The 52,147-nt window shown below is 55.1% G+C and carries 54 protein-coding genes, 1 tRNA gene and 2 pseudogenes; 42 read left to right on the top strand and 15 right to left on the bottom strand.

The window, feature by feature from the left end:
* The 3 genes and pseudogenes from EJL02_RS14250 to EJL02_RS13005 all read left to right on the top strand — a co-directional run.
* A pseudogene (locus tag EJL02_RS14250) lies at positions 1-335 on the top strand (N-acetylmuramoyl-L-alanine amidase); the annotation flags it as partial.
* 241 nt (positions 336-576) lie between these two features.
* A complete protein-coding gene (locus EJL02_RS13010) occupies positions 577-1,794 on the top strand; it encodes an AAA family ATPase (RefSeq protein WP_125116789.1) in 1,218 nt (405 codons plus the stop codon).
* Positions 1,791-2,474 carry an RloB family protein gene (locus EJL02_RS13005; RefSeq protein WP_125116788.1) on the top strand — a complete coding sequence of 228 codons (684 nt, stop codon included), beginning with the start codon at positions 1,791-1,793 and terminating at the stop codon, positions 2,472-2,474. The genes EJL02_RS13010 and EJL02_RS13005 overlap by 4 nt, the downstream gene beginning before the upstream one ends.
* A 254-nt stretch (positions 2,475-2,728) precedes the next feature.
* On the opposite strand, the gene EJL02_RS13000 is transcribed toward EJL02_RS13005, so the two are convergent.
* Positions 2,729-4,150, bottom strand: coding sequence for a hypothetical protein (locus tag EJL02_RS13000; protein WP_125116787.1), 1,422 nt, complete (start codon positions 4,148-4,150; stop codon positions 2,729-2,731).
* 219 nt (positions 4,151-4,369) lie between these two features.
* Between EJL02_RS13000 and EJL02_RS12995 the strand changes: the two genes are divergently transcribed.
* Together EJL02_RS12995 and EJL02_RS12990 are read left to right on the top strand one after the other, a co-directional pair.
* Positions 4,370-4,831: a glycosyl hydrolase family 18 protein gene (locus EJL02_RS12995; RefSeq protein WP_243114511.1), complete on the top strand. Its 462-nt coding sequence runs from the start codon at positions 4,370-4,372 to the stop codon at positions 4,829-4,831.
* 167 nt (positions 4,832-4,998) lie between these two features.
* Positions 4,999-5,994 carry a CAP domain-containing protein gene (locus EJL02_RS12990; RefSeq protein WP_243114500.1) on the top strand — a complete coding sequence of 332 codons (996 nt, stop codon included), beginning with the start codon at positions 4,999-5,001 and terminating at the stop codon, positions 5,992-5,994.
* Positions 5,995-6,050: 56 nt separating this feature from the next.
* Here the strand turns inward: EJL02_RS12990 and EJL02_RS12985 are convergent, their stop codons facing one another.
* Together EJL02_RS12985 and EJL02_RS12980 are read right to left on the bottom strand one after the other, a co-directional pair.
* On the bottom strand, positions 6,051-7,085 hold the full coding sequence (locus EJL02_RS12985) for a hypothetical protein (RefSeq protein WP_125116785.1): 1,035 nt from the start codon (positions 7,083-7,085) through the stop codon (positions 6,051-6,053).
* Complete coding sequence (locus tag EJL02_RS12980; RefSeq protein ID WP_330548628.1) at positions 7,082-7,564, bottom strand: RNA polymerase sigma factor; 483 nt, start codon at positions 7,562-7,564, stop codon at positions 7,082-7,084. The genes EJL02_RS12985 and EJL02_RS12980 overlap by 4 nt, the downstream gene beginning before the upstream one ends.
* 356 nt (positions 7,565-7,920) lie before the next feature.
* On the opposite strand from EJL02_RS12980, the gene EJL02_RS12975 reads away from it, so the two are divergent.
* From EJL02_RS12975 to EJL02_RS12955, 5 genes are all read left to right on the top strand, one after another.
* Positions 7,921-8,331 carry an RrF2 family transcriptional regulator gene (locus tag EJL02_RS12975; protein ID WP_125116784.1) on the top strand — a complete coding sequence of 137 codons (411 nt, stop codon included), beginning with the start codon at positions 7,921-7,923 and terminating at the stop codon, positions 8,329-8,331.
* Between the two features lie 34 nt (positions 8,332-8,365).
* Complete coding sequence (locus tag EJL02_RS12970) at positions 8,366-8,908, top strand: NADH peroxidase (RefSeq protein ID WP_125116783.1); 543 nt, start codon at positions 8,366-8,368, stop codon at positions 8,906-8,908.
* A 477-nt stretch (positions 8,909-9,385) separates the two neighbouring features.
* Complete coding sequence (locus EJL02_RS12965) at positions 9,386-9,820, top strand: hypothetical protein (protein WP_125116782.1); 435 nt, start codon at positions 9,386-9,388, stop codon at positions 9,818-9,820.
* Positions 9,821-9,860: 40 nt separating this feature from the next.
* A complete protein-coding gene (locus EJL02_RS12960; RefSeq protein WP_125116781.1) occupies positions 9,861-10,070 on the top strand; it encodes a hypothetical protein in 210 nt (69 codons plus the stop codon).
* A gap of 39 nt (positions 10,071-10,109) precedes the next feature.
* A complete protein-coding gene (locus tag EJL02_RS12955) occupies positions 10,110-10,550 on the top strand; it encodes a hypothetical protein (protein ID WP_125116780.1) in 441 nt (146 codons plus the stop codon).
* A gap of 60 nt (positions 10,551-10,610) precedes the next feature.
* Here EJL02_RS12955 and EJL02_RS12950 read toward each other — a convergent pair whose 3' ends face one another.
* Positions 10,611-11,690, bottom strand: coding sequence for a hypothetical protein (locus tag EJL02_RS12950; protein ID WP_125116779.1), 1,080 nt, complete (start codon positions 11,688-11,690; stop codon positions 10,611-10,613).
* Positions 11,691-11,800: 110 nt separating this feature from the next.
* On the opposite strand from EJL02_RS12950, the gene EJL02_RS12945 reads away from it, so the two are divergent.
* The 7 genes from EJL02_RS12945 (at position 11,801) to EJL02_RS12915 (ending at position 15,435) form a co-directional block, all read left to right on the top strand.
* The gene (locus EJL02_RS12945; protein ID WP_125116778.1) at positions 11,801-11,995 is read left to right on the top strand and encodes a ribbon-helix-helix protein, CopG family; all 195 of its coding nucleotides are present in this window, start codon (positions 11,801-11,803) and stop codon (positions 11,993-11,995) included.
* 13 nt (positions 11,996-12,008) lie between these two features.
* The gene (locus EJL02_RS12940) at positions 12,009-12,437 is read left to right on the top strand and encodes a hypothetical protein (RefSeq protein ID WP_125116777.1); all 429 of its coding nucleotides are present in this window, start codon (positions 12,009-12,011) and stop codon (positions 12,435-12,437) included.
* Between the two features lie 318 nt (positions 12,438-12,755).
* Positions 12,756-12,935 (top strand): hypothetical protein, encoded by a 180-nt coding sequence (locus EJL02_RS12935; protein WP_125116776.1) that lies wholly within the window; start codon positions 12,756-12,758, stop codon positions 12,933-12,935.
* Between the two features lie 114 nt (positions 12,936-13,049).
* Positions 13,050-14,420 carry a hypothetical protein gene (locus EJL02_RS12930; RefSeq protein WP_125116775.1) on the top strand — a complete coding sequence of 457 codons (1,371 nt, stop codon included), beginning with the start codon at positions 13,050-13,052 and terminating at the stop codon, positions 14,418-14,420.
* A 12-nt stretch (positions 14,421-14,432) separates the two neighbouring features.
* Positions 14,433-14,726 (top strand): hypothetical protein, encoded by a 294-nt coding sequence (locus EJL02_RS12925; RefSeq protein ID WP_125116774.1) that lies wholly within the window; start codon positions 14,433-14,435, stop codon positions 14,724-14,726.
* Between the two features lie 3 nt (positions 14,727-14,729).
* Positions 14,730-14,972, top strand: a complete 243-nt coding sequence (locus EJL02_RS12920; protein ID WP_125116773.1) for a type IV toxin-antitoxin system AbiEi family antitoxin domain-containing protein — start codon at positions 14,730-14,732, stop codon at positions 14,970-14,972.
* A 154-nt stretch (positions 14,973-15,126) separates the two neighbouring features.
* Entirely contained in the window at positions 15,127-15,435 is a 309-nt protein-coding gene (locus EJL02_RS12915; protein ID WP_125116772.1) for a hypothetical protein, read from the top strand.
* 54 nt (positions 15,436-15,489) lie between these two features.
* On the opposite strand, the gene EJL02_RS14600 is transcribed toward EJL02_RS12915, so the two are convergent.
* The gene (locus EJL02_RS14600; protein WP_279221219.1) at positions 15,490-15,621 is read right to left on the bottom strand and encodes a hypothetical protein; all 132 of its coding nucleotides are present in this window, start codon (positions 15,619-15,621) and stop codon (positions 15,490-15,492) included.
* Between the two features lie 11 nt (positions 15,622-15,632).
* Positions 15,633-15,839, bottom strand: coding sequence for a helix-turn-helix domain-containing protein (locus tag EJL02_RS12910; RefSeq protein WP_125116771.1), 207 nt, complete (start codon positions 15,837-15,839; stop codon positions 15,633-15,635).
* 208 nt (positions 15,840-16,047) lie between these two features.
* Between EJL02_RS12910 and EJL02_RS12905 the strand changes: the two genes are divergently transcribed.
* From EJL02_RS12905 to EJL02_RS12885, 5 genes are all read left to right on the top strand, one after another.
* Positions 16,048-16,326 (top strand): hypothetical protein, encoded by a 279-nt coding sequence (locus tag EJL02_RS12905; RefSeq protein ID WP_080907055.1) that lies wholly within the window; start codon positions 16,048-16,050, stop codon positions 16,324-16,326.
* 129 nt (positions 16,327-16,455) lie between these two features.
* Positions 16,456-17,103, top strand: coding sequence for a SprT-like domain-containing protein (locus EJL02_RS12900; protein WP_125116770.1), 648 nt, complete (start codon positions 16,456-16,458; stop codon positions 17,101-17,103).
* 160 nt (positions 17,104-17,263) lie between these two features.
* Entirely contained in the window at positions 17,264-17,827 is a 564-nt protein-coding gene (locus EJL02_RS12895; protein WP_243114498.1) for a tyrosine-type recombinase/integrase, read from the top strand.
* Positions 17,828-17,933: 106 nt separating this feature from the next.
* Positions 17,934-18,971 carry a helix-turn-helix transcriptional regulator gene (locus tag EJL02_RS12890; protein WP_164510427.1) on the top strand — a complete coding sequence of 346 codons (1,038 nt, stop codon included), beginning with the start codon at positions 17,934-17,936 and terminating at the stop codon, positions 18,969-18,971.
* Positions 18,972-18,993: 22 nt separating this feature from the next.
* Positions 18,994-20,373: a hypothetical protein gene (locus EJL02_RS12885; protein WP_125116767.1), complete on the top strand. Its 1,380-nt coding sequence runs from the start codon at positions 18,994-18,996 to the stop codon at positions 20,371-20,373.
* A gap of 54 nt (positions 20,374-20,427) precedes the next feature.
* Here the strand turns inward: EJL02_RS12885 and EJL02_RS12880 are convergent, their stop codons facing one another.
* Positions 20,428-21,639 (bottom strand): tyrosine-type recombinase/integrase, encoded by a 1,212-nt coding sequence (locus tag EJL02_RS12880; RefSeq protein WP_125116766.1) that lies wholly within the window; start codon positions 21,637-21,639, stop codon positions 20,428-20,430.
* A 165-nt stretch (positions 21,640-21,804) separates the two neighbouring features.
* On the opposite strand from EJL02_RS12880, the pseudogene EJL02_RS12875 reads away from it, so the two are divergent.
* Positions 21,805-21,978 (top strand): annotated as a pseudogene (locus EJL02_RS12875) (NADH peroxidase); the annotation flags it as partial.
* A 97-nt stretch (positions 21,979-22,075) separates the two neighbouring features.
* Here EJL02_RS12875 and EJL02_RS12870 read toward each other — a convergent pair.
* The 3 genes from EJL02_RS12870 to EJL02_RS12860 are packed head-to-tail and all read right to left on the bottom strand — an operon-like array spanning position 22,076 to position 23,689.
* Positions 22,076-22,768, bottom strand: coding sequence for an LrgB family protein (locus tag EJL02_RS12870; RefSeq protein WP_125116765.1), 693 nt, complete (start codon positions 22,766-22,768; stop codon positions 22,076-22,078).
* On the bottom strand, positions 22,761-23,138 hold the full coding sequence (locus tag EJL02_RS12865; RefSeq protein WP_164510426.1) for a CidA/LrgA family protein: 378 nt from the start codon (positions 23,136-23,138) through the stop codon (positions 22,761-22,763). The genes EJL02_RS12870 and EJL02_RS12865 overlap by 8 nt, the downstream gene beginning before the upstream one ends.
* Positions 23,135-23,689: a DUF4364 family protein gene (locus EJL02_RS12860; RefSeq protein ID WP_164510425.1), complete on the bottom strand. Its 555-nt coding sequence runs from the start codon at positions 23,687-23,689 to the stop codon at positions 23,135-23,137. The genes EJL02_RS12865 and EJL02_RS12860 overlap by 4 nt, the downstream gene beginning before the upstream one ends.
* Positions 23,690-23,946: 257 nt before the next feature.
* Here EJL02_RS12860 and EJL02_RS12855 point away from each other — a divergent pair, with 257 nt between their 5' ends.
* The 9 genes from EJL02_RS12855 (at position 23,947) to EJL02_RS12815 (ending at position 36,940) form a co-directional block, all read left to right on the top strand.
* Entirely contained in the window at positions 23,947-24,546 is a 600-nt protein-coding gene (locus tag EJL02_RS12855) for a GNAT family N-acetyltransferase (RefSeq protein ID WP_125116762.1), read from the top strand.
* A gap of 23 nt (positions 24,547-24,569) precedes the next feature.
* A complete protein-coding gene (locus tag EJL02_RS12850; RefSeq protein WP_125116761.1) occupies positions 24,570-25,274 on the top strand; it encodes a JAB domain-containing protein in 705 nt (234 codons plus the stop codon).
* A gap of 3 nt (positions 25,275-25,277) precedes the next feature.
* Positions 25,278-27,236 carry an excinuclease ABC subunit UvrB gene (gene uvrB, locus EJL02_RS12845; RefSeq protein WP_125116760.1) on the top strand — a complete coding sequence of 653 codons (1,959 nt, stop codon included), beginning with the start codon at positions 25,278-25,280 and terminating at the stop codon, positions 27,234-27,236.
* Positions 27,233-28,054, top strand: a complete 822-nt coding sequence (locus EJL02_RS12840) for an MBL fold metallo-hydrolase (RefSeq protein ID WP_125116759.1) — start codon at positions 27,233-27,235, stop codon at positions 28,052-28,054. Before uvrB ends, EJL02_RS12840 begins: the two co-directional genes overlap by 4 nt.
* Before the next feature lie 69 nt (positions 28,055-28,123).
* Entirely contained in the window at positions 28,124-30,970 is a 2,847-nt protein-coding gene (gene uvrA / locus EJL02_RS12835) for an excinuclease ABC subunit UvrA (protein WP_125116758.1), read from the top strand.
* 132 nt (positions 30,971-31,102) lie between these two features.
* Positions 31,103-33,178: a single-stranded-DNA-specific exonuclease RecJ gene (gene recJ / locus EJL02_RS12830; protein ID WP_125116757.1), complete on the top strand. Its 2,076-nt coding sequence runs from the start codon at positions 31,103-31,105 to the stop codon at positions 33,176-33,178.
* A 19-nt stretch (positions 33,179-33,197) separates the two neighbouring features.
* Positions 33,198-35,369 carry a RelA/SpoT family protein gene (locus EJL02_RS12825; protein ID WP_125116756.1) on the top strand — a complete coding sequence of 724 codons (2,172 nt, stop codon included), beginning with the start codon at positions 33,198-33,200 and terminating at the stop codon, positions 35,367-35,369.
* Positions 35,370-35,392: 23 nt separating this feature from the next.
* Positions 35,393-36,157: an HAD family hydrolase gene (locus EJL02_RS12820; protein ID WP_125116755.1), complete on the top strand. Its 765-nt coding sequence runs from the start codon at positions 35,393-35,395 to the stop codon at positions 36,155-36,157.
* A gap of 12 nt (positions 36,158-36,169) precedes the next feature.
* The gene (locus tag EJL02_RS12815) at positions 36,170-36,940 is read left to right on the top strand and encodes a TatD family hydrolase (protein ID WP_125116754.1); all 771 of its coding nucleotides are present in this window, start codon (positions 36,170-36,172) and stop codon (positions 36,938-36,940) included.
* Between the two features lie 54 nt (positions 36,941-36,994).
* Here the strand turns inward: EJL02_RS12815 and EJL02_RS12810 are convergent, their stop codons facing one another.
* A complete protein-coding gene (locus EJL02_RS12810) occupies positions 36,995-38,527 on the bottom strand; it encodes an S-layer homology domain-containing protein (RefSeq protein WP_125116753.1) in 1,533 nt (510 codons plus the stop codon).
* Between the two features lie 150 nt (positions 38,528-38,677).
* Positions 38,678-38,751 (bottom strand) — tRNA-Gly (locus EJL02_RS12805).
* A 136-nt stretch (positions 38,752-38,887) separates the two neighbouring features.
* Here EJL02_RS12805 and EJL02_RS12800 point away from each other — a divergent pair.
* The 3 genes from EJL02_RS12800 to EJL02_RS12790 all read left to right on the top strand — a co-directional run bounded on the left by EJL02_RS12800 (position 38,888) and on the right by EJL02_RS12790 (position 42,270).
* Positions 38,888-39,460 carry a biotin transporter BioY gene (locus tag EJL02_RS12800; RefSeq protein ID WP_125116752.1) on the top strand — a complete coding sequence of 191 codons (573 nt, stop codon included), beginning with the start codon at positions 38,888-38,890 and terminating at the stop codon, positions 39,458-39,460.
* A 121-nt stretch (positions 39,461-39,581) separates the two neighbouring features.
* Positions 39,582-40,490, top strand: coding sequence for a hypothetical protein (locus EJL02_RS12795; RefSeq protein ID WP_243114496.1), 909 nt, complete (start codon positions 39,582-39,584; stop codon positions 40,488-40,490).
* 7 nt (positions 40,491-40,497) lie between these two features.
* Complete coding sequence (locus EJL02_RS12790; protein WP_164510424.1) at positions 40,498-42,270, top strand: S-layer homology domain-containing protein; 1,773 nt, start codon at positions 40,498-40,500, stop codon at positions 42,268-42,270.
* A 109-nt stretch (positions 42,271-42,379) separates the two neighbouring features.
* On the opposite strand, the gene glgB is transcribed toward EJL02_RS12790, so the two are convergent.
* Positions 42,380-44,143 (bottom strand): 1,4-alpha-glucan branching protein GlgB, encoded by a 1,764-nt coding sequence (gene glgB / locus EJL02_RS12785; RefSeq protein ID WP_125116750.1) that lies wholly within the window; start codon positions 44,141-44,143, stop codon positions 42,380-42,382.
* A gap of 228 nt (positions 44,144-44,371) precedes the next feature.
* On the opposite strand from glgB, the gene EJL02_RS12780 reads away from it, so the two are divergent.
* Both EJL02_RS12780 and EJL02_RS12775 read left to right on the top strand, forming a co-directional pair.
* The gene (locus tag EJL02_RS12780) at positions 44,372-44,929 is read left to right on the top strand and encodes an RNA polymerase sigma factor (protein ID WP_125116749.1); all 558 of its coding nucleotides are present in this window, start codon (positions 44,372-44,374) and stop codon (positions 44,927-44,929) included.
* Positions 44,922-45,689 carry a hypothetical protein gene (locus EJL02_RS12775; RefSeq protein WP_125116748.1) on the top strand — a complete coding sequence of 256 codons (768 nt, stop codon included), beginning with the start codon at positions 44,922-44,924 and terminating at the stop codon, positions 45,687-45,689. Before EJL02_RS12780 ends, EJL02_RS12775 begins: the two co-directional genes overlap by 8 nt.
* Positions 45,690-45,767: 78 nt before the next feature.
* Here the strand turns inward: EJL02_RS12775 and EJL02_RS12770 are convergent, their stop codons facing one another.
* Positions 45,768-45,992: a hypothetical protein gene (locus EJL02_RS12770; protein WP_125116747.1), complete on the bottom strand. Its 225-nt coding sequence runs from the start codon at positions 45,990-45,992 to the stop codon at positions 45,768-45,770.
* 82 nt (positions 45,993-46,074) lie between these two features.
* Here EJL02_RS12770 and rlmD point away from each other — a divergent pair, with 82 nt between their 5' ends.
* Positions 46,075-47,724, top strand: coding sequence for a 23S rRNA (uracil(1939)-C(5))-methyltransferase RlmD (rlmD, locus tag EJL02_RS12765; protein ID WP_125116746.1), 1,650 nt, complete (start codon positions 46,075-46,077; stop codon positions 47,722-47,724).
* A 271-nt stretch (positions 47,725-47,995) separates the two neighbouring features.
* On the opposite strand, the gene EJL02_RS12760 is transcribed toward rlmD, so the two are convergent.
* Positions 47,996-48,376 carry a hypothetical protein gene (locus EJL02_RS12760; RefSeq protein WP_125116745.1) on the bottom strand — a complete coding sequence of 127 codons (381 nt, stop codon included), beginning with the start codon at positions 48,374-48,376 and terminating at the stop codon, positions 47,996-47,998.
* Positions 48,377-48,764: 388 nt separating this feature from the next.
* On the opposite strand from EJL02_RS12760, the gene EJL02_RS12755 reads away from it, so the two are divergent.
* From EJL02_RS12755 to EJL02_RS12740, 4 genes are all read left to right on the top strand, one after another.
* Entirely contained in the window at positions 48,765-48,986 is a 222-nt protein-coding gene (locus EJL02_RS12755) for a helix-turn-helix transcriptional regulator (protein ID WP_164510423.1), read from the top strand.
* A gap of 12 nt (positions 48,987-48,998) precedes the next feature.
* Complete coding sequence (locus tag EJL02_RS12750) at positions 48,999-50,861, top strand: DNA primase family protein (protein ID WP_125116744.1); 1,863 nt, start codon at positions 48,999-49,001, stop codon at positions 50,859-50,861.
* 3 nt (positions 50,862-50,864) lie between these two features.
* Complete coding sequence (locus tag EJL02_RS12745; protein WP_125116743.1) at positions 50,865-51,170, top strand: hypothetical protein; 306 nt, start codon at positions 50,865-50,867, stop codon at positions 51,168-51,170.
* A 308-nt stretch (positions 51,171-51,478) separates the two neighbouring features.
* Complete coding sequence (locus EJL02_RS12740) at positions 51,479-52,045, top strand: MobC family plasmid mobilization relaxosome protein (RefSeq protein ID WP_125116742.1); 567 nt, start codon at positions 51,479-51,481, stop codon at positions 52,043-52,045.
* Positions 52,046-52,147: the final 102 nt, after the last annotated feature.

Below are 52,147 nucleotides of genomic sequence, written 5' to 3'. Positions count from 1 at the left end.
TCCGCGAGACGGTTGCGCCCGCCGTGATCTGCGAGGGCGTGTTTGTCGATACCAAGGCGGATGCTGCGCAGGCCGACACGCTGGCCGAGCAGCAGGCGTTCGGCGTCGCGTACGCCAAGGGTATCCTCGATACGCTCGGCCTGCCCTACGACGAGCCGGAGGAAGACGGGAAGCAGGACGCCTCGGCTGAGCCGGAGCAGCTCGCCAAGGAGCACTGGGCGCAGCCGTATTACGACAGCCTGATCGCCAAGGGCGTGCGCATCGACGAGACAAGGTTTGACGATCCCATCACCCGCGGCGAGGTGTTCGCGCTGCTGGATCGGATTGTGAAATAATCGTAATTTTTGCTATTATATGTGGGGTAAGAGAAGCTTGTGCAGAAAATGCATAGGCTTCTCTTTATTTAAAAGAAGTGTTCGATAGTGGTAAGTGTAAATGATGATTTGAATGAATAGTATAAAAAGACAAAAAACAGAAAAGCAAGAGAAGATACAGATAAGAAAAATACGGATTTTTCGTAAAAGTATTGGAATCTCTGCGAGGGTTGGTTATAATAAGCGGTAGGAGGTATGTGGAATGTTACTTTGGTTTCGATTTAAGAATTACGGCCCGTTTCACGAAGAAGCCTTTTTCGATATGCGGGCAGTAAATGCATATAAGGAACTTCCGGATCACGTGATGCAGGCGGGAAATCAGAATGTTGTGAAAACGGCTGCAATTTATGGTGCAAATGCAAGTGGAAAAAGTAATTTTATAAAGGCGATAGAATGTTTTCGTAACATGATATTATATTCAATGTCAAACACTTCCGAACATGTGAATCCCATAATCGATCTAAAGGAAGACCGTGCACTGAGAAAATATTATACCCCGTTTCAATTTGATCAGAATAGTTCACATGAACCAACTGAATTTGAAGCATGTGTATCACTTTTTGGTGTAGAGTATCAGTATGGTTTTACCTATGATGAATTTTCAATTCAATATGAATGGTTATATATTAATAAAAAAGAAGGCAAACAAGAGGTTGTGTTTGAAAGAGATGTGACCAGTGGTATCGAGTTTGGCGAAAAAGTTGATCATGAATGCAAGAAATATGTTCCAGGTTTGAAAGACCAAGTATTGCTTTTAACATTTTTCTACCAGATAAAATTGCCTGATACCGTTTGGACACATGCTCGGTTGGCGTGCACTTCTCTGTTTGTTTGGGATGTTAGTCGGGCAAATATGAGTCAGGAATGGGTTAGCATTCGTTTAGAAGACGAATTGCAAAAAGAGCGAGCTAAGAAACGACTAATAAGTTATCTAAACCAAATTGATGTTAACATTGTTGATTTTGAGATGTATCAGCAAGATAACCGTGATTTACAGGTATATACAATTCATGTGGATGATAGTGGCAATCGCTATTTAATGCCGTTGGAAAAAGAATCTGCAGGAACAATAAAAGCATTGGCATTATATTTAATTGTTGGGAATGAAATGAGTTATGAGTGCACTTATGTTTTCGATGAAATGAATGCGCATTTGCATCCATTGCTCACAAAATATTTCGTAAATCGGTTTTATGAAAATGGAGCAAATGAACAATTAATTTTTGCAACGCATGATGTGAATTTGTTGGATAAGAAATATATGCGTCGAGATCAGGTTTGGTTTGTTGAGAAAATAGGGAATGAGTCTAAACTGTTTTCGTTAGCTGATTTCAAAGTCAGAAATGATGCCTCTTTGAGGAAAAACTATTTAGCAGGAAATTATGGTGCTATCCCGATTCTGGGGGAGAACGTAGAATGAGCAGAACGTTTTTTGAAAAACGTAAAAGTGGGATACCGAGAGAAAGAGCGCATAACTTTCGATCATCTGCGCCAGATTCGTTTTTGATTCTTACTGAAGGGACAAAAACTGAGCCGGGATATTTTAATGGGATAAAACAGTATATTGAACAAAAATTTAAGCAAGGACAGATCGAAATTCGACCGGCTATTTGTTGTGAGGGAGCCGGCTGCAGTACAGGGAGGCTTCTTGAAGAAGCGGAAAAGTATGTCTCACGAGGAAATAAAGTATACCAGCATGTTTGGTTAGTGTTTGATCGAGATAATTTCGTGGACTTTGATGACGCAATATGCAGGGCTGAAGCAAAGGGATATCGTATTGCTTGGAGTAATGTGTGCTTTGAGTTGTGGCTTTGTTTGCATCATAATTATTATGACGCGGGGGCACTGGCACATGAGTGGTCTTCACGTGTAAACGCTATTACCGGGTTAGATCATGCACATAAGACAGATGAGGCGATTAAACTATTTCCCATGTTGAGTGCAAATGGTGGATTGCAAAAGGCAGTAAAAAATGCACGTAAATTGGATAAACAGTATGATGAATCTTTGCTGCCGTCTCAAAGAAATCCATGCACAAAAGTGTATGAGTTGATATTGGAATTGAAGCCATACTTAGAAGAACTCCTTCCGGACGAGTAGGATGCATCGTACATGTTGTGCGCTGTCTTATGATGCATTCTGTAAAGGATTCTTGGTTAATATTTTGATCTGTGTTATAGCGCTGCTTGTTCATTGCTTCAATGCATTGGAGCTGATGATGGGATTCGAAAGTGTTCTATAGCAATTTGAAAGTAACGGTGTTCAATATGGACACGGGAAAGCCCCGGCTAATAAGCCGGGGCTTTGTCATACACACAGAAGATCAATTATGAACAATGCCTTGACAGGAGTAGTTATAGAGATATATGCTCTATAAATAAATTGTTGATTGCTTTTTGGATTTCCGGAGTCTTAAGTCGCAACTTTTTCAATCTCATGGCGTAAAGAAGCTCTTCGACGATTTTAATATCACAGAGATGTACTGCGTCAAAATGGAGATCCAAACGGCTATGCGCGATGCCATTCCGAACTTCGCCCATTCGAGAGCTCAAATTCGAAATGATTTCCTCGTATTCACCTGCATAGCGTTTTTTGGTGAAAGGCTTCAAGATTTCTTCGCAATCCTTTAGTGCTTTTTTGAGGTTTGTTTCAAAACTGCTGTCTCTGTTATCAACATATTTCCATAATTGTCCAGCATACTTTCGACGTTTCCCACTTGTGGAGTTTCGGTAGTTTTCAATGAGAGCTAAAATATCATTTTTGACTAAAATATAGTCCGCTGAGCGGTCACAATCTTTTCCATAGATGTTGCGAAACTCCCGTTCAAATTCTCCCAGAATCATTATGATTCTACTTGTGGGATAATGGTGTGCATCTTCAATGGAATCGCATAAGTGTTGAAAGCCAATTTCCCCGTTTTTCATACTGGTAATAAGTGCTCCGGTTTTGCTTTTCAAAAGAGAAAACTTGATAATCTTATCCGGAGCAGATTTGTGGGTTTCAACTTCACTGCGAGGCTTGAAAACAAGCAATCCTTGATAATCTCTTTCCTGCTGGTCATTTAGGGAGAAAACGTCTGCTGAACGAATAGCCATGTTAGTTCGGTAAGAAATGTACATGAAGAAAAGAAGAAGATTTCGATACGCAGTAATTAAAGAATTGAGATTTACAGATTTAGAAAAAGTTGTAACAAATATACTTGTAGCGTCAATAGGGTTGATGTGGGTGAAAAAATGCATGGCTGCATATGATTCAACCGTCATATTGGCATCCGTATTTTTTGCTACACGATATTTACCACATGATTCTGTAATCTGATCTTTTGCAGTCACAGACATTTTCCGTAGAGTTTGTTTGTCTTCGTTAAACTCGATTTCTGGTTCTAATGCTTTCTGGGGCGGGAAAAAATAATTTACTTCTTCACCTGCAATCTTAAACCCGTCTATTCGGTTCGGATCCAACTTAGCGGAATAATAAAAGTACCAATTAACTGAAAAAGTATAGAAACCGTTTTGATTTCCTTTGTGCTCTAAAACTTCGAAAATTATGTTATTCCGTTCAGAGGTAACCCCTTGTAGGCGCTGGGTGCCAATCCACTCATGCTTTCGTAGATCAGTATTAAGACCGCTGAAAATATTGGAAATGGTAGAATCTTGGTTCCATATTTCTTCGGTTGGTGGGAATAAGCGGAGAGAAAAAGTATCTTCATCAAATTCAAATGGATAATTAGTTCCTTTGTATTCTACAAAGCCAATCAGCCTTTCTGGCTTTTTCAATAAAATCCCTCCTGACCAGTTGCTTTAGGATGTTCTTCAAAATTGTTGTCATTAAACTTCGGTTTCGTTGAGGTAGTCTATTGGGCACAGATAACAATGGTATTTATGCAGAATAGTATAGCCTGAATTTGTTTAATTTGCAATAAATTTCCTATCAAGAATGTATTTTTTGCATTGTAGAAGAAATCCAGCGACCTCATTTTAATGCGAATTTCGGCTATGTATCCTCCCCACCCTTATGAATGGGGCTATGCCCTTTCCGAGCCGATGGCGGTCGCGCCGATCAACAAGGTTGAGCAGGTGGTGCGCTTTGCAGTTTCGCAGATCCCGCCGGAAAAGATCTTTCTGGGCATCCCCAACTACGGGTATGACTGGACGCTGCCTTACATCAAGGGCCAGAGCCGCGCGCGCAGCCTGGGCAACGTGCAGGCGGTCGAGCAGGCGGTGCAGGTGGGCGCGCCCATCCGCTTTAACGCCGAGGCGCAGTCGCCGCACTACAACTACTGGCGCGAGCGTGCCGAGCACGAGGTCTGGTTTGAGGACGCGCGCTCCATCCGTGCCAAGCTGGCGCTGGCCGGGGAATACCGGCTGCGCGGCGTGAGCGTGTGGAACATCATGCGTTACTTTCCGCAGCTCTGGCTGGTGCTCAGCCAGCTGTACGACATCGAGAAACGGGCATAAAAGACGGAAAACCGACCGAAAAATCCCTTTTTCGGTCGGTTTTTGCTGCATATAGGGGATGCGCGCAGCAATTTCCATTGCAAAACGGTTACAAAACACGCTATACTCTGGCACATGGTGCAAGGGGCACCAGAAACAGCAACCAAACACCAAGGAGGTAGCATATCATGCAGCTGAAGAAAATCGTACCGCTGGCGCTGGCGGCGGTGATGACGACCACCGCGGCGGCGGGGGCGGCAGACCTGCCGCTGGAGGCGGTGAACCGCCCGGCAGGCGTCTATACTTATGTATATGAATCCGGTTTCCGGCAACAGTTGCTGGAAAAGTATTTCGCGCTGATCTGCGGCCAATTCCCGGGAAATAAGCCGGAGCAGACACCAGACGTGGAGCAGCCGGAGCAGACGCCGGACCTCGAGCAGCCGGAGCAGACACCGGACATCGAGCAGCCGGAGGAAATGCCGGACATCGAGCAGCCGGAGGAAATGCCGGATATCGAACAGCCGGAGCAGACGCCGGACGCAGAGCAGCCGGAGGAAGCACCGGACATCGAGCAGCCGGAGCAGATGCCGGACATCGAGCAGCCGGAGCAAACGCCGGATATCGAGCAGCCGGAGCAGACGCCGGACGCAGAGCAGCCCGATCAGGCCCCGGAGCAGCCGGAAGTGACCCCGGAGCAGCCGGAAGTGACCCCGGAGCAGCCGGAAGTGACCCCGGAACAGCCGGAAGTGACCCCGGAACAGCCCGAGCAAACCCCGGAGGAGACGCCCGAGCAGGATAACGGAACCTCGCAGGGCGACTATGCCTCGCAGGTGGTAGCGCTGGTCAATGCGGAGCGCGCCAAGTACGGCTTGTCCGCGCTGAAGGTGGACAGCCTTGTACAGCAGGCGGCGCAGGTGCGCGCGGCCGAGACCGTGCAGTCCTTCTCGCATACGCGTCCGAACGGCTCGTCCTTCTCGACCGCGCTGACCGAGGCGGGTGTGTCCTATACCCGTTCGGGTGAGAACATCGCCTACGGCCAGTCCACGCCGCAGCAGGTGGTGAATGCGTGGATGAACTCGTCCGGCCACCGCGCGAATATCTTAAACGAGAGCTTCACGACCATCGGCGTGGGCTACACGGTGGTAAACGGCACCGCGTACTGGGCGCAGCTGTTCACCGCGTAAGCGATACGGCGCGCAACGAAAAACAGGCCGCCAACGCGGCCTGTTTTGGGTTTGGCTTATTCGGACAGCGGGTATTCCGTGCCGTTGAGCACGATGGCCTGCACATCCGCAAGCTCGAACGAGCGGGCGAGGACGTAGGTCGCGGTGTCGTAGCCGACGTCGCCCTGGCTGTTGCCGAGCGCATAGAGCGTCTGGTCGATGCCGCTTTCGCGGTCGATGATGACCTGCTCGCTGCCGTCCTTCATGTGGAGTGTGACCGTGTCCAGCTCGTCGACCACAGAGTACATCTCAGGGTCGACGATATGCAGCCCGATCTGCGAGAGCGTCACGCGGCCGTCTGCGGTCTGATAATAGGGCATCTGCTCAAATTCCGGCAGCTCGACCGCGAGCGCGGGTGCGCTGCGATAGGATAATCCGTCCGGCATTTGGATTGAGCGGCCAAGCTCGGCGGCTTCCAGCCGCAGCGCACCGCCAGCGTAGTCCTGTGCGATGCCGGGGATAAACGCCCCTTCGATATAATAGTCGTTTTCGGTCGAGCGGGTGGTGTCCAGATAGAATCGGCCGCCGCAAAAGCCAAGATTGCCGTATACGACCTGAAAATCATATTGACCCTCTTGCACAGAAACACATTCGGCAAACTGTCCCCATGCGATTCCTTCTGCCTGGTATTCGGCGATCGGCTTGCTGGTTTCAAACGGCATCACGCCGTCGCCGGTTTTATTTTGCAGGTGCAGGCTGATGAGTCCCGCGCCCGCGCTCTCGTCAAACAGCACGGACTCGACCGACAGGCGGTAGTGGTCGTTTTCGTCCACGAGCGTACCCGGCGCGGGGGTGACGGTGTAGTCCTGCAATAGCTGCGCGTCCTCGCCGTGCAGCAGCAGGGTGAACGTCCGGCCGATGGCCGCGGGCAGGTCGCTGGCGGCAAAAGCCGTGCCGCCGATGCACAGCGCGGCGACCAGGCCGACCGACACGATGCGCCGCAGGGGGACGCGCCGCTTTTGCGGCGGCTGCGCGGGCAGGGCGTCGAGCGTTTCGCGCACGCGGCGGTCAAAGGCGGCGGTCATGGGGGGAAAATCGGTATGGTGCATCATGCAAAGCACGCTCCTTCCAAGTCTTTGCGGAGTTGTTCGCGCGCGGCGCGCAGGCGGCTTTTGACCGTCCCTTCCGGGATGCCGAGCATGCCGGCGATCTCGCGCGTTTTGAAGCCTTCCAGATAATACAGCACCACGGGCAGACGCAGTTTTTCGTCCAGCGCCAGCAGCGCGGCATACAGGTCGCTGTGGTCGGCGGCGGTGGGGGCGGGGATGGCTTCGGCTTGTTCCGGCTCGTAGGGCGCGGTGCGCTGCCGCAGCCGCAGGATGGCGGTGCATTCGTTGATGAGAATGCGGGTCAGCCATGTTTTGAAGTACTGCGGGCGGCGCAGCGTGTCCAGCTGCTCCCACGCGCGCAGGATCGCCTGCTGCGCGGCGTCCGCGCAGTCGTGCTCGCTGCCCAGCATGGATTTTGCCACGCGGTACAGTGTCGGCTCGGCGGCCAGCACGGCGGCGGTAAATTCGGTTTTGTCCATCATGGCGGGTGGTCCTTTCCGAAAGCAGCTGCGGACGGCCGTCCCGGCGGGTTTTGCTTTCATAGATTAGACGAACGGGCGGGCGTTTTGGTTTGCGTGACTGCGATTTTTTTTGCATCCGTTATATATAGAAGGCATAGCAGGATGCCAGTAAAATTCATAGACATTTACTCGAAAATGTGGTATACTGACCCTGTCAGGTAGAGTTAAGTCTGTTACTGGAAAAAGTGGAAAATATTGATACTATTGATAACTGATATCAAATAAAAAAATATATTAAATTTCACGAAATACTATTGACAATTCCTTGGAACAATACTATACTGATGATGTTCCAATTAGAGAAAGGAAGGAACGACTTGAGAATCACACATGAAGCGGATTATGCAATCCGCGTGACCTATTGCCTGGCGCTGGCAGGGGGCAAGCAGTGTGCAAAGGATGTGGCGGAATCGGCGGGCGTAACGCTGCGGTTCGCACTCAAGATTTTGCGCAAGCTGACCCAGTCCGGCATCACCAAGTCTTACAAAGGCGTGGCAGGCGGGTACGAGCTCAACCGGTCGCCTTCTGAAATCTCCCTCGGTGAGATCATTGAATGCATTGACGGGCCTATCGCGATCAACCATTGCCTGGCCAATGAATTTCAGTGCACCCGTGTCGGCAACCGGAAGGAATGCGATTTCCATCGCGTGTTCTCCGAGATCAACCGGTCTCTGCGGGAACAGCTTTGTTCCATTACGATGGATCGTTTTCTTCCGTCCCAAAAATAAAAAACTATAAAAAGGATACCAGGAGGAAAAAATCATGAAGAAGTTCGTTTGTTCCGTATGTGGTTATGTTTATGAAGGCGAAGCGGCTCCGGCTGAGTGCCCGATCTGCCATGCTCCGGCTGAGAAGTTCAAGGAGCAGTCCGGCGAGAAGACCTGGGCGGCTGAGCATGTTGTCGGCGTAGCGCAGGGCGCTCCGGAAGACATCATGAAGGATCTGCGCGCTAACTTCGAGGGCGAGTGCTCCGAGGTTGGCATGTACCTGGCGATGGCGCGCGTTGCACACCGCGAGGGCTATCCGGAGATCGGCCTGTACTGGGAGAAGGCTGCTTACGAAGAGGCTGAGCACGCTGCGAAGTTCGCAGAGCTGCTGGGCGAAGTCGTAACCGACTCCACCAAGAAGAACCTCGAGATGCGTGTTGACGCTGAGAACGGCGCTACCGCTGGCAAGTTCGACCTGGCAAAGCGTGCCAAGGCTCTGAACCTGGATGCGATCCACGACACCGTACATGAGATGGCGCGCGACGAGGCCCGTCATGGCAAGGCTTTCGAGGGCCTGCTGAAGCGCTACTTCGGCTAATCCAAACCGGATAAACAAGCACTTTTCGAGAGGGAATCGGGAAACCGGTTCCCTCTCTTTTTGCACTTACGGCGGCTCATTGTGGATGTTTTTGTGGCATTTCTCTCTTTCCCACGATGGAAAACCTTCCACATGTGGATATTCCGTTTTTTGCCCTATATCAAGCGGTTTTCACCGCTTAACAACAAGTTTTTGAGAAAAACCATCAACTTTTATGAACTTTTGGCCCCATCAGAAGAAAAAGCAGCGACTTTTCATCGGATAGAAGCCAAACGGGATCAAAATTGGCGGTTTTCTTTCCATTTCAGCAGCCCTTCGGGGCTGCTTTTTTCATAGTTTGATTATATCACATGTCACTATTAAAGTACAGGTTTTCTCTTTGCCCATGCTATACTTAAAGCACAAAGAGGGACAGAGAACAAGAGAAAAACAAAATCTCTCAAAACAAAAATAAATGAAATAAAGGAGAATATCACCATGAAAAAGAACGCTATCATCTACATCGACGATACCCACGCCCAGGTCACCAAGGCTTTCGAGAAGCAGGCCCGTATCTTCGGTACTCCCGAATACAGAGAGTGGAGAGCTTACCGCCAGGATTTCCCCAGCGCCCAGATGGTGACCAAGACCATTAAGAAGAACACCAGCAAGCGCACCTACAAGAATCTGACCTACGCCAACATGGAGCGCTTCCTGAACATGCAGCCCAACGGCAAGGCGCTTATCAAGGAGTTCAACGATCAGAAGGAGACCGCCGCCATCCAGCAGAATCCCTATCGTGCGGTGCTGGCCTGGTTCCTTGCCAAGTTCCCCAAGTATGACGAATACAAGGCATTCTTTGCTGACAACGGTGAGGCGGCAGAACCTACCGCCGAGGACGCCGACAACCTTAAGGTCGTTTCCAATTTCTAATGTTGAAGTACACATTTCAAAACGAAGGGAGTTTGATACTATGAAATTTACCCGTACTCGCATGATTGGCTATTTGCTGCTCTTCTGCACCACCGATGGAGAGTACCACAAAGAAAGAGAGCGTTTGACTGGCTTGACCGATGAAGCGCTGAAAGCGGAGTTCACCGACCAGTACAACAGTCTGCGAGGGGCCCACCCCGGCCATCCCCTTTTCGAAGACGATACCCCTGACCTCTACTTGGACTTTTAAGACAACCAACAACTCAGAACTATCAAGGAGGAAAATACCATGAAGAATACTTACAAGATCGACTTTGTGAACAACACCCTGACCATGACCAAGGCTTTTGAGGATGCCGCCAGCAACCCCACTTCTCAGGAGTACAAGCTGTTGCAGCAAATCCGCGCCGACTTTCCCGGCCTGACCATTATCCGCAAGACCCGCCGCGCTCCCAAGAAGGCCCGCCCCACCAAAAACCTGACCTACGCCAATATGGAGAAGTACATGAGCGTGTTCCAGAACGCCGACGAGCTGCTGGCCCAGTTTGAGGTAGTCAAGACCTGTTCCCTGGAGCAGCCCAGCCCGTACAAATTTGTGCGGGATTGGTTTGAGGCCCAGTTCCCCAAGTACAAGGAGCTGCCCGATTTTGGCAACAATGCGCCCAAGGTGATTGATCTTGCTGCCTTTCAGAAGAAGCAGGAAGAGAAGAAGGAGCAGAAGGGCGCTTGAAAACAATGAAATACAAAATGAGAGAGGACGGTACTGCTGGTGTACCGTCCTCTCTTTGCTTTATTGATTGCTGAGTTTTGCGGTGTAGTATGCTATGATTTGTGGGCCGTATGTTTGCATGTTTGCAATGGCAGTGTCGGCCAAGTCACCGGCTTCTCCGCTATCCTGTCCGCCGCTTAGTGCGTCCAAAGCGGTTTGTCCATTGGTCAGCCAAGATGCCAGCGCGTCCTCAAACTCGTCTACCGGCAAATCGGGATGGACGCGTTTTACAGCTTCACGGTCAAAGCGGGGAATATCATCGGGTGCAATGGCGGTTTCCGCGTCTGCCAGCTCTTCAGTAAAGCCCTCTAGCTGTGTAGCGCTGAATACAGCATAATCGTACCAGCCTTTTATGACCGTAATACCGTCCTGATAAGAGGTCAGACCATTACTGCCCAATTTGTTAAACAAAGTGCCTGTCATGGAGTTGTTGCAGATGGTTTTTACACGCTGGAAATAAGCGGCGGCAATCTGATAGTCTGTCGGATTATCTTCAATCTGGAAAACATCGTCAAATCGGGCAATACTGATAATGTCATCCCGATCAAAATTTATTTCACAATCGAATACGTCGCAGCTATCCACCGTAAATGTTGCAGTCATGTTATCTTTTATGTCGTTCGTGTTGATCTTATAAATAGACATGGCCCGGATCGGGTCGCCCCCGGCAAGAACGGTTCCAAGTTCTGGAGGAGCTGCATAGCCGCTGGCCAGCATAAAGTATTGAGCGCGATTGGGAGTAGTGGGGCTGTCAAGGGAATAGCTGGCTGGCGCATACAACGGTTCGTAAGTATTGACCCCGTTCATTGTTATAGAATAGTTGGACTCGAAAACACCCATATCTACATTTTTAGATTCATCTGGCACAATATCGTAGACATGAATCAAATAGGTTTCCTGGGCGGTTAGATCGTCCAATTCATCTCCTTCTGCCCGTTCTATGAGAAATAGCCCTTTACTTTGAATAGAGCCGCTTTGCGCCTCTTGTGTGGCATTAACTTCAGTTTCGGATGCCCCGCCGTTCGGTGTTTCTCCACTGCCGCACGCTGCCAAAGATAGCATCAAGGTTGCTGCAAGTACAAGAGACAGTTGTTTTTTCATTTTACCACTCCTTTTTAACTATAAAAATATAGTATATATTAACTATAATATTATAGTATATAAAAACTAATGCTGTCAAGGTACACTAAAACTATAAGCGGGGTGACAGCATGGAAAAGGAAATCAAAATTACAAAAAAGGCCGCTCGACGGGGCGATGATGGATATAAAGTTGTATCAGTTCGTATGAAAGAGGAAATGATTGATCGTCTGGATGCATTGTCAGCAGAAACAAATCGCTCCAGGAATGAGTTAATCAATCTTTTATTGGATGCAGCAATCGACATTGTAAAAGTGGAAGAATAAACGTGGATGGGAAGTGGAAGAAATTCTGCCTCCCATTTTCTATATCAAAGCACATCTAATCTCACACAATAATCTTAACGGCCCTATGTGGTCAATACAATATCCTGGCTGCATAGTGTTTCGTGAAAATTTTATTTGTACGCTGCCAACTCCCGTGTCTGCCGCAATCGTCCGTGTTCCCCGTCTTTTTTCAGCGGTCGGGAAAAATGCCAAGAAAAGCCGCCGCCGCGAATTACAAATGCGCTATCCCGAAACCATCCCCCGCCCTGGTGTGGCCGGAACATTTATTCACTCTACATGGGGGTATCCCACCCCTTCCCGGTCGCCTTCTTGCGAGGGTAATTCCTTCACCCGCTCGCAATCAGGGTTCCGCTCCAAGTTGAAACTGCACTTTCAAGAAGCAATCTTCACCCGCAAATGCTCAACTTCTGAACAAAACTGACAACTCTGAAAGAACTTTTGAGAAGTGCTGGCAACTTCAAAAGGTAAAGTGACGAATTTTCAAAGAAAGGTAATTACTTTGTTGCAGAATCAGGAAAATGGGAGCGTTATTCCGTTTTTTTGCCCTAAAAAATTTTTTGTGTTATAATATAAATAGAAAGTAGGAAAGAGGTAAAAAGCTAAAAATCGCTCTTTTGTAGGATGAAACAAGCAGCAAGGCAGTAGGTGTATTGGAAGTTTGTGGGTTGCTTCCATCCCGTCTAGGGGATCACCAGTTTCCTTGCTGTTTGTTTTATTCTATAAGAAAGGACTAACCCACATGAACGCTTCAACCTACAACAATTGCTTTGTTTTGGGCGGCAAGTCCAAGAGTGGCAGCGGCGAACAAAGCAAGACGATGAAAGTCCCCATGTATATTGACGGACAAGGACGGCCGAAAAAGCTCTTTGGCGGAAAAGATGGTGAACTCTACCGATACTATGAGCTTTCCTATGAATAGGCAGTTCAAACGCTCAATGAATATTGGCAAAGAGATAAGCGTACCAGCGGTGACGATAGTCTGCGTGTCAGCCTGTATCTGGATTGCGCCAAGTATGGTGACCTCTATATTTTTGTGATCGACTTTGACAAGATCGACGGAGAGATCGACACTGGCAGCAGTTTCTTTCAAGCGGCTTATCAACTGGCCGATAAGGTAACACGGTCACAGGGCGGCGGCTATCACATGTTTTATGGAGTAGACAAAACCGCCGCCACGCCGCTTTTTGACGGCATCAATCTGCTGACGGCAGGCGGAACCCCGAGCTTTGTCTGCAAAATGAGCAATGTCACAACAGACGGCAAGAACAAGGTGGATATGTTCTGTGACGCACGCCATTTCATTTATGAATGGGAGCCATGGGACAATACCGTTGGGCTGACCGATAAGACGCAAGAACTTTATCAGCTTATCAAGGAAAACTTTGACTTGTCGCGTCCCATGAGCAGAGGCAAAGGCAAACACGCAAGCAGTAAAGGCAACAGGAGTTATCCCATGCTGGAAGAGCGTTCCGAAGAAGCGCTATTGCAGCAAATGAGCGCAGAGCAGCGAAGGGTCTTTGCCGATTTGAAAGAGAAAAAATCACCTAACTGGAAACAGAAAAAATGGCTTTCCGTTGGTATTGATATTTTTCATGTGTTCGGCGCTGATTTAGGTGGAAAAGTGTTCCTGTATTGGAGTAAGCCTGGGGAAACATTCCAGCCTCAAAGTTGTGTGAACACATGGGACTATATTTGTGAGATTGGGCCGGATAGTAAACTTTGGGATAGCAATTGGGCCGACATTATGCAGGGGACTCAAAACGAACTTGACGATCTGGAGGAAGAGCCAAACCAAAACGCAGAGTCGCGAGTCCCGCTTCCGCTCGGAGATAATTGGTTCAGTATGCTGGAAGATAGCACCACCGCTGCACCTCTCCCGGACGAGCAATTTCAGTTTGGCGATCTGGTTATCCAGCTTCAAAAGAATTCAGACCGCTTCTTATTGCCCGACAGCGGAAATAAATCGGTAACTGCTTATGATGTAATCGCACTACTATCTGGAAGTGCGTTCAAGTCCTATAAAAAGCAAGTGAAGCCACTTAATGATAAGCTGCAAGTGCTTCCATACAGTGAGAGATACCGGGCAATCTTTTATTTCAGACGCAAGTATAAAATGCCGCCGCCGCTTACTAATGGAAATGAGATTGTAAAGTTCATCCAGTTTGCCTTACATTACACAACAAATGTTGAACTCAGTCAAAATTGGCAGGCGTGTTTAGATGTGTCCAATACAGAGGAAGAAGCCGCCGCGCTGTTGGTCTATTATGGATGGGCACCGAATTTGAAAAAGGAGTTGCCGCGAACCGAAAACGCCTTTTACACGGTAGAGGTGGAAAAAGGAGTGCGGCACTATGAGATTGTAAACGATGATATTACTTTGCGCTTTGAAGCCATCCAGCAATAGGCCCGTGTAAATATGGAAATTCGTCTTGCTATCGGGAGTAAAAAACTTTCATACAAGGAGAAGTACGACCGTTTACAAGCTATCCTAAAGCCGCGCCTTTGGTGGCGTAATGGTGTAAGAATGGGGCTGACAAAACCAGCGTTGGACGAGTGCGATTTAAGAATTGGGAATTACATCAAAGCTTTGCTAGATTACAACGATGTTGACGGTATTCCGCTCGGAGAACATATTTACAAGGTGGAGCTGGATAAAAGTAACCCAGACTTTGCATGGGCCGAGACAAGGTCATTTGATGTGAGTATGTAGGATTTGGCCTTTGAAGATTATCAATACAACATCACCGCCGCTTCAAATAAAGAAAATGCCGCCAAGTTAGGAAAAGCGAGAAGCCGCGCAGCGGCGGAGCGGAACTTTGCAGCGGTCACAGGAGATGAATGGACTGCCGCCGAATTAGCCGCACAAGGGATAAACAAAGACAAAATTTCACGTCTCATCAAAAACGGGTTGATTGAGCGCGTGTGTAGGAACCATTATCGAAGAATTTCAAGTTAAATCTGCCGCTGTTCGCGTGTACCAAGTTTCCCATAATAATTAAATTAAAATAGGATTTTAGGTACACGCGAATTGCCGCTTCCACACTTGAAAGTGTATATTCAAAATTTATTAGAAGGAGGAAACGTTCATGTTTCACGAACTACTTTAGATTTTGCAGGACTTTGAGCGCCAGGACAGCGCGAACCATCTCACCCAGATAGAGGCCGCACTTGCGGCACAAAGCAGGTCCGCCCCAAATGCTTTTGAAAATTACAAGCGGGCGAAGGCGGATTGGCAAGACGAGCAGAGCCGCCGCCAGCGCTTCTATGATTTTCTCATGCAGCGGCGCGATCTGGTGGATGCTGTGGCAAAAAGCGTGATTGACAGCAGCACCAAGAAGATCACTGCCAAGGCCGAGCAGGAGCTTTCCCAGGCGTTCCACGAGAAGCTGGATAAGACGGTCAAGTATTATTTTAAATAAATGCAAAAAGTCGGAGGAAGTTATTGAAACTTCTCTCCGACTTCTCTTTTTGCATCAAAACTTTTTGAAAGTTGTGTCTTTCTGCTGGTTTTCTCCCTCTTCTTCATCCTTTTGACCGGGTTTCTTCTCCCAACCTAAAATCTCTTCCATAATGAGGGCAAGGGGCAGGTCTGTGTCTCCAAACATGGCAGCATCTCCTATTCCTTGACGTACTCGATCAGGTCGCCGGGCTGGCAGTTCAGCAGTTCACAAATAGTTTCAAGTGTGGCCCAAGAAACCATCTGGCCGCTGCGAATTTTTTGCAACATGGCTTCGCCCATGATCTTGTCTTTCCGAATCTTGGTAGTGTTGTACCCTGCTTCTTTCAGGGCTGCAATTACATCAACCTTGTATTTGATGGGCATGGCTTTTCTCCTCTCTGGACGCATAAAAAATTGCGCTCCTCTTCCATTGTCCTCATTTTAGCACAGAATTACACTCTTTTCAAGTGTTAATATTACACATAATTTAGGTGTAATATTTGTGTACTCTGCGGATTGAATTACACTTAAAAAAGGTGTAATATAGAATCAACAAAGGGGAACACCCAATAAAAGAAAAGGAGAGCTGAACATGAGCAAGAATGAACTGGTAGCCAAGATCGAGGCGCTGAACGAGTGGGAGGCTGTTATTGAAGAGGCCAAGGCGGAGGCCGAAGCCATTCGGGACAGCATCAAGGCCGAAATGATGGAGCGCGACACCGAAGAGCTGGCCGCTGGAAAGTACATCGTCCGCTGGACTTCCGTTCTCTCCAACCGCTTCGACACCACCGCTTTCAAAAAGGTGTACGGCGACCTCTACAAAGCCTTCACCAAGCAGAGCCAGAGCCGCCGCTTCACCATCAGCGCATGAAGAAAAGCCCCTTGCCTGAACGCCGACCAAAGCTCACAGGCAAAGGACTTCCACCCAAACCAGAACGGAGAGGGCAAGAACATTATAGCTTGCCCTCTCCCCAAAATCAAGAACAGGAGAGATAAAGACATGAAGGAACTGACAAGCTATAACCGCGTGGCCGGGTATCTCAACAAAGTGTTCGATCTGCTAAACGCTGAATTCTTTGAAGGTACACTTTCAAGACCCACCATCACCATCCAGTCCACGCCCCGCGCCTACGGGCACTTCTCCCTCCGGGAAGATACCTGGGTTTCCAAGCTGGGCGGCACCCATGAAATCAATATCGGGGCCGGGACACTGGCTCGCCCCATTGAGGAAGTGGCGGCGACCCTGCTTCACGAAATGGTTCACTACTACAACTTCGAGAACGGCGTGCAGGATTGCAGCCGGGGCAACACCTACCACAACCGGCGCTTCAAAGCCGCCGCCGAAGCCCATGGCCTGATAGTGGAGCATAGCGACAAATACGGATGGAGCCACACAAGCCCATCTGACGAGCTGCTGGACTTCGTATTGGAGAACGGCTTGACCGACATTCTCATAAACCGCAATGAATTTGCCAGTTTCCAGGTCACCGGCACCGGGACGCACAGCGGCACAGGAACCACCCCGCCGCCGCGTCCGTCCAGCACGAGAAAGTATATCTGCCCCTGCTGCGGGAATTCCGTTCGGGCTACCAAAGCGGTAAATATCGCTTGCTTGGACTGTAATGAGCGGATGGTGCTGGCCGGTTGACAGGGAAGGGCGGGGAGTAATTCCCGCCCACTTCCCGAAGTTCGTATAAGTCCAGAAATACGAACACCAAAACCAAGCAATCACAGGACCTTTCCACCGCCGCCCGAAATACACGAACTTTCCCGCTTGAAAAAACGAACTTTTGACGATGGAGGCCACCATGAACAAGAAAACCAAGGCGCTCACCACCGAGCAATACAAGGAGATTATACAGACCATGCGCGAGGGGTTCAGCGGCTGCCGCCCTAATGAGCGAATAGCCACCGCCCTGGTGCTGGAAGGAAATTTAGGCTTGCGGATCAGCGATATATTGAAGCTGCGGCCCTGCGATATTGTCCGGGACGGGGACAGATACCGCCTGGAGATCACCGAGCAGAAAACCGGCAAGGGCCGGGTGTTCACCGTTCCGCTGGTTATCCAGCAATACATAGAAAACTACTGCCTGCGCAACGGCATAGACCGAAATGCCCGGATATTCCCTATCACCGAGAGGGCTATACAGAAGCAGCTCCATATCGTGTGCAATTACTTGGGCTTTGAGGGGATCAGCACGCACAGCTTTCGCAAGTGGTACGCCACGGAGATATACAAGGCGAATGGCTATGATATTGCCCTGGTACAACGGCTATTACAGCACAGTTCCGCCGCCGTCACACAGCGGTATATTGGAATTGAGCCGCAACGGATCGAAACAGCAATACAGAACCACGCACAGCTTGTTTGACAGCTTGGGGCCGCTCGACACGAGCGGCCCCAATACTCTTTGCTGCTGCCTTTTTCCTGATTTTATGATACACTGGACACAAGACCGGGAAAGCGAGGCGGCACACATGGCAAAGTCAGAAAACCAAAAAGTGAAAACGCTCTATGTTGCCAAATACTTTTTGGAGAACTCCGACGAGAACCACCCTGTTACCGCCGGGGATGTAGTGGACTATCTGAAAAATGAGTGCGGGATTGAAGCGGAGCGCCGCGCCATCTACCGGGATATTGCCGCCCTGCGGGATGTGTTTGGGATGGATATAGAAGGCGGGCAGGGCGGGAAATACCGGCTGCTGTCCCGTCAATTTGAGTTTGATGATCTGCGGTTGCTGGCCGAGTGTGTCCATGCGGCAAAGTTCATATCCGCCCGGCAAGCGAAAGATTTGGTGGACACGCTGGGCGAGTTTTGCAGCACCTATCAGGCGGAGCAGCTTCAACGGGAAGTGTTTTTGTGCGACCGGGTGAAAACAACCCAAAAGGGAACCATGGCGATCATTACAAAGATCAATCAGGCTATGGCTACCAGGCAAGACGGCAAGCCCCACATTCCGCAGAAAATCAGCTTCAAATATTTGAAATATACACTTCAAAACGGAATAATACAGGTGGAGCGCCGCAAAGGGGCCATTTACAAAGTAAGCCCCTACAAGTTGCTGATAAACGAAGGGAATTATTATCTGCTGGGTTATGGGCCTGCTGGTAATAGAAAGGCACCACAAATCGCTACATATCGTGTTGATCGAATGAAGGAAGTAAAACTTCTTAATGAACCGCGAGAGGGAGCAGAAGAGTTTTCCAAAATCGACATCGAAAGTTATACCCGCCGCGTGTTCTCCATGTTTGGCGGGGAGCGGAAGCGCGTCAGTATCCGGTTTATCAATTCCTTGCTTGATACGGCAGTCGAGCGGTTTGGAACAAGTCCCGATGTATTTTATAGGCGGGACGATGAAAAGCATTTTGTTGTGACCGCCGATGTAGAAATCAGCAATCAATTTTTTGCGTGGGTATGTGGGTTCGGAAAGAGAGCAAAAATTTTAAATCCTGTTGATACGATACAAGATATGAAAGCTTTTATTGATGAAATTAGCGGGCTGTATTTTGAATAATGACTGAGAGAGGGAAGTATTGATGAATGATACGAAATTTTCTCGTGAGTTGAAAAACCTTATATACTATATTCGAGAATATGGCATTCGACATATAAACTTTGGTTTCAACAGCCTTGATGATCTGGCGAAGGAGCAAGAACAAGTTGAGGAGTTTATAACTCAAGTTCATAAAGGCTTTTTTGCAGCACAGGATCGTGTAATCTATCTTCTCAGAAAGATATTGTTAGAGCAAAAAAGGTTAAAAACATCTTTGGCAGATGCTAGACGACAACACAATAAAGCATTGTCAGGAGAAGTTAATCAAGCCCTAAATCATGCAATATTTCAGGAGCATGTTTTACGAAAATTAATGGATGCTATTGCTTGGCAAATTTTTCAGTACGATTTATCTACATTGCGACGATTTTATTGTGGGCAAGAGCGGATTGATATTACAGACTCTAACTTAGACTCCGAGATAGTCTTTGCAAAATATTATACACAAGATCACCCTGACGCTTTTGTTTTAATTAGTGATTTGACATCTTTTATTCAAATAGGGGATGTAGTAACCATCAGCAAAGATGAAGGTATCAAAATTGCCGAACTAAAAGAAGGCCCTGTTAATGAGGAGATTTTTGAAATAATAGATGAGGCAATAGATGTTAAATGTCCCAGGTATTTAGAACTAAGACTAAAAGATAAAGATAAGCATTTTATAAAACATTTTGAACGGGCAGTTAAGCAGATCGATAAGTCTAGTAAGGTACAGGAAATAGTTTCAACGGGATATGGAACGGATTTACTAACGGGGCAAAAGATTAGAGTAATTCAAGATGAAATAGAATTAGACACTTTTGTAGATGTATTAAAACAGTTGTCAGAAAGTTGTCATAAGAAAGGATATTCTATATCTGTTATTGAAGGGTGCCTTTTAATAGGAGTTTATGATGTCGAGAAATTTCCAAGCCAGGTATTTGATATGTGGGCCAAGGGATTAAAAATAGAAATGCCAATTTATGATATGCGAGCATCATTTTTTGATCCGCTTTCTTATCCTGTATTTCTGCATCCTTTTTCGGATAGTTTTATAGTAGATCTAGTTTTAGGAAAGAAAATCATTAAAATGACACTAGATTTAAAACAATGGTTAGATACATTTGAAAAAGAAGGATGTACGATTAGATGGATGAGTAAAAAGGAAACTGCTAGAGCTAATTCAAAGATGAAGGGTTCAAATAAAATATTTGATGTTAATGGACAAGGAATTTTGATAGAAAAAGATGATGTATCCATAGAAGTAGGACAAGGAATTTTTTCTAGAATGTTTACCAGTTTTAATACTCCGTCGTCAATTAGGAAACTTCTTTTAACTACTTTTGAATATTCTCAAGATTTAAAAAAGGATGTTGATAATTAAGAATAAACATTTGAAACTTACTCTTTCTTTTGCTATCTTTTTAAAAGTTCTTAATTATAGCTGATTTAGATTATCCCGTAAAATATCAATGCCTGTTCTGGAAAGAGCAATATAATACCGCTGCGTGACCTGGATATTCCCGTGTCCCATCTGATTGCAGAGAAGGTGGGTGGGGGTATTCATTTCTGCCATCATGGTTCCGTAGGTGTGGCGCAGGTAGTGGTATTTGAACATGATGTGATACTTGCTTTTGAGTTCCCGCGAGGGGTATTTCATGGAGTTCACCGTCTGGATTTTTCCATCTGGTAGACAGTTCACAAGCTCCGTGGAAGGAATCTTCTTGCCCCCTAAGTCCTCTATGATACGCTGGTTCTGTTCCCGCAGGGTGGCGTATTGGAGCATATCCTGTTCCCGTCGCTCGGCTAGCTTTTGAAAATACACTTTCAATTTGTCGCACATGTAAATGGTGCGTTTGGCGTTGCGGGTTTTCAGCGACACCAGTTTGATAAGGCCGTTCTGGTATTGCATTTGACGGTCAATCAAGATCGTCCCGTTGACCACATCGACATTTGACCATTTGAGGCCGTAACACTCGTTGATACGAAGGCCGCAATACCGTCCCAGCAAGTACGCCGTTTCCGCATTGGTTCCATGGAAGTAATCATCCAATACGGCAAGTTCTTCCTTGCTGAACGCCACAATATCCAGATCATCGTCCGTTTTCAGTTTAGGCATGTGAATTTTGGTATCTTTGTTGATACAGAGCTTGCTGTAGGAATCCACATCTAGGTAGTTTCGGGAATACGCCTGACCGAAGAGCAAGTAGAACTGTTTTAGAAAGCTCTCCACATAGCGGTAGGAGAGGCCCCGCCCGCAATAAAGCTCCGTCAGATAGTCTACCACCTCCGCCGCGCTGACTTCATCCACGAAGCGGTTGCCGAACCGAGCGGAAAGGTGGTTCTTCCACAAGCTGTCCTGTTTGCGGATGGTGTTGTAGGCCCGATCACTACGGCCCGTGGCACAGTATTCCTGATAGACCTCCTGAATGGTTTTCCGCACCGTAGGTTTGGGCTTGCGGGAATTCTGTTCCCGGTCAATGGCAGCTTGCCGCGCCTTTATTGCTTCCCGTTTTGTTTTGAAGGGCGTACCAAATTCATCTTTGGTTTTCCTGGCCTCCTTGCGGACGCCATTGACCATCACAACATAGCGATAGCCCCAATTCCCATTTTTCAATTTGTAGATCCCTGCGTCATTCTGCTTTGCCATGCCAAATCCTCCTGTGTTGTGGATTTTTTGTGGCAATAAACGGAATCGTCACAAATGAAAAATATCCAATTGTGGCAAGAGGGGAAATGACCAAAAACACCGAAGGAAGCCCAATTCGTGCTGTTGCACGCTGTCCGGCGCCGAACGGCGCAGCCGTTTGGCTACCTGGAGATGCGTGTGGACGCCGAGAACGGCGCTACCCAGGGCAAGACCGACCTGGCCAAGAAGGCCAAGGAGCTGAACCTGGACGCCATCCACGACACCGTCCACGAGATGGCTCGCGACGAAGCCCGTCATGGCAAGGCTTTCGAGGGCCTGCTGCATCGTTACTTCGGCTAATTCAAAAAGCCCATCAGGAAGGAACCGGAACTCCGGTTCCTTCTTTTTTTGGTGCAAAAAAGCGGCCTGCGTTATGCAGACCGCTTTTGATTTCGGGTTATCCGAACAGGATCGAGCCGACCGATACGAGCAGCGCGGTCAGCAGGCCGGCCACGCCGATGGCAAGGCCGCTCATCGCGCCTTCGGTCTCGCCCAGTTCGATCGCACGCGAGGTGCCGACCGCATGGGCCGCTGTGCCGATGGACAGGCCCATCTGCACCGGGTTGCGCACGCCGATGCACTTGAGGAAGGTCGGCAGCAGGATCGCGCCGACGATGCCGGTGAACACCACGGCGATCGCGGTCACGGGCGCGAGGCCGCCCAGCATCTCGGACAGGGCCACGCCGATCGGCGTGGTGACCGATTTCGGGATGAGCGAGCGGGTGGTGGTGCCGGACAGGCCGAACAGATGGCAGAACAGCAGCACGCTCAGGATGGAGGTCAGCGAACCGACCAGCGCGCCGGCGAGGATGGGCACCAGATTTTTCTTGAGCACATCCAGCTTGCGGTAGATCGGCACGGCCAGTGCGACGGTCGCCGGGGTCAGGAAAAACGAGATCAGCTGCCCGGCGCTTTCATAGGTCTGGTAGCTGGTGCCGGTCACGACCAGGACGATACCGACCAGCAGGGCGGAGATCAGCAGCGGGTTGCACAGCGCCGAGCCGGTTTTGCGCTGGATTTTGACGCCCAGCGCGTAGCAGCCGATGGACAGCGCCATCCAGAAGGACGACGAGGAAAGCAAATCAGTCATGGTCGAACGCCTCCTCACTTTCGCGGTTCTGCAGGCGGAATACGATGTGGACGGTCAGCGCGGTGGCCGCCGCAGTGCAGAGCGTGGTCAGCACGCACACCGCGAGGATGGCCAGAATCTCGCTTTTGATCTGCGCGAAGATTTCGAGCACGCCCAGACAGGCGGGCAGGAAGAAAAAGGCCATGTTTTGCAGCAGAAAATCCGCCGTATGCGCCACATGGTGCTCCTGAATGGGGCCAAAGATCAACAGCAGGAGCAGCAGCGTCAGCCCGAGCACATTGCCGGGCAGCGCACCGCGCAGCAGAGTGGAAAGCGCGTCGCCTGCGACGCAGCAGGCGAGCAGTACGCCCAGTTGCTTAATGTAGTTCAAGGGGTTTCGTCTTCTTTCTCGGTTTCGTAATCTGCGGTCATGGCACTCAATAAGGTCTGGTAGATCGCCTCCGCGTTGTTTTTGAAGGTGCGCTCGAGCATCGCGGCCTGTCCGCGGCTGACCACTGCCATCTCCACGGCGAACACCTGCTCCATCTCCATGCGGACGGTCAGGTCGTTTTCGCTGCGCTCGGTCACCGACGTGTGGATGGCCGCGTCCCGCCGGATCTGGCGCACCACGCGCAGCGCGGAGCGCTGTGCGGCTTCGCGCACCGGATAGGGCAGCTGCTTTTCAAACACATGCGTGGCTTCACGGCCCTTGTCCGTAATGCGGTAAGTGGGCTCGGGATCGCCGGGGACCTCCTCGATGTGGCCGGTGGGCACCATCTCATAAAAGGCTTCGCTCAGTTCAAAATAACCGAAGCCCTCATCGCACCAGGTCGTCAGATCCACGACCGTGCTGAAGCTGACCGGAAAGGGCAGCAAATCCATCGCGAACAGAACGAGAAATTTGATATCTTCTTTCGAGTGAATGAAACCATGACGAACCATAATGCGCAAGCCTCCCTTATTGAAAAATCGCTTACAGTAGTATACCCCAAACAACGGGAAAAAGCAATCGGCTGAGCGGACAAGGATGCGCGTTTTACAGCGGTTTCCGTTGTTCGATTTTGCCGGAAAAGCGCACAAAAGAACAGGCGAACGCATGTACGATTTTTGGCGGCAAAAGCGGCAAAAACCGGTTGAACAAGCCAAGCCCGCGCGGTATAATAGAATGACGGAAAATATCGCAACGGGAGAGAAAAACTATGTCGGAAGTTGTTTTGCGCGTCGCAAAGGAAAGCGACGCGGCCGATATGCTGGCGCTGTATGCGCCGTATGTGATCCAGACCACCGTGTCGAGCGAATACGAGCCGCCCACGCTCGAGGAATTCCTCGGGCGCATGCGCACCTATGGCGAGCGCCTGCCGTGGCTCGTGTGCACGATCGACGGTGAAGTCGTCGGCTACGGCTATGCGTCCCCGCACCGCACGCGCGCGGCCTATCAGTGGTCGGTCGAGACGTCGATCTACGTCGCGCAGGAGTGGCACCGCCACGGCATCGCGGGCGCGATCTATGCCGCGCTGTTTGAACTGCTTGCCATGCAGGGATACTATAACATCTATGTCGGCATCACTTCGCCCAACGAGCGCTCGATGAAGTTCCACAAGGCGATGGGCTTTATCATCTCGGGCGCCTATCAGGAGAGTATGTACAAGTTCGGCCAGTGGCGGGACGTATTGTGGATGGGCAAGATCCTGCGCCCGCACGAGGGCGAGCCGCAGCCGACCGTCCCGTTCCCCGAGATTCAGGACAGCCCGCTGGTGGCGCGTGCGCTGCGGCAGGCCGAACAGCGCATCCATCTGTAAACACCAAAGAGGAGGGCGAAGGCATGGCGGAAAAGCTGCATCAGAACCATCGCGAGCGCGTGCTGGAAAAGTTCCGCCGGTTCGGGCTGGACGTGTTCAGCGACCATGAGGCGCTCGAGCTTTTGCTGTTTTTCGCCATCCCGCGCGTGGATACCAACCCGACCGCGCACCGGCTGCTCGCGCGCTTCGGTTCGCTGCACGCGGTGCTGGAAGCGCCGGCTGAGCAGCTCTGCGAGGTGGAGGGCATCGGGCCGCGCGCGGCCACGCTGCTCCGGCTGGCGTATGCGATGTGCGCGCGGTATCAGCAGGACGTCGCCAAAAGCGAGCGGCACAGCGACAGGCTCAACACCATCGAACGCATCGGCGCCTATTTCGTGCCGCAGTTTGCGGGCGAGCAGGACGAGGTGTTGCTGGCCGCTTATCTGGACGGGGCGGGCCGCGTGATCAAGTGCGAGGAGATCGCCCGCGGCGGCCATACGCAGGTGACGGTGGACGCCTACAAGATCGCCCGGACCGCGCTGCTGTGCGACGCATCGGGCGTGGCGCTGGCGCACAACCACCCGAACGGGACGGTCACACCGTCCGAATCCGATCTGCTGGCCACACGCCGGCTGGAGCAGACGCTCGCCGGGCTGGGGCTGGAACTGGTGGACCACTGCGTCGTGGCGCGCGGAAAATATACATCCATCCGCAAGCTGCGCGCCGGCCAGCTGGGACAGAGGAGGTAAAACATGCCGGATTTTCACATTGTAAGCCCATATAAAATGGCGGGCGACCAGCCGGAAGCGGTCGCAAAGCTGGTGGAGGGCATCCAAAACGGCCTGACCGAGCAGACCCTGATGGGCGTGACCGGCTCGGGCAAGACCTTCACCATGGCCAACATCATCGAGCAGACCCAGCGGCCGACGCTGGTGCTCGCGCACAACAAAACGCTCGCCGCGCAGCTGTGTACCGAGCTGCGGGAGTTCTTCCCGGATAACGCGGTCGAGTATTTTGTCTCTTACTATGACTATTATCAGCCCGAGGCCTACATCGCCTCGACCGATACCTATATCGAAAAAGACTCCGCGATCAACGACGAGATCGACCGCCTGCGCCACTCCGCGACCTCGGCGCTTTCCGAGCGGCGGGACGTCATCATCGTCTCGTCGGTGTCGTGCATTTACTCGCTCGGCGACCCGATCGACTATAAGAAGATGGTCATTTCGCTGCGTCCCGGCATGGAGATCAGCCGCGAAACGCTCATCCACCGGCTTATTGATATCCAGTATGAGCGCAACGACATTGCCTTCGAGCGCAACCGCTTCCGCGTGCGCGGCGACACGGTCGAGGTCTGGCCGGTTTACTCGGATGAGGACGTGGTGCGCATCGAGTTTTTCGGCGACGAGGTCGATCGCATCAGCCGCATCAATCCGCTGACCGGCGTGGTGCTGGGCGAGCTGGGGCACACCGCGATCTTCCCGGCGAGCCACTATGTCACGCCCAAGGACAAATTGCAGGCCGCCATCCAAGATTTGGAGGACGAGCTGGAAGAGCGCGTCAAGTATTTCGAGGCCAACGGCAAGCTGATCGAGGCGCAGCGCATCGCGCAGCGCACGCGGTACGACATCGAAATGCTGCAGGAGATCGGCTTTTGCAGCGGCATCGAGAACTATTCGCGCGTGCTGTCCCGCCGCGCGCCGGGGTCGGCGCCCTTTACCCTGATTGACTATTTCCCCAAGGATTTTCTGCTGATCGTGGACGAGAGCCACGTCACGCTCCCGCAGGTGCGCGCCATGTACCACGGCGACCGCGCCCGCAAGGAAAGTCTGGTCGAAAACGGCTTCCGCCTGCCTTCGGCGTATGATAACCGCCCGCTGAACTTCGACGAGTTCAACGAGCGCCTCAATCAAATTGTGTACGTTTCCGCGACGCCCGGCGAGTACGAGCTGTCGCGCTCGGGACAGGTGGTCGAGCAGGTCATCCGCCCGACCGGTCTGCTCGACCCGGAAGTGGTCGTGCGCCCGGTCGAAGGGCAGATCGATGACCTGATCGGCGAGATCAACGCGCGCACGGCCAAGGGCGAGCGCGTGCTGGTGACCACGCTGACCAAAAAGATGGCCGAGGACCTGACCGGCTACCTCGAAACCGCGGGCATCAAGGTGCGCTATATGCATCACGACGTCAAAACCATCGAGCGGCAGGAGCTGGTGCGCGACTTGCGCTTGGGCGTGTTCGACGTGCTGGTCGGCATCAATCTGCTGCGTGAGGGCCTGGATATCCCCGAGGTGTCGCTCGTCGCGATCCTCGACGCGGATAAGGAGGGCTTTTTGCGTTCCGAGACCTCACTCATCCAGACCATCGGCCGCGCCGCGCGCAATGAGCACGGCATGGTCGTGCTGTACGCGGACAGCATCACGCCCTCGATGCGCCGCGCGATGGACGAGACCGAGCGCCGCCGCGCCTTGCAGGAAGCGTTCAACAAGGCGCACGGCATCGTGCCCAAATCGGTGCACAAAAAGGTGCAGGACGTCATCGAAATCACGTCCAACGTGCCGACGAGCAGCAAAAAGAAGCTGCGCACCAAGGGCGAAAAGCAGCAGGAGATCGCCCGCCTGACCAAGCAGATGAAGGAAGCGGCCAAGATGCTGGAATTCGAGATCGCGGCGCAGCTGCGTGACCAGATCCGGGCGCTGGAGGAAGGAAAATGAGGATTTTCACGCTCATGGAGGATACCGCGTGCGCGCCGGACTTTGTCTGCGAGCACGGGCTGAGCTTTTATATCGAGACCGAAAACCGCAGGCTGCTGTTTGACATGGGGCAGACCGATTTGTTTTTGAAAAACGCGGAAGCGCTGGGAATTGACCTGTCCAAAGTGGACACGGCGTTTGTTTCGCACGGCCACTATGACCACGGCGGCGGACTCGCGGCGTTTCTGGGCGTCAATAACCATGCGCCGGTCTATGTGCATACGCAGGCGTTTGAGCCGCACTTTTCGCACAAGCCGGAGGGCATTCGGGATATCGGTCTGGACACGGCGCTGCAAACCAACCCGCGCCTGCGGCGCGTGTCGGGTGTGACGCAGATTGACGCTAAATTGACGCTGTTTTCCGATATCACGGGCGCGGACTGCGTCCCCTCTGGCAACCGCACGCTGTACGAGCGGGAAAACGGGCAGTACGTCCCCGACCGCTTTACCCATGAGCAAAGCCTGCTCGTGCGCGAAGGGGAAAAAGCGGTGCTGTTTACCGGCTGTGCGCATCGGGGCGTCCTGAATATCTGCGCGCGGGCGAAGAAGCTGCTCGGCCGCGACCCGGATGTGGTCGTGGGCGGCATGCACCTGTTCAGCCCGTCTTCTGGCAAGAGCGAGCCGGACGAAAAGATCCGCGCGGTCGCGTCGCGCCTTGCGCAGACGGACAGCCGCTATTACACCTGCCACTGCACCGGCCCGCACGCCTATGACGTGCTGCGCGGGACGCTGGGCGAGCGCATCGCGTTTTTGTCCGCGGGCAGTATCGTTGCGATCTGAACGCGGCATGCTAAGCAAAGAGAGCACAGAGCGTATCAAAACACAAGTGAGGATGAAGCAGAACACATCATGCAGGAATATATTCATGTCAAGGGTGCGCGTGAGCACAACCTGAAAAACATCGATATCAAGATCCCGCGCGACAAGCTGGTCGTGCTGACCGGCCTGTCCGGTTCGGGCAAATCGTCGCTGGCGTTCGACACGATCTATGCCGAGGGCCAGCGCCGCTATGTCGAGTCGCTGTCCAGCTATGCGCGGCAGTTTTTGGGCCAGATGGACAAGCCGGACGTGGACTATATCGACGGCCTGTCGCCGGCCATCTCGATCGACCAGAAAACCACCTCGCAGAACCCGCGTTCGACGGTCGGCACGGTCACCGAGATCTACGACTACATGCGCCTTTTGTGGGCGCGCATCGGCACGCCGCACTGCCCCAAGTGCGGCAAGGAGATCCACCAGCAGACGATCGACCAGATCATCGACCGGCTGATGGCGCTGGAAGAAAAAACGCGCGTGCAGATCCTCGCGCCGGTCATCCGCGGCAAAAAGGGCGAGCACGTCAAGGTGTTTGAGGACGCCCGGCGGCAGGGCTTTGTCCGCGTGCGGGTGGACGGCGAGATGCACGACCTGTCCGAGGAACTCAAGCTGCAAAAGACCAAAAAACACAACATTGAGATCGTTGTGGATCGCATCGCCATCCGTTCGGATGTGCGCAGCCGCCTGACCGACTCGGTCGAGGTTGCCTCGGCGCTGTCGGGCGGTCTGGTCATCGCGGACGTGGTCGGCGGCGAGCCGATTCTGTTTTCGCAGAACTATGCCTGTGAGGACTGCGGCATCTCGATCGAGGAACTGACGCCGCGCATGTTCTCGTTCAACAACCCGTACGGCGCGTGCCCGGTGTGCACCGGCCTCGGCATGCAGATGCGCGTCGATCCCGACCGCATCATCCCAAACAAGAAATTGTCCATCCGGCAGGGCGCGATCCGCGCGTCCGGCTGGGGCAACGCCGACTCGGGCACGATCGCGGCCATGTACTACACCGCGCTCGGCAAAAAGCACGGCTTTACGCTGGACACCCCGATCGAAAAGATGAGCGAAAAGGCGCTGCACGAGCTGCTCTACGGCACGGGGGACGAGCCGCTCGAGCTGTCGGTCAGCCGCGTGTCGGGCGGCATCATGCGTCAGCCGTTTGAGGGCATCGTGTGCAACCTCGAGCGCCGCTACCGGGAGACCTCGAGCGACTACGCCAGAAGCGAGATCGAGGAGTGCATGAGCGAGATCCCCTGTCCCGCGTGCCACGGCCGCCGTCTGCGGCCCGAGGTGCTCGCGGTGACCATCGGCGGGCTGAACATCGCGGAATTTGCGGAAAAGTCGGTCGTCAAGGCGATGGAGTTTTTGCACACCTTGCAGCTGACCGAAATGCAGCACAAGATCGGCGACCGCGTCATCAAGGAGATCATGGACCGGCTGGGCTTTTTGCAGTCGGTCGGCCTGGAATACCTGACGCTTTCGCGCTCGTCCGGCACGCTGTCGGGCGGCGAGAGCCAGCGCATCCGGCTTGCCACGCAGATCGGCTCGTCGCTGATGGGCGTGCTGTATATTCTGGACGAGCCGTCCATCGGCCTGCACCAGCGCGACAACGACAAGCTGCTCGCGACGCTCAAACGTCTGCGCGACCTCGGCAACACGCTGATCGTGGTCGAGCACGATGAGGACACCATGTTCGCGGCCGACCACATCGTGGACATCGGCCCGGGCGCGGGGCGTAACGGCGGCGAAGTCGTGTTCGAGGGCAAGGTCGAGGATCTGCTTAAATGCGAAACCTCGCTGACCGGACAGTACCTCTCCGGCCGCAAGTGCATCCCGGTGCCTGCGGTGCGCCGCAAGGGCAACGGCAAAAAGCTGACCGTCAAGGGCTGCGCGGTCAACAACCTCAAGCACACGGATTTCACCATTCCGCTCGGGACGTTTACCTGCGTTACCGGTGTGTCCGGTTCGGGCAAGTCCTCGTTCGTCAACGAGATCCTGTATAAAAAGCTGGCCGCCGAGCTCAACGGCGCCAAAACGCGCGCGGGCGCATTCGACAAGATCACTGGCCTGTCCTATCTCGACAAGGTCATCGACATCGACCAGTCGCCCATCGGGCGCACGCCGCGCTCCAACCCCGCGACCTACACGGGCGTCTTTAACGACATCCGCGACCTGTTCGCCAAGACGGCGGACGCCAAGGCGCGCGGCTACGGGCCGAGCAGGTTCAGCTTCAACGTCAAGGGCGGCCGGTGCGAGGCCTGCGCGGGCGACGGCCTTTTAAAGATCGAAATGCACTTCCTGCCGGACGTGTATGTGCCCTGCGACGTGTGCAAGGGCCGCCGGTACAACAAGGAGACGCTCGAGGTGCGCTACAAGGGCAAGAACATCTATGAGGTGCTCGACATGACGGTGGACGAGGCGTGCGAGTTTTTCGCCAACGTCCCCAAGATCGCCCGCCGGCTCGAGACCATGCGCGAGGTCGGGCTGGGGTACGTCAAGCTCGGCCAGTCGTCCACGACGCTTTCGGGCGGCGAGGCGCAGCGCGCCAAGCTTGCCACCGAGCTTTCCAAGCGCTCGACCGGCAAGACCATCTATATCCTTGACGAGCCGACCACCGGCCTGCACGTCGCGGACGTGCACCGGCTGGTCGATGTGCTGCAAAAGCTGGTGGACGCGGGCAACACCGTGGTCGTCATCGAGCACAATCTGGACGTCATCAAGACCGCGGATTATATCCTCGACCTCGGCCCTGAGGGCGGCGACGGCGGCGGCCGGCTGGTCGTGGCCGGCACGCCCGAGGAGGTCGCCGCGTGTGAGGGTTCTTATACCGGACAGTACCTGAAACGGGTGCTGGAGCGGCATCCGGCCGCCAAAACCGAGGCGTAACGCGCTTTTCCGAACGAAAAAAGCGGGCATTTCCATGCGGAATGCCCGCTTTTGACAATTTGCATAAAAATGTTGAGCTTTGTGGCGTGTTTTGGTATAATAATGGTAATATAAAATAAATGAGGGAGTCATATGAAAACAAAGCGATGGGTGATCGCCGACCCCGACGAGGCGCGCGTGCGCGCCTTGTCGGAGGAGGGCGGGTATGCCCCGCTGACCGCAGCCGTCCTGGTGGCGCGCGGCATCGACACGCCCGAGGCCGCAGCCGATTACCTGAGCTGCGACTTATCCGGCCTGCACGACCCGTTCCTGCTGGCCGACATGGACAAAGCCGTCGCGGTCATCCGCGGCGCGATCGCACGCGGTGAGCATATCGTGGTCTACGGCGATTATGATGTGGATGGCGTGACCGCCACCTGCACGCTGGTGGATTATCTGCGCAGCCTTGGCGCCGAGTGTGAATATTATATCCCCAACCGCCTGCGGGAGGGGTACGGCCTGTCCCGCGCGGCGATGGAACAGCTCTATGAAAAGGGCACCCGTCTGCTCATCACGGTGGACTCGGGCATCACCGGGGACGAGGAGATCGCGGTCGCGCGCGAGCTGGGTATGCAGGTGGTCATCACCGACCACCACGAGTGCCACGAGACGCTGCCCGCGGCGGACGCCGTGGTCGATTACAAGCGGCCGGATTGCACCTATCCGTTCGACAGCCTCGCGGGCGTGGGCGTCGCGTTCAAGCTGATCTGCGCGCTCGAGGGCAATGCCCGGACCGTGCTTGACCGCTACGCCGATCTGGTGGCGCTGGGCACGGTGGCGGACGTCATGCCCATCACGGGTGAAAACCGCATCATCGTGGCCGCTGGGCTCAAAAAAATGGCCGCGACCGGCAACGTCGGCCTGGAAATGCTGCTGCGCGAGGCGGGCATGAAGCACAAACGCCTGACTTCGTCCACCATCAGCTTCGTGCTGGCGCCGCGCATCAACGCGGCGGGGCGCATGGGCCGCGCGGAACTGGCCGCCGAGCTGTTCCTGACGCACGACCCCGTGCGCGCGCAAAAGCTGGCCGCGCAGCTGTGCGAGCAGAACAAGCTGCGGCAGAACGAAGAAAACAAGATTTTGGAGCAGGCGCTCGCGCGCTTGCGCAAGGAATACAATCCGCTGGAGGATAAAATCATCGTGCTGGCGGAAAAAGGCTGGCACCACGGCGTGATCGGCATCGTCTGTTCCCGCCTGTGCGACCGGTACGGCTGCCCGGTGGTGCTCATCTCGCTCGACGAGGACGGCACGGGCAAGGGCTCGGGCCGCTCGGTGGGCGGGTTTAACCTGTTCGACGCGCTGACCTCGTGCGAGGACCTGCTCGAGCGCTACGGCGGGCACGCGCTGGCCGCCGGCCTGACCGTGGACGCTGACAAGGTGGATGCGCTGCGCGCGCGTCTGCGCGACTATGCCGAAAGCCATGTTTCCATGGCCGAGCTCATCCCGCAGCTGCACATCGACTGCATGGTGCGCCCGGAATGGCTGACCGAAGAGAACATCGAGGCGCTTTCGGTTTTGGAGCCGTACGGCATGCGCAATGCCGAGCCGGTGTTCTGCATGAAGGACATGGTCGTGGAGGATATCACGCCCATTTCCAGCGACCGCCATGTGCGCATGACGCTCATCAAGGACGGCGTGCGCTTTTCCGCCATCTGGTTCGGCACGGGCGCGGGCGGCCTCGGCTTTGTCGAGGGCAACTACGTCGATGCCGCGTTCCATCTGGAGATCAACGAGTTCCGCGGCCGCCGCACGGTGCAGCTGACGCTGAGCGACGCGCAGCTGAGCGATTGCGAGCATCTGGCGGATCAGAAACTGCTCAATGTGTACAATCCTTATATGGCCGATGGGCCGCTGACCGCGGTCCAGGCGCGCATGCTGCTGCCCGACCGCAAGGATCTGGTGGCGGTGTGGCGGCATATCGTGTGCCGCGCGGAGGACGGACGCCTGTCCGTGCCGGACGGCGCGCTTTCGCGCCGCGTGGCGTGGGAGAGCCGCCGCGACATCAACATCGGCAAGCTGTTCGTCTGCCTGGACGTGTTTTCCGAGTCCGGGCTGATCAGCTATCATTTCAAGGAAGGGATGCTCAACATCCTGCTCAAGCCTTACGAGGGTAAGGCGGATATATCTGGTTCGGTCGTCCTTGCCACGCTGCAAAGCATGGCGGGATAACGGAATGGGGGAACGAAGTATGCAGAATAAACTGGATTTTTTGATCGAGCGCGTGCAGAAGCAGAATCCGCAGGCCAACATCCGTAAAATCCGTGCAGCTTATGAGTGCGCGGCCGCCGCGCATGAGGGCCAAAAACGCAAAAACGGCGAGCCGTATATCATCCATCCGGTTTCGGTCGCGGAGATCGTGGTCGAAATGGGTCTGGACACCGACTCGATCTGCGCGGCGCTGCTGCATGACTGTATCGAGGACACCAACTTCGGCTACAAGGAGATCGAGAATAAATTCGGCACGCCGGTCGCGGAACTGGTCGACGGCGTCACGCGTCTGGGCATGCTGCGCTACTCCAAGGAGCAGGAGCAGTTCGAGGACCTGCGCAAAATGTTCTTGGCGATGGCCAAGGACATCCGCGTCATCCTGATCAAGCTGGCCGACCGCCTGCACAACGCGCGCACCTTCCAGTTCCTGCCCGAGCGCAAGCAGCGCGACAAGGCGCTGGAGACCATGGAGATTTACGCGCCGATCGCGCACCGCCTGGGCATGAGCCGCATCAAGTGGGAACTCGAGGACCTGTCGCTCAAAATCCTCGACCCGATCGGCTACAACGAGATCGTCGAGGGCCTGAAAAAGCAGAGCGAGCAGCACGAGGAGTTCCTCAAGGGCATTCAGGAGCGCATCAGCGCAAAGCTCGCCGAGGCGCATATCAAAAACACGATTTCGGCGCGCGTCAAGCACATTTACTCGATTTACCGCAAGATGTACGCGCAGCACAAGACCATCGACGAGATCTACGACATCTGCGCCGTGCGCGTGATCGTGGACACCGTGGCCGACTGCTACAACGTGCTCGGCTATGTGCACGACCTCTACAAGCCCATCCCGGGCCGCTTCAAGGACTATATCTCGACCCCCAAGCCCAACGGTTACCAGTCGCTGCACACGACGGTTATCGGCCGCGCGGGCGTGCCGTTCGAGGTGCAGATCCGCACGACCGAAATGCACAAGATGGCGGAATACGGCGTCGCGGCGCACTGGAAATACAAGCAGGGCCTGACCAAAAAGGGCAACGAGGAAGCCTTCGCGTGGATTCGCCAGCTGCTCGAAGCGCAGCAGGACACCGAGGCCGAGGACTTTATCAAAAACATCAAGGTCGATCTGTTTGCCGACGAGGTGTTTGTCTTTACGCCCAAGGGCGACGTGGTCAACATGCCCGCGGGCGCGACCCCGATCGACCTTGCTTACGCCATCCACTCGGCGGTCGGCAACCGCATGACCGGCTGCAAGATCAACGGCCGCATCGCGCCGATCGACAGCCAGCTGAAAAACGGCGATATCGTCGAGATCCTGACCTCCAAGGAGGCGCACGGCCCGAGCCGTGACTGGGTCAAGATCGTCAAGACCACCGAGGCGCGCAACAAGATCAAGCAGTGGTTCAAAAAGGAGTGCCGCGAAGAGAACATCGTCAACGGCCGCGAGGATCTGGACCGCGAACTGCGCGCCAACCTGCTGTACAACGGCTTTTACGAGAACGAGGAAGTGCGCAAAAATACACTCAACAAGTTCTCGTTCAATACGCTCGATGAGCTGTACGCCGCCATCGGCTACGGCGGCATCACGCTGACCAAGGTCATCAACAAGGTCAAGGACGACGTCGGCAAGCTGCGCCGCCAGCGCGAGCAGGCCGAGCGCGCGGCCCAGCCGCAGCCCAAACGCGTCACCCGGTCGACCACCGGCGTGGTCGTCGAGGGCATCGACAACTGTCTGGTCAAATTCGCGCGCTGCTGCACGCCGATCCCGGGCGACGAGATCGTCGGCTTCGTCACGCGCGGCTATGGTGTGTCCATCCACCGGCGCGACTGCGTCAATGTCCACATGCACGAGGACCCGGACCGCTGGGTACGCGCGTGGTGGGACGAGGATCTGGCCGCGTCCGACCGCTCGAACCGCTTCTCGACCGGCCTGCAGATTTCGACCCGCAGCCGCATCGGTGTGCTGAGCGACGTGACCGCCGTGCTCGCCGCCTGCAAGATCAACGTGCACGAGATCTCGGCGCGTGACCTCAACGACGGCTTCGGCGTCATCAACGCGATGGTGGACGTCGCGGGCGTGCATCAGCTGGATAACCTCATCAGCCGCCTGCGCTCGATTAAGGGCGTGGTGGACGTGACGCGCACGGTGGACACCAACTGAAAATACACAAACAAGGAACAACCATGCAAAGAAAATACTTCTTTTTTGACATCGACGGCACGCTGAGCATCGGGCAGACCATGGTCATGCCCGAAAGCGCGGTGCGCTGTCTGGAACAGCTGCGCCAAAACGGCCATTTTACGGCGCTCGCCACCGGTCGCTTGCAAGCATCGGCGGCAAACTTTGCGGGGCAACACGGTTTTACGAATTTTGTCGCGGACGGCGGCTACAGCCTGACCTTGGACGGCAAGATCGTGGAGATGAAAAGCCTGCCGGTGCCGGACTGCATCGCGCTGATCGATCGCTTGCAAGCCGCGGGCATCCCGTGGGCGGTGACGCCGGTCAACGAACGCATCTGCCTGACGAGCGACGAGCGCTACCTGCCGTTTGCGCCGCCCGAATATTTTCCGACCAAATGCGATCCCGCGTTCGACTACCGCGCGCAGGATGTGCTGTACAAGGTCAACATTGCCTGCACGGCCGAGCAGGAGGGAGAAATCGACTTCGGCGGCCTGCCGACCGTGCGCTACAACCACGATCTGCTGCTGGTCGAGCCGACCGAGAAGCAGAACGGCATCCGCCGCATGACCCAGCGTCTGGGCATCCCGGATGAGGACGTGGTCATCTTCGGGGACGGCACGAACGACGTGTGCATGTTCGGGCAGGGCTGGTTTTCGATCGCCATGGGCAACGCGCGCGACGCGCTCAAGCGCATGGCGGATTATGTGACCGATCCGGTCGATCAGGACGGTCTGTGGAACGCCTGCCGGCATTTCGGCTGGGTCTGAGGTGAGGAAAAAATGCTGTTTGATACCCATGCACATTATGATGAGGAACGCTTTGACGCCGACCGGGATGAGCTGCTTTCGTCCATGCCGGCGCACAATGTCGGCCTGATTCTCAATCCGGGCTGCGATGTCGAGACCTCGCGCAAGGCAGTCAGCTACGCACAAAAATACCCGTTTGTATACGCGGCTGTCGGCATTCACCCGGAAAATATTAACGAAAACTGGAATAATGACCTTGCGGTCATTAAAGAGATGGCCGAGACCGAGCCGCGCGTGCGCGCGATCGGGGAGGTCGGACTGGACTACTATTGGGAGAAGGACGAGCGCGCCCGTGCGCGGCAGCAGGTCGTGTTCGCCAGACAGATGGAGCTGGCGCGCGAGATCGGCAAGCCGGTCATCGTGCACGACCGCGACGCCCATGCGGACAGTCTGGAGATCGCGCGGCGGTATGCCGGCGTGGGCGGTGTGTTCCACTGCTTCGCGGGCAGCGTCGAGATGGCGCGCGAGCTGCTGGGGCTCGGCTATTACCTCTCGTTTACCGGGGTCATCACCTTCAAGAACGCGCGGCGCGCGATCGAAGTCATCCGCGAAGCGCCGATCGACCGGCTGATGGTCGAGACCGACTCGCCCTATATGGCGCCCGAGCCGTTCCGCGGCCGGCGCAACTCCTCGCTGTACGTTTACCGCATGGCCGAGAAGATCGCCGAGATCAAGGGGATGGACGTCGGGGAGGTCGAGCGCATCACGACGGAAAACGGCAAGCGCCTGTTCGGCATCGACTGAAAAAAGCATAACAAAAAGCCCGCCATCGGCGGGCTTTTTTGGTTGGATTTGCGCTTATTGCGCCCGATACAGGAAGGTCACGATCTGGCTGCGGGTGCAGTCGCTGTCCGGGCTGAAGGTCGAAGCACTGGTGCCGGAGGTAACGCCTTCCGCAAGCGCCCACTGGACGGCGTCGGCATAGTATGCGCTGCTGGCCACATCGGTAAACGCGCTGTCACCGGCTACCGCAGGCGCGCCGGCGGCACGGTACAGGAAGGTCATGCTCTGCGCGCGGGTGCAGGCTTCGTCCGAACCGAAGCGGGTGTCCGAAGTGCCGGACGTGATGCCGTTTTCTACCGCCCACAGCACGGCGTCATAGTAATAGTCGCTCGACTTCACATCGGCAAAGGGGTTGCTGCTGCCCTTGGGTGCGGGCGAGCCGGCAGAGCGCCACAGGAAGGTGACGATCTGGGCGCGGGTGCAGGATGCATCCGGGCCGAAGGTGGTGTCCGAAAGGCCGTTGGTGATTTCGTTTTCCACCGCCCACTGGACGGCGTCAAAGTAGTAGTCGGTCGACCGCACGTCTTCAAAGGCGATTACGCCATCGCCCGCCTTGAGCAGAATGCCGCAGATTTTGCAGTAGGTCGACTTGGAGGGATCGGTGTTGCCGTCCGGGGTGTGCTCGCCGGTTGCCGGGATGGTTTCCTGGTTCTGCACGCCGCAGGTCGAGCAGGTGCGGGTGCGCAGGCCGGCACTGCCGCAGGTGGGCTGCTTGGTGATCACCCAGTCGCCCCAGGTGTGGGTGTGCGGAGGCGCACCGTAAACCGCGTACAGGGCATACTCGCCCGAGCCGCTCTGCTTGGCAAATGCATAGTAGCCGCCGTAGACGATGTTTTCGTTCATCTCGATCTCGAGCGCCTGACCGGACTTGTCCTTGAACTGGTTCATGACCGAGCGGACGAGATCCTCTTCCATGCCGTCCACGCGCAGCACGCCCGAATAGGTGTGGGTCTTATCGACGTCATTGACCTCGATGCAGCCGCCGGTGACGTTCCACAGGCCCTTGAGCGAGTGTTCCGTCATGCCGAGCGAGAAGCTGGACGTCTTGAGCATGCCGCTGGCCATGGTCAGGCCCCAGCAGTGGAACGAGGAACCTGCGTCCACGGTCGTGTCCTGAATCGTGACCTTGTCCAGCAAGACACTGCTGCACTGAAGCGTGCCACCGCCTTTGATGGTCACGGCTTTGCGTTGGGAATCGCGCAGCGAGCTGCCGCCGCTATAGATGATGTTCAGGTAGCCGATCTTGTTATCGTCTCCCTTGACCACGAGGGTGAAATCCTTCGAAGGGTTACAGATCTGGAGCTGATCCGACGTTACGCCGTATTCGTTTTTGCCGAAGGTGCTCTGGATGCCGTTCAGCGTCATGGTGTAGTTGCCGTCGTAGCTCCAGCCGTCGCCCGAGGAGGGCTGATCGAAGGAGTACAGGGTCATGCCGATGTAAAATCCGGAATTGCGCGGTCCGTAAGGGTCGTCGGCCAGCGCCGAGGAAAGCATGCATCCGATGCAGAGCACGAATGCAAGGCAGAGGGATAAGATGCGCTTTTTCATGGGGTGGTCTCCTTTCGGAATAGGATATTTTGCATAGAAATACAAAATGTGGTATTTATATTATAGTATAATTGAACAAACATTGCAATATGGATGCAAAAAATTATGTAAGAAAATAACAAAAGCTCCGAACATTCGGAGCTTTTGTTTTGGAGCGGATGATGGGAGTCGAACCCACCTATGCAGCTTGGGAAGCTGCCGTTCTACCGATGAACTACACCCGCGGGTAACAGTTTTATTATACCGACGCGGGAGAGCTTTGTCAAGGACAAGTGAATGTAAACCATAGAATAAATTCGGGTTGACAATGCGGGATGCATCTGCTATACTCATACCGAAAACAATAAAAGGAGCATTCCCATGGAGCAGAACAAGAGACCCAATACCCGCATGCTGGCGCTCAGCGCGCTGTTTACCGCGCTGGTTGCCGTCGGCGCGTTTATCCGCATCCCGATCCCGCTGTGGCCGTTCACGCTGCAAACGCTGTTTACCACCATGGCCGGCTTGCTGCTGGGGCCGCGGTACGGCACGCTGGCCTGCACCGCGTATATGGTGCTGGGGCTGGTGGGGCTGCCCATCTTCACGGGCGGCGGCGGGCCGCAGTATATCTTCCAGCCGACCTTCGGCTGCATCATCGGCTTTGCGCTGGGCGCGTTGGTGGCCGGCTGGATCGTCCAGCGCGCGCCCAAGCGGACGTTTGCCGTGTTCGCTGCGGCGGGCTTGGCAAGCATTGCCGTGGTTTATGTCATCGGTATGGTCTGGTTCTGGGGCGTCAAGGCGTTTTATATGAACGACCCGATCGGCATGTGGACGCTGTTTGTCACCTGCTTTGTGCCGACGATCGGCGTGGATGTGGTCAAGGCGCTGGCAGCAGCCGCGCTCACGGCACGCCTGGTTCCGGTGGTCGGCACCTACCGCGTGCCGGCGGCCTGAGCGCGTCGGCCGGAAGGCTTGATAAAATATTGAAAAGGACGCTGCGGCGTCCTTTTCTTTTGCGGCGCATTATGGTATACTGCATCATAGAAAGATAGAAGCAAAATCGGGAGGGAAGGATATGACGAAAAGAACCAAAGAGAAAGCACCTGCCACCGAACGGAATACGGAAAAGCATCATCGGGTACGCCGCCGACTGACGATTCGCGGCGTCCTTTCCTTTTTTATTGTGCTGACGTTTATCCGTGCCGCGTTCATGCACCGGTATGAGAATATGTTCGTCTGCGTGCTGTCGCTGGTGCTGTTCTGTGTGCCGGTGATGATCGAGCGCAGTCTGGACATCGATATTCCGCCGCTGATGGAAGCGGTGATCTACTGCTTTATTTTTGCAGCGGAAATCCTCGGGGAAATCAACTCGTTTTACACCATCATCCCCGGCTGGGACACCATGCTGCACACGATCAACGGTTTTCTGGTGGCGGCGGTCGGCTTTTCGCTGGTCGATCTGTTTAACCGCAGCGAACGGTTTTCGTTCAAGCTGTCCCCGCTGTTTTTGGCGATTGTGGCGTTTTGTTTTTCCATGACGGTCGGCGTTTTGTGGGAATTTTTCGAGTTCGGCGCGGATCAGGTGCTGGGCACGGATATGCAGAAGGATTTTATCGTGCACAACATCAATTCGGTCTCGCTCAATCCGGACGGCCTGAACACCGTCGTGCATGAGACGATCCAAAGCCTGATCGTCAACGGCGAGGACTGGATGGAGTTCCCGGGCGGCTATCTGGACATCGGCCTGATCGACACGATGAAGGACTTGCAGGTCAATTTCATCGGCGCGGTCGCGTTTTCCATCATTGGATATTTTTATGTAAAAACGCGCGGCAAGGGCAAAATTGCCGCCTCGCTCATCCCGATTGTGCTCGATCCGCAGCAGGAGCAGGACAAGCAAAAAAAGGAAGGGGAAAATGTGCCGGATGGGGAACCAAATGCGGATGCAGCCCGTCCAACCAAACAGAATACGAAAAAGGAGTAATCCCGACATGAAAAAACATATTACCGCGGCGTCGCTGGCCGCGCTGATGGCTGTTTCTGCGCTGCCGGTCGCGGCCTGCGCCGCACCGGTTCTCAAGGATGGCGCGCCGGTGCCGCAGCTCAACACCACGGATCATATGCAATATATGAACGGCTATGAGGACGGCACCTTCCGTCCGGACGCCACCATCACCCGCGCTGAGGCGTGCCAGCTGATCGCGTCGCTGCTGACCGAGCAGGTCAAAAACGAGGATCGGCTGTTCACCGACGTGGATGTTTCCGCCTGGTATGCCGAGGCGGTGCGCCAGATGACCGGTTTCGGTCTGGTCAACGGCTATGCCGACGGCACGTTCCTGCCGAATGCGTCCATCACCCGCGCGGAGTTCGTGACCATCCTGTCGCGTTTCCCGCATGAGGAAGTGGATTCGGATATGCTCTTTATCGATGTGCCGGAGACCCACTGGGCGTTTGACGCGGTGCACACTGCGCTGGCGCAGGGCTGGGTCACGGGCGACCCGTCCGGCCTGTTCCGCCCGAATGACTCGATCACCCGTGCGGAAGCCGTCACCATCCTCAACCGCGTGCTGGGCCGTCAGGGCGATGCAGTGATGGCCGCCACCGGCGAGGGTATCCGCGTGATGCCGGACGTGCCGGACACGCACTGGGCGTATCTGGCGATGCTCGAGGCGACGACCGATCACAAATATGAGATGACCGACGGCATCGAGTCCTGGACCTCGTATGACAAGGAAACCACCACGCTGGCCGAGGGCTGGCACAACATCGGCGGCTTGCTGTTCCACGTCAACGCTGACCGCCAGTTTGACCGCAACACGACCGTGGACGGTCTGGAGCTCGACCGCAACGGTCGGTACACCACCGGCTCGGAGCAGCTGGACAAGCTGCTGACCAGTGCGGTGGCCGGTGTGGTCAACGACAAGATGACGCAGCTGGAAAAGCTGCGCGCCGTGTATGATTACGCCAAAAAGACCTTCGGCTATCTGGGCATCGGCACGGTCGATACCTCCAAGGACGGCTGGCAGATCGAGCAGGCGATCAACATGCTGACCAATAAGCGCGGCAACTGCTATTCATGGTCGAGCGTGTTCACCTATCTGGCCCGTCAGGTCGGCTTTGACGCTAAGGCGGTCGTGGGCACGGGCGTGTCTCCGAAGGGCAGCGAGTCCGTGCACGCCTGGACCGAGATCACGATCGACGGCGTGGCCTACACCTTTGACCCGCAGATCGAAAGCGTGTATGCAGCGCGCTACGGCGAGCACTACGACCTGTTTATGAAGCCGTACGGCGAAGCGGAATGGGGCTACAAGAAGGCGGAAGAGCCTGAGCAGCCCGATACGCCGGAGGCGCCCGAGGCGGATGCGTCGCTGGTCGCGCTGATGGACAAGATTTACGGCGATAAGAAGGATATCATGGTTGCGCAGACCGTGCTGTACAACGGCATGGGCAGCGAGACCGAGCGCGGTCTGGACTGGTATCTCGGCACGACGGACGTGCAGTTCGACGCGGGTCTGGCGTCCGAGGCGATGATCACCTCGCAGGCGCACTCCATTGTGCTGCTGCGCATGCCGCAGGGCGCGGACATGGAGGCAGCCAAGGCAAAGATCGCTGAGAGCATCGACCCGTTCAAGTGGATCTGCGTCGGCGTCAACCCGGATAAGGTGCGCGTGGAGAGCAACGGCGACCTGATCTGCGTGGTGATGGACGAAGAAAACGGCGACTACTATGCGGACAATTTCCTGTCCTTTGCGGTGGCCGAGTGATCCGCCCACGGGAGAAAATCCACACAAAAAAAGCCCCGGAACCCATGGGTTCCGGGGCTTTTTTGCAGCGTCCGGCGGGATTCCGGCCTCAGAAAGCCGAAAAACCAGCTTACTCAATTTTGAGCAAAACTGCGCTGAATTTGTCAAGTTTGATCGAAATTTCGTCCGGATTTTCGATAAATGAACGGGTGTTCTCTTTTTCTACGCCGCCGAAGCGTTCCCAGTCGGTGTGCAGCAGCACGGTGCAGTCCGACGCGGGCAGGGGGAAGGCGCAGGGCTTGTCCGCGAAGTTGCAGACCGCGGCCAGACGCTCGGTTTCGCCGCGGCGCTCCCAAGCGAACACACAGGGCGCGTCCTCGTCCGTGTCCAGCCAGCGGAAAGAGCCTGACTCGTAGTCCGCGTGCAGCGCGGGGTGGTCGCGGTAGGTCTGCGACAGCGCGCGGAAAAAGGTGTGGAACATGCCGTCGGCATAGGTCCAGTCGAGCTCCGCACTTTCGCTCCATTCGACACGCAGGCCGAGCTCGTTGCCCATAAAATTGAGCTTTTTGCCCGGATGCGCGAACATGTACAGATAGAACGCGCGCGCCTGCGCGTATTTGTCGGTCAGGTCGGCGCCCCACATCTTCTGCACGATGGCCGCCTTGCCGTGCACGACCTCGTCGTGCGACAGCGGCAGCAGATAGTGCTCGTTGGAGAAATATTGCATGGAAAACAGCAGCTGTCCGCGCCGCTCGGCGCGCTCGTCCGGCGGGGTCTGCATATAGGTCAGCGTGTCGTGCATCCAGCCGAGATCCCACTTGTAGTCAAAGCCGAGGCCGCCGTCGCGGACCGGCCGTGTCACGCCGGGATAGGCGGTCGAGTCCTCCGCGATCAGCAGGGCAGAGGGGTGGCGGGCTTTGAGCCCGTCGTTCATGCGCTTGAGGAAGTCCAGCGTGTCGCCGTTGACGCCGCGCGCGGGGTCGCCCTGCCAGTAGATCAGGCGGCTGACCGCGTCCATGCGCAGGCCGTCAAAGTGGAACTGGTCGAGCCAGTAATCGGCTGCGGACTGCAAAAAGCAGCGCACTTCGCGGCGCGAATGGATGAAATTGCAGCTGCCCCACTCACTTTCGCCCACATCGGGGTGGGGATATTCGTAAAGCGGCGTGCCGTCGAACAGTACAAGGCCGTAGCTGTCCACGGCGAAGTGCACGGGGACAAAGTCCATGATCGCGCCGATGCCCGCGTGGTGCAGCCGGTTGATCAGCCGTTTCAGCTGCGCGGGCGTGCCGTAGCGCGCGGTGGGCGCGAAAAAGCCGGTGTTCTGGTAGCCCCACGAGCCATCGAACGGGTGCTCGGACAGCGGCAGGAACTCGACATGGGTAAAGCCGTTGTCCAGCAGATAGGGGATGAGCAGGTCGGCGATCTCGTCATAGCGGTACCAGCCGTTTTCGTCCGCGGGATTGCGCTTCCATGAGCCGAGGTGCAGCTCGTAGATGTTCAGCGGCGCGTCGGGCGCGGCCGTGCGCGCGGCCATCCAGTCCGCGTCGGTGAAGGCGTATTCGTCCGGGTCGGTGATGACCGAGCAGCAGCCCGGCCGCAGCTCCATGGCAAAGCCGTAGGGGTCGCAGTGCTCGACCACCGCGCCGCTGCGGGTGTATATACGGTATTTGTAGAACTGTCCGGGCTGCGCATCCGGCACGGTGACCGCCCAGAAACCGCTGCGGCCGTCCTGTGTCAGTTCATCCTCTTTCCAGTCGTTAAATGCCCCGGTGACCGTGATTTTGGCGGCATTTGGCGCAAAAACACGAAAAGTGACCGACTGGTCTTTGATGTGTGCGCCGAACCAGCGCCATGCGTCGAATACGTTGCCCGCAAAGAAATCCTGTTTGTCCATGAGGGATTCCCTCCTCGTCCGGTTTGGAGTATAGTAACAGTATAGGGGAAGGGCGCGCAAAACACAACCGCCAAAGAACGCGGATTTGTTCAATATTTCGTGAACCAAATCGCCCCGTACCGGCTCTTATCATCGGAAGGCTTCCAAACAGGCAAAAAATTTTTGAACCGATCGGACGGTGCGCGGCTCTGATAGACAGGTGCACCGAAAACGCAAAGGAGTAGAGCAATGACCGATGAACAACTCGTCCGGCGAATGCAGCAGGGAGACATGCAGGCGTTCGACGAACTGTATGAACGATATCAAAATGATGCGTACCGCATCGCCTGTCTGATCACCGGCAACCGTGCGGACGGGGAGGATTTGACGCAGGAGGCGTTTGTGACCTGCGTGCGGTCGATCGGGTCGCTGCGGGACGGGTCCAAATTCCGCCCGTGGCTGCTGCGGACGCTGTCGCGCGCGGCGTGGAAATACTGCCGCAAGGCCAAGCGCGAGACGCCGGTCGCGGAATTTTTCGAGACCGGGGAAGGCGAAAGCGCGCTGTCCGCCGTGCTGCGCACCGACGAGCAGCGGCGGCTGTATCAGGCGATGTACGCGCTCGACGAAAAGCGCCGCACCGTGCTGGTGCTGTATTATTTCGACAACCGGCCGGTCAAAGAGATCGCGCGCACGCTCGGCGTGACCGAGGGCACGGTCAAATCCCGCCTGTTTTCCGCCCGCCGCCATCTGCGGCAGGCGCTGACCGAAAAAGAGGGAAAGCCAGAGGAGGCTGTGACACATGGATGAGATGAAGATGGATCGCGAAATGCAGGAGATGCTGCACCAGTGCGCGCAGGAGCTGGAGGCGCCGGAAAAACTCAAAACCCGTATTGATTTTGCGGTCAGGAGCGGCGCAATGCCGCGTAAGGTGCGCCGCCCGTTCGCCAAGCGGCTGGCAGCGGTCGCGCTGGTCGCGGCGGTGGCCGTCACCGGCGCGGTGGCGGCGAACGGCATCGCGGCCTATACGTTCGGCAGCTCGCGGTCGAACGAGCGCATGAGCTATACCGAGACGCAGGCTGAGCTGACCGACGGCGCCAAGATGCCCGAGACGTTCGCGAACGGCTTTGCGTTTGACCGCGGCGTGCATGAGTACGGCGGCGAAAAGGACGAGGATGGCAACACGCTGCGTGAGTGGACGAACATCGACGCGGACTATCAGCGGGATGGCGTGACCCTCCATCTGAGCATCGGTGCAGCAAAGGACGATGGCACGACCGCGGACGCAAATCACTATGACGAGACCCGCACAATCGACGGCGTGACCGTGCAGTATAGCACCTATGATTACAAGGCAGTGCCCGCGGATTATCAGCCGATCGCCGAGGAGCAAGCGGCAATCGACGCAGGCGATTTGCAGATCGGCTATGGCGCAAACGAGATCACGGTGCAGGCGTATCAGTTCCTGCGCTGGCAGCAGGACGGCGTTTCGTACACGCTCAGCGGCTTTGATCTCGGCATGACGGCCGATGAGCTGTTCGATATGGCGCAGGAGATGATCGCCTCTTAAACCGCGAAAAAAGGTAGATACAGAGGAAAAACAGAACAAAAAGCAGAAAAGCGTCCGATTGGACGCTTTTCTGCTTTTTCAGTACCGGTCGCAGTAGCCCTCGCCGCCGTTTGCCAGCGACTTGAGCGCCTGCGCGGCGCGCGTGTCCGGGTCGTCCGCGATGCAGACGGCGTCGGTCAGCGTTTCGCGCGACGCGTGCGGCAGCTCGAAGAAGCGTTCCATCGCGCGCGTGTCGTGTCCCATGGCACTGAGAAAGGAGAAGGGCACGTCGGCCGATACCTGCTTGCGCTTGTCGTGTTTCACGGGCATTCGCTCCTTTCCGATTGCAGTATGTGCCGTGGGCATGATATAATACGGGTAACATCGGAAAAAGGAGCGCCACAAAATGGAGCTTGTCAAAAATAAAATGTATCGCTGTCAGATCGTGGATTACACCGCGGACGGCACCGGCATCGGCAAGGTGGACGGCCGCGCGGTGTTCGTGCCGCGCACGGCGGTGGGCGACCAGTGCGACGTGCGCATCGTCAAGCTGACCAAGAACGTCGCGTACGGGCGGCTGGAAAAGATCGTCGTGCCGTCGGGCGCGCGCATCCGCCCGGCCTGTCCAGTCGCGGATAAGTGCGGCGGCTGCTGCTATCAGCACATCACCTATGAGGAGGAGCTGCGCGCCAAGGAGAAAAAGGTGCGTGACGCGCTCACCCGCATCGGCGGGCAGGACGGTGCGGTGCTTGAGGGCATCACGGGCGCGCCGACGACCGAGCATTACCGCAACAAAGCGCAGTATCCGGTCGGACGGGACGCGGACGGCAGCATTGTGACCGGGTTTTACCGGCCGCGCAGCCATGATATCGTGCCGGTCGAGCGGTGCCTGATCCAGTCCGAGACCGCCGACCGCATCGCGGCCATCGTGCGGCAATGGATGCAGGAATTCGACGTGCCGCCGTATGATTATGCCGCCAAACGCGGCGCCGTGCGGCATATTTACGTCCGCGTGGGCGAAAAAAGCGGCGAAAGCCAGCTGACGCTGATCGCGGCGACGCGCAAAATGCCCGCACTGGATGAATTGGTGCGCCGGCTGCGCGCGGCTGAGCCGTCGCTGACCGGCATTCTGCTCAATCACAACCAGCGCGGCGACAACGTCATCCTCGGTGATCGCACGGACGTGCTGTGGGGCGAGCCGATGCTGGAGGACCGGCTGTGCGGGCACTCGTTTCTGCTCTCGCCCGAGGCGTTTTATCAGGTCAACCACGCGCAGGCCGAGCGGCTGTATGCGTGCGCGGCAGACTTTGCAAACTTGACGGGCGAGGAAACGGTGATCGACCTGTACTGCGGCGCGGGCACCATCACGCTGACGCTGGCGGAGCACGCAAAAACCGTGATCGGTGTGGAAATCGTGCCCGAAGCGGTGGAAAACGCGCGGCAGAACGCGGTGCGCAACCATATGGACAACGTCGAGTTCCTGTGCGCGGACGCGGGGCAGGCGGCGCGGCAACTGGCCGCGCGCGGCGTCCGTCCGGACGTGCTGGTGGTCGATCCGCCGCGCAAGGGGCTGGACGAGCAGGCGCGCGACGCGATCTTGAAGATGCTGCCGCCGCGCGTGGTGTATGTGTCGTGCGACCCGGCAACGCTCGCGCGCGATGTGCGCGAACTGACCGGCGCGGGCTATGTGCTTGCGCGCGCGCAGGCGTTTGACCTGTTCCCGCGCACCGGACACGTCGAGACGGTTGCTCTTCTATCTCGGAAATCTGCATCGAAGTCTTTCATACCGGTTTCCATCAGTCCGAAGGACATGGGGCTGTCCGAGGAGAAGGACCAGCCGACGTATGCGAACATCCGCGATTACGTCCAGAAAACGCACGGCATGAAGGTCAGCTCCTTGTACGTTGCGCAGATGAAGGCCGAGTGCGGACTGGAAACGCAGGCCGACAGGTCAGGCGACAAGAAGCAACCGAAGTGCCCGCCTGAAAAGCGCGAGGCGATTCTTGATGCGTTCCGTCATTTCGGACTCATAGGAGAAGACGAGACGGAGAAATAGAACGCTGTATTTTTCATTCTGAGACGTTTTAAGCCCGTTGGGGTATCGTGTACCCCTCGGGCTTTTTTCGTGCCTTAAAACGCCTCTGAAGCGGTCGGAGGATATTCGAGCGCCCATGTGCATCTCGCGTTCGCTCGATGCAAGGGTGGCCGCCCTGCGGGCGGCAGTTGGATGTGGGTGGATATACAGAAGGGATGCGGCATGGGCCTCGTTCATTAAAGCGTATTAACGTATAGAAGGTTTGTTCCAGTTTTGAAATTCGATTTTATGCTCATTTATGAGGGTTTTTTCCTGAAAATGTTCCATTTGTTCCAGTTGTTCCAATTCGCAAAATCGGAGTTGGAACGTACTTTTTCCCGTAATGATGGGCGTTCCTAGTGAATGTTCCATTTGTTCCAATTATTTTCAAACCTAAAGCGCGGAAAAAAGAATATGGAAATGGGTCTCTATATAGGTGTTTATATATAGAGGACTTGTTGAAAACTGGAACAATTGGAACAAACGCCCCGAGAAGCCGATGAACACGGGAAAAACCCTGTTCTAATTTGAAAAACGGAGTTGGAACAAAATTAGCGAATCGCTCGAAGAAGCCCATGAACACGGAAAAGTCTTGTTCCAACTTTTTTGGAACAAATTGGAACAGACCCTGCAATTCTTGGCGTACCTCCTCTTCCCCCGCCGATGCGTTCGGGGCGCGGGCGGAAGATTATTTGAACCGATTTCTGCCCATATATGAGCGGAAATAGGCTCTGACCTGCGGCGACGGGAAAATTGATATTGCTTTAATTGCCTTAATGGCGTATAATAAAACACGTATAGATGAATGGCTCAGCACCCGTCCCGTCCTTGATGCGGGGTTGCTACCGGGAATAGGAGCCGAGCGCTCGGTCGAATAGGCCGTGCGTCACGGGCGAAATAACGAACACGAAGCTCCCGTGGAAACCGAGATAGACAAGGCTTTGCGCCTCTGTCCTTCTTTGGTTTCCACGGGAGCTTTTTTTGTTTCGCGAAAAGGACTTTGAACATGGAGGTGGCTGGTTATGGCTAAAGGAAAGAAGCAAGTAAAAGAGGTAAATCCCTCTTATATGACGACGCGCGAGGTGGCGGCGTTCCTCGGTTTGAGCGCGGGGACGCTCTGCGTCTGGCGCTGTCAGGGCAAGGGGCCGAGTTACTACAAGGTCGGAAACGCAGTTCGCTACAAGATTGACGACGTTGAGGCGTGGAAGAACGCGAACGTGAAGCACGTTGAGCTGACGAATTAAGGAGGTGAGAACATGGAGGCAAAAGAAAACCGCCCCGACGCCTGCACAGCTTCCGGGACGGCCAAATCTATATATAAATATTTTAGCACAGATGCGACTGATATTCAAGAGGGAAAGGGATGGCTGTGCCTGCCCGAGGATTGTGCCGATATGGTCGCCTTTTGCGAAGAGCAGAGCATCGCGTACGACAATCTTCTCGCGTATGCCGCCCTGTCCTACCTTCAGGACATCGACGCCGAGAATCCGCCCTCTCGCGATACGCTCAAGTTCGAGCTTCTGACGCTGACGAACCACTGCATCGACGCGTACAACTTGGGCAAGCGTGACCCGAACGCGGCTCCCGGCGCGAAGCAGAAGGATGCCTATCCTGACCAGAAGCAGGGCGTCGAACGTTATAAGCGCCTGTCGGGTCTCCATTTCTTGCAGATTGCCATTGTCCTGCGCGAGCTGCATCACGCTATCGGGATACCCTGCAACAGGGCTGACGACGACGGCAACTTCGACATAGGCGTCTATCAGGAGAGCGGTCCGAACAAGGGGTGCTATGACACGACCGAAGAGGCCCTGACGCGCCTGATTCGCAGCTACAACATGGCAATCACCACGAAGGGCGTCGCCGAAACGGTTGCCACCCTTCGCGACATCTGCGAGAAGAAGAGGGCGTGCACGGACAAAGACCTCGTTGCCGTGAACAATGGCATCTATGACTACGGCAACAAGATTCTGATGGATTTTGACCCCGAGCTGGTCTTTCTGGCGAAATCCCATATTGATTTTGTCAACCATGCGCCGAATCCCGTCATCCACAACGACGAGGACGGCACCGATTGGGATGTCGCATCTTGGATGAACGAGCTTTCCGACGACCCGGAAATCGTCAAGCTCCTATGGCAAATCATCGGAGCCGTCATCCGCCCGAACGTGAGCTGGAACAAGAGCGCATGGTTCTATTCGACGCTGGGCAACAACGGCAAGGGCACGTTGTGTGTCCTGCTGCGTAACCTATGCGGGTCGGGTGCTTGGGCATCCATTCCCCTGAAGAACTTCTCGGAGCCGTTCATGTTGGAGCCTCTGACCCGCGTGTCTGCCGTCATTACCGACGAGAACGACACGGGGACGTTCGTGGACGACGCAGCGGCGCTCAAGAGCGTCATCACGGGCGACCCCTTCCAGCTGAATCGCAAGTTCAAGGCACCCCGCAACGTACTCTTTCGCGGGTTCATGATTCAGTGCGTCAACGAGTTGCCGAAGCTCCGCGACAAGTCCGAGTCTATGTACCGCCGCCTGCTGGTGATTCCGTTCGACAAGCGATTTCAGGGATGCGAGCGCAAGTACATCAAGGACGACTACCTGAACCGTCAGGACGTTCTTGAGTACGTGCTCTATCACGTGCTCGCCGAGACCGACTATTACGAGCTGGACGAGCCGGATGCTTGCTCGGCGCTTTTGGATGATTTCCGCGTGGCGAACGACCCCCTGCGTCAGTTCGCCGACGAGATTTTCCCTGCGGCGTCTTGGCATCTGCTTCCCTGCAAGTTCCTGTACGACCTGTACCGCCATTGGTTCCAGCGCAATCAGCCCTCCGGTCGCATGCTCGGCCGAAACGCTTTCTACGAATCAATCGAGGGCCTTGCCGAGGAACAGGGCTGGCAGTTGCAGGAACGCGTTCGAAGCACCGGGCGTATGGATTTCCCCGAGCCGCTGATTCTCGAATACGAGGTCAAGGAGTGGATGAATCCGACGTATCGCGGCTCCGACCCGGACCGCATTTGCACCCCGGACCCGAAGGACAGCTATCGCGGATACGTGCGTATCTCGACCGCCTTCTTCGACGGCGGTTATGACATAGACGATTCGATAAACAAGGAGGAATAAATCATGAGCACTAAGAAGAAGATTGCCGACATCGACAAGGCGATTGAGGAGATGCAGCAGCGCCGTGACGAGTGTTTCAAACACATCGGCAAGGTGATGTACGAGAGCTGCCCCGAGCTGGGCGACATGAGCGTCGCCGACATGCGCAAGGCGGGGCGCTACCTGCACAAGTATCTGTCGGAGAAGTCGCCTTCGCGGGGTGCCTCCCCTGCCCGAAACGGCGCGCCCGTCGCGTCCGATTCGGGTAGCACGCCCGCCCCGGACGGACGCGAGCCTATGCCCGTGACGGGCTATGGCGAGGGCATGTAGCGAGGCAGTCGTGCCTCCTATCCGGCACCCCGCAAGGGGTGTCCGGGGTGCCCCGTTCCGAATGGGATGCTTCGCCGAGTCGTCGGTGAAAGCTGGTTGGGAACAGGGCGCATCTGGGGGTTCGAAGGGGGCAGTGAAAACTGCCCCCTCGCGAGCGGGACGTGTAACGACAAAACGAAGGATTTTTCGACGCAGTAGAAAAATCCGAAGTTTTGTAGGGACAAGTCCCATGCTCGCTCCTTTTTTAGCGTCGAATTTGCTGTCGAAAAATCAACGCGCACGTTGCATTAAAAAAGGAGGTGTTTTACGTGGGTGTGAGTTCAGACATGAGGAGCAGCCGCGTGCGCCGTCAGGCGGCTAAGAAACCGAACAAGGAACGCACGGTTCAGGTTCGGTTTTCGGACGAGGAGCTTGCCGCGCTGGACGCGATTTGCTCCGAGAAAAAGATGACCCGCTCCGCATTTCTCCGCAGTTGCGTGGAGAAGGTACAGAGCGGGGACGCCGAGCCGACATATCTTGTGATGAGGAACGCCGACGCGGAGCGTATGGCATCCGAGGCAAAGCGCATCGGCGTCAACGTGAACCAGATTGCACGAGCGCTGAACGCGGAGTCCAAGTCGCATCGGGGTTCGCTTTCCTCGGGCGTGCTCGGCGAGTGCAAGACGGGTCTCGAAGAGGTTCGCGGCGAGCTGTCGAAGCTGACCGATGAGGTGGACGGCCTGCGCACCGATTTCGGCAAGGATGTGTTCACCGCCATGGCCCTGCTGTGGCGTGACCCGGATGTTCCTGAGCGGATACAGGAGCTGTGCGATTACTGGTACGGCGAGCGTGGCGAGAAGATTCTTTTTGGAGACCTGCTAAAAAAAGTCAAGTAAAATTTTCGAGAGAATGAGCAAAAAAACGAGCGCACAAATCTAAGCCGCTGAGCATCTCAAAATCGAAATGGCGGCCGGCCAGATGATATAGTGCAGAAAAAT

Origin of the sequence: Agathobaculum sp. Marseille-P7918 (assembly GCF_900625105.1) — a bacterium.
GTDB lineage: Bacteria > Bacillota > Clostridia > Oscillospirales > Butyricicoccaceae > Agathobaculum.
The sequence above is the reverse complement of the archived record's forward strand: the minus strand, read 5'-3'. Positions and strand labels throughout refer to the sequence as shown.

Coding starts and splice junctions, on each gene's coding strand:
- EJL02_RS12750 (WP_125116744.1), top strand. CDS start 48,999: ATGGAGGCAAAAGAAAACCGCCCCGACGCCTGCACAGCTTCCGGGACG.
- EJL02_RS14600 (WP_279221219.1), bottom strand. CDS start 15,621: ATGTTTGGAGACACAGACCTGCCCCTTGCCCTCATTATGGAAGAGATT.
- EJL02_RS12745 (WP_125116743.1), top strand. CDS start 50,865: ATGAGCACTAAGAAGAAGATTGCCGACATCGACAAGGCGATTGAGGAG.
- EJL02_RS13010 (WP_125116789.1), top strand. CDS start 577: ATGTTACTTTGGTTTCGATTTAAGAATTACGGCCCGTTTCACGAAGAA.
- EJL02_RS12880 (WP_125116766.1), bottom strand. CDS start 21,639: ATGGCAAAGCAGAATGACGCAGGGATCTACAAATTGAAAAATGGGAAT.
- EJL02_RS12965 (WP_125116782.1), top strand. CDS start 9,386: ATGAAAAAGAACGCTATCATCTACATCGACGATACCCACGCCCAGGTC.
- EJL02_RS12985 (WP_125116785.1), bottom strand. CDS start 7,085: ATGATGCACCATACCGATTTTCCCCCCATGACCGCCGCCTTTGACCGC.
- EJL02_RS12925 (WP_125116774.1), top strand. CDS start 14,433: ATGGAAATTCGTCTTGCTATCGGGAGTAAAAAACTTTCATACAAGGAG.
- EJL02_RS12855 (WP_125116762.1), top strand. CDS start 23,947: ATGTCGGAAGTTGTTTTGCGCGTCGCAAAGGAAAGCGACGCGGCCGAT.
- EJL02_RS12820 (WP_125116755.1), top strand. CDS start 35,393: ATGCAAAGAAAATACTTCTTTTTTGACATCGACGGCACGCTGAGCATC.
- uvrA (WP_125116758.1), top strand. CDS start 28,124: ATGCAGGAATATATTCATGTCAAGGGTGCGCGTGAGCACAACCTGAAA.
- EJL02_RS13005 (WP_125116788.1), top strand. CDS start 1,791: ATGAGCAGAACGTTTTTTGAAAAACGTAAAAGTGGGATACCGAGAGAA.
- recJ (WP_125116757.1), top strand. CDS start 31,103: ATGAAAACAAAGCGATGGGTGATCGCCGACCCCGACGAGGCGCGCGTG.
- EJL02_RS12870 (WP_125116765.1), bottom strand. CDS start 22,768: ATGACTGATTTGCTTTCCTCGTCGTCCTTCTGGATGGCGCTGTCCATC.
- EJL02_RS12850 (WP_125116761.1), top strand. CDS start 24,570: ATGGCGGAAAAGCTGCATCAGAACCATCGCGAGCGCGTGCTGGAAAAG.
- EJL02_RS12900 (WP_125116770.1), top strand. CDS start 16,456: ATGAAGGAACTGACAAGCTATAACCGCGTGGCCGGGTATCTCAACAAA.
- EJL02_RS12895 (WP_243114498.1), top strand. CDS start 17,264: ATGAACAAGAAAACCAAGGCGCTCACCACCGAGCAATACAAGGAGATT.
- EJL02_RS12795 (WP_243114496.1), top strand. CDS start 39,582: ATGACGAAAAGAACCAAAGAGAAAGCACCTGCCACCGAACGGAATACG.
- EJL02_RS12970 (WP_125116783.1), top strand. CDS start 8,366: ATGAAGAAGTTCGTTTGTTCCGTATGTGGTTATGTTTATGAAGGCGAA.
- EJL02_RS12810 (WP_125116753.1), bottom strand. CDS start 38,527: ATGAAAAAGCGCATCTTATCCCTCTGCCTTGCATTCGTGCTCTGCATC.
- EJL02_RS12800 (WP_125116752.1), top strand. CDS start 38,888: ATGGAGCAGAACAAGAGACCCAATACCCGCATGCTGGCGCTCAGCGCG.
- EJL02_RS12960 (WP_125116781.1), top strand. CDS start 9,861: ATGAAATTTACCCGTACTCGCATGATTGGCTATTTGCTGCTCTTCTGC.
- EJL02_RS12950 (WP_125116779.1), bottom strand. CDS start 11,690: ATGAAAAAACAACTGTCTCTTGTACTTGCAGCAACCTTGATGCTATCT.
- EJL02_RS12775 (WP_125116748.1), top strand. CDS start 44,922: ATGGATGAGATGAAGATGGATCGCGAAATGCAGGAGATGCTGCACCAG.
- EJL02_RS12935 (WP_125116776.1), top strand. CDS start 12,756: ATGAACGCTTCAACCTACAACAATTGCTTTGTTTTGGGCGGCAAGTCC.
- EJL02_RS12825 (WP_125116756.1), top strand. CDS start 33,198: ATGCAGAATAAACTGGATTTTTTGATCGAGCGCGTGCAGAAGCAGAAT.
- EJL02_RS12890 (WP_164510427.1), top strand. CDS start 17,934: ATGGCAAAGTCAGAAAACCAAAAAGTGAAAACGCTCTATGTTGCCAAA.
- EJL02_RS12840 (WP_125116759.1), top strand. CDS start 27,233: ATGAGGATTTTCACGCTCATGGAGGATACCGCGTGCGCGCCGGACTTT.
- EJL02_RS12780 (WP_125116749.1), top strand. CDS start 44,372: ATGACCGATGAACAACTCGTCCGGCGAATGCAGCAGGGAGACATGCAG.
- uvrB (WP_125116760.1), top strand. CDS start 25,278: ATGCCGGATTTTCACATTGTAAGCCCATATAAAATGGCGGGCGACCAG.
- EJL02_RS12990 (WP_243114500.1), top strand. CDS start 4,999: ATGCAGCTGAAGAAAATCGTACCGCTGGCGCTGGCGGCGGTGATGACG.
- EJL02_RS12860 (WP_164510425.1), bottom strand. CDS start 23,689: ATGGTTCGTCATGGTTTCATTCACTCGAAAGAAGATATCAAATTTCTC.
- EJL02_RS12885 (WP_125116767.1), top strand. CDS start 18,994: ATGAATGATACGAAATTTTCTCGTGAGTTGAAAAACCTTATATACTAT.
- EJL02_RS12905 (WP_080907055.1), top strand. CDS start 16,048: ATGAGCAAGAATGAACTGGTAGCCAAGATCGAGGCGCTGAACGAGTGG.
- EJL02_RS12980 (WP_330548628.1), bottom strand. CDS start 7,564: ATGATGGACAAAACCGAATTTACCGCCGCCGTGCTGGCCGCCGAGCCG.
- EJL02_RS12755 (WP_164510423.1), top strand. CDS start 48,765: ATGGCTAAAGGAAAGAAGCAAGTAAAAGAGGTAAATCCCTCTTATATG.
- EJL02_RS12910 (WP_125116771.1), bottom strand. CDS start 15,839: ATGCCCATCAAATACAAGGTTGATGTAATTGCAGCCCTGAAAGAAGCA.
- EJL02_RS12995 (WP_243114511.1), top strand. CDS start 4,370: ATGTATCCTCCCCACCCTTATGAATGGGGCTATGCCCTTTCCGAGCCG.
- EJL02_RS12790 (WP_164510424.1), top strand. CDS start 40,498: ATGAAAAAACATATTACCGCGGCGTCGCTGGCCGCGCTGATGGCTGTT.
- EJL02_RS12815 (WP_125116754.1), top strand. CDS start 36,170: ATGCTGTTTGATACCCATGCACATTATGATGAGGAACGCTTTGACGCC.
- rlmD (WP_125116746.1), top strand. CDS start 46,075: ATGGAGCTTGTCAAAAATAAAATGTATCGCTGTCAGATCGTGGATTAC.
- glgB (WP_125116750.1), bottom strand. CDS start 44,143: ATGGACAAACAGGATTTCTTTGCGGGCAACGTATTCGACGCATGGCGC.
- EJL02_RS12955 (WP_125116780.1), top strand. CDS start 10,110: ATGAAGAATACTTACAAGATCGACTTTGTGAACAACACCCTGACCATG.
- EJL02_RS12945 (WP_125116778.1), top strand. CDS start 11,801: ATGGAAAAGGAAATCAAAATTACAAAAAAGGCCGCTCGACGGGGCGAT.